We start from the raw sequence: 57,671 nt of genomic DNA, 5'->3' as shown, positions 1-57,671 counted from the left end.
TTGATTACTGGAGTGAGCAACTGGGTCTGGATATCTGTGCGATGACCACCGAGATGGGACCGCGTGCCGTACTGCGTGAAGATACCATTCCGTTTCTTGAGGCACTGAAAGCCAGCGGTAAGCAGCGAATTTTGCTCACCAATGCGCATCCGCACAACCTGGCGGTAAAACTTGAGCATACCGGTCTGGACGCACACCTTGATTTATTACTTTCCACCCACACATTTGGTTATCCGAAAGAGGATCAGCGGTTATGGCATGCGGTGGCCGAAGCTACGGGTCTGAAAGCTGAAAGAACGCTGTTTATTGATGACAGCGAAGCGATTCTCGATGCTGCCGCGCAATTTGGTATTCGTTACTGCCTCGGCGTGACTAATCCTGATTCCGGGATTGCCGAGAAACAGTATCAACGCCATCCGTCACTGAATGACTACCGCCGCCTGATCCCCTCGCTAATGTGAAGGAGACGCCATGAAAGAAAAACCTGCTGTTGAGGTTCGACTGGATAAATGGCTATGGGCTGCCCGTTTTTATAAAACCCGCGCGCTGGCCCGTGAAATGATTGAAGGCGGTAAGGTGCATTACAACGGGCAGCGCAGCAAGCCGAGCAAAATCGTCGAGCTGAATGCCACGCTCACTCTGCGCCAGGGAAATGACGAACGCACGGTGATTGTAAAGGCGATTACTGAACAGCGTCGCCCCGCCAGCGAGGCAGCCTTGCTGTATGAAGAGACTGCGGAAAGTGTAGAGAAACGCGAAAAAATGGCGCTGGCACGTAAACTTAATGCCTTAACCATGCCGCACCCGGACCGACGCCCGGACAAAAAAGAGCGCCGCGACCTGTTACGATTTAAACACGGCGACAGTGAATAACTGTCACCTGCAAGAGAGATGATTATGCCGCAACATGACCAATTACATCGCTATCTGTTTGAAAACTTTGCCGTGCGCGGCGAACTGGTAACCGTTTCGGAAACCCTGCAACAGATCCTTGAGAATCACGATTATCCGCAGCCCGTTAAAAACGTGCTGGCAGAACTGCTGGTTGCGACCAGCCTGTTAACCGCTACGCTGAAGTTTGATGGTGATATCACCGTACAGCTGCAAGGCGACGGTCCGATGAATCTGGCGGTTATTAACGGTAACAATAACCAGCAAATGCGCGGTGTGGCGCGCGTGCAGGGCGAAATTCCAGAAAATGCCGACCTGAAAACGCTGGTCGGCAATGGTTACGTGGTGATCACCATTACCCCGAGCGAAGGCGAACGCTATCAGGGCGTGGTTGGTCTGGAAGGTGATACCCTGGCGGCCTGCCTGGAAGATTACTTTATGCGTTCTGAACAGCTGCCGACGCGCCTGTTTATTCGCACCGGCGACGTAGACGGCAAACCGGCTGCAGGCGGTATGTTGTTGCAGGTAATGCCTGCGCAAAATGCCCAGCAGGACGACTTTGACCACCTGGCGACGCTAACCGAAACCATCAAAACCGAAGAACTGCTGACCTTACCGGCAAACGAAGTGTTGTGGCGTTTGTATCACGAAGAAGAGGTGACGGTTTACGATCCGCAGGATGTGGAGTTCAAATGCACCTGCTCGCGTGAACGTTGCGCCGACGCGCTGAAAACGCTGCCTGATGAAGAAGTCGATAGCATCCTGGCGGAAGATGGCGAAATTGACATGCATTGTGATTACTGCGGTAACCACTATCTGTTCAATGCGATGGATATTGCTGAAATCCGCAACAACGCGTCTCCGGCAGATCCGCAAGTTCATTAATGAGTATGTCCGGCAGAGAGGGCTCTGCCGGATTTTACGACGTAATGGCCTGATGTGCTGCGCTTACCAGGCCTATGAAATAAATCGCAAATTATTGTTGGTCAGATACAGCGTCGTATCCGATAAAAGCGTTGTCACTTACTTAAGTTTATTTCCAGCGTTTCACCATCTACCGTCAGATCGCGCCACGCTTTAGGCTTCGTCCCCAGTTTTCCATCCTTCGCAGCTGTGAGTAATTTTTCTTTCGTTATTTCGTTCGGAAGTAAACTCATATCAAGCGCGTCCCATTCTTTTCTGTCTGAGTCAAAGCCATAGACAATGACTCTGTCATCATTAAAAGCAAACAGGATCCGCTCCGCCTGACCATCACTATTCAGATCTTGCTCGACCAGGACGCAGGCGTCTTTTTCAATACAGGTCATCACGTTATAGCGATCCTGGATTAAGGCCGACCAGAATGTCGCATCCGGTTTAACAGAACCAGGGGCAATTAACACATTATCGGCTAATACTTTTTCCGATACCTGTTGCTGAAGATGTTGCTCTCCATCTAACGCCATCAGCAGATCCCGCGCGCGTTTCGGGTCTTTCATAAACCCGGCATCGCTTTTCAGCGACTCAAGCGCAGCACGTCCATAGCGACCGCTCTGCTCGAGCATGTAGATAGTTACCTGGTCTGACGTGTTTTTGCCGCTCTGATAACGCGCCATATGGCTGTTCACGCTAATGCGCATACTGTCCAGCACCGGCGAATTAAGAAGCACCAGTATCACCAACACCAATAACGAAACCGCAAGGTTCACTTTGCCCTGAAGAACAACGGGATTTTGCCCTTTACGCCAGACGATGCTGACAAAATACCCCAGCGACCACACCAGTAACACCAGCACCGCCAGCACGCCCTGCAAGCGGTCGACAGTCCAGCCGTACTGAGCGACCCGCAGCCATAACGCCCAGGCGGCGACGAACACATACAGCGGAGCAACCAGCAAAGCGGTTTTAATCAGGCAACGCAACGGCCCTGTCCAGGGAAGTGACGCTTTTTGCGGATCGCGGACAATAGCCATTAAGATCAATTGCAAAAAGGCCAGCGTTAACAGCAACCCGGCGGCGGAGATGTGGCGAGAAATCGCGCTCAGGCCCGTAAACGGCAGAGTGATGATAAACATCAGGGTTAGCAATGATACTAACGGCAGCAACCCCGTGGCGATTAACGTGAACAACTTTTGAATAGAGTCGATTAAACGTGACTGTGTTCGCGCGAGGATCACCGCCAGCGCGGTAACCAGACCTAACGTGAGATAAATAAACCAGTCGGTTGCAAAAAAGAGCGTATTGAAAAACGTGATGCCAACAAGTTTAAACAACTCACTCCACAGTAAAAGCACCAGCCACGTCAAGCCATTGGCGAGAAAAATCACCAGTAATATAAGTACGTTATGCCATACTGACTGGTAAAAATAGCGATAGCGGCTACTGTCATTGCGGATGCGAAGGCTTTGTTGTATCCACGGTAGCAACAACATTGCCATCAACAGCAGATAGCAGCCAAAATCCCAAATCGCCTTTTCAGCTCTCCAGGGGTTCATGCCATCAGTTTGCCACTTCAACCAGCCGCTCATCCCCAGCGTGGCAATAAACACCAGCGCCAGCCATCCCCAAAGGCGCTTCTGTTTAAAAGAGATCACGGAGAAGAGTAAAACGGATGAAAACGCAACGGTCGCAGGCACGCCATAAACAATCCAACTGTGATTTTTTCCGGCAAGCCAGGCGATCAACAGGTAGCAAACCAGCCCCTGAAGTAATCCGGTAGCAATCATCCCCCAGCGTGTTGCCGGTGAAAGTTCAACGTTATCCATGTTGGTTATCCAGAATCAAAAGGTGGGTTAATTATCGCATCCGGGCAGTAGTATTTTGCTTTTTTCAGAAAATAATCAAAAAAAGTTAGCGTGGTGAATCGATACTTTACCGATTGAATTTGCATCAATTTCATTAAGGAATGCGATTCCACTCACAATATTCCCGCCATATAAACCAAGATTTAACCTTTTGAGAACATTTTCCACACCTAAAATGCTATTTCTGCGATAATAGCAACCGTTTCGTGACAGGAATCACGGAGTTTTTTGTCAAATATGAATTTCTCCAGATACGTAAATCTATGAGCCTTGTCGCGGTTAACACCCCCAAAAAGACTTTACTATTCAGGCAATACATATTGGCTAAGGAGCAGTGAAATGCGCGTTAACAATGGTTTGACCCCGCAAGAACTCGAGGCTTATGGTATCAGTGACGTACATGATATCGTTTACAACCCAAGCTACGACCTGCTGTATCAGGAAGAGCTCGATCCGAGCCTGACAGGTTATGAGCGCGGGGTGTTAACTAATCTGGGTGCCGTTGCCGTCGATACCGGGATCTTCACCGGTCGTTCACCAAAAGATAAGTATATCGTCCGTGACGATACCACTCGCGATACTTTCTGGTGGGCAGACAAAGGCAAAGGTAAAAACGACAACAAACCTCTCTCTCCGGAAACCTGGCAGCATCTGAAAGGCCTGGTGACCAGGCAGCTTTCCGGCAAACGTCTGTTCGTTGTCGACGCTTTCTGTGGTGCGAACCCGGATACTCGTCTTTCCGTCCGTTTCATCACCGAAGTGGCCTGGCAGGCGCATTTTGTCAAAAACATGTTTATTCGCCCGAGCGATGAAGAGCTGGCAGGTTTCAAACCAGACTTTATCGTTATGAACGGCGCGAAGTGCACTAACCCGCAGTGGAAAGAACAGGGTCTGAACTCCGAAAACTTCGTGGCGTTTAACCTGACCGAGCGCATGCAGCTGATTGGCGGCACCTGGTACGGCGGCGAAATGAAGAAAGGGATGTTCTCGATGATGAACTACCTGCTGCCGCTGAAAGGTATCGCTTCTATGCACTGCTCCGCCAACGTTGGTGAGAAAGGCGATGTTGCGGTGTTCTTCGGCCTTTCCGGTACTGGTAAAACCACCCTTTCCACCGACCCGAAACGTCGCCTGATTGGCGATGACGAACACGGCTGGGACGATGACGGTGTGTTTAACTTCGAAGGCGGCTGCTACGCGAAAACCATCAAGCTGTCGAAAGAAGCGGAACCTGAAATCTACAACGCTATCCGTCGTGATGCGTTGCTGGAAAACGTCACCGTGCGTGAAGATGGCACTATCGACTTTGATGATGGTTCAAAAACCGAGAACACCCGCGTTTCTTATCCGATCTATCACATCGATAACATCGTTAAGCCGGTTTCAAAAGCGGGTCACGCAACGAAAGTTATCTTCCTGACCGCAGACGCCTTTGGTGTGCTGCCACCGGTTTCTCGTCTGACGGCCGATCAAACTCAGTACCACTTCCTCTCTGGCTTCACCGCCAAACTGGCCGGGACTGAGCGTGGCATCACCGAACCGACTCCAACCTTCTCCGCCTGCTTCGGCGCGGCGTTCCTGTCGCTGCACCCAACTCAGTACGCAGAAGTGCTGGTAAAACGTATGCAGGCAGCGGGCGCGCAGGCGTATCTGGTTAACACTGGCTGGAACGGCACTGGCAAACGTATCTCGATTAAAGATACCCGCGCTATTATCGACGCCATCCTCAACGGTTCACTGGATAATGCAGAAACCTTCACTTTGCCGATGTTTAACCTGGCGATCCCAACCGAACTGCCGGGCGTAGACACCAGGATCCTTGATCCGCGTAACACATATGCTTCCCCGGAACAGTGGCAGGAAAAAGCTGAAACGCTGGCGAAACTGTTTATCGACAACTTCGATAAATACACTGACACCCCTGCGGGTGCCGCGCTGGTAGCGGCTGGTCCGAAGCTGTAATCAGCTGATATCTCATTGACCCCTTATCCAAACGGATAAGGGTTTTTTTATATCTGATTAGCTACCAATATGTACACGGTACACTTATAATTATCAATAGACCGCAGGATGCATTATGTTCACCTTTATTGAACTACAAGGATTTAGCAAACGCCGCCAGTTATTGCTACCTGATGATGAGTTCCGGGCTTTTCAGGAACTACTCATTCAAGATCTCACTGCCGGTGACATTATCGCAGGCACAGGCAGTTTTAGAAAAATTCGCTGGAACCGTTCTGGAATGGGGAAACGGGGTGGCATTCGGATAATTTATTACAACGTAACACGCAATGGCCGAATTTATCTGGCGTTGATTTATCCTAAAAATGAACAGGATGATTTAACAGAAGAACAAAGAAAGGCATTGAAACTATTGTCCGAGAAGCTGCTTTAATGTTGAAGCTCCACAAATTCCACCATGGCCGAAATGCCAACGGAGGCATTGAAAACAGATGAAAGATGAATTATTTGCTGATCTTCTTGCCAGCGCAGAAGAAATGGTACGCATCGAAAAGGGTGAGGAAACGCCTGAACCAGAGCACGTCCATACTTTTAGCGAAATCGATGTAAAAGCGATCCGTGAAGCAACGGGTTTACGTCAGCAAGATTTTGCTGTCGCCGTAGGGGTAAGTTATGACCTGGTCAAAAGCTGGGAAACCAAACGCCGTCAACCTACCGGAGCACCTCGAAAATTGCTCCTGCTTTTGCAAGCGAACCCTTTCATTATCAATCAATTGAAATCAATATAAAACAGGAGGCACCTTCGCCTCCCGTTTATTTACCCTTCTTTTATCGTGCCCTGCGCCCGCGTTACCGGAACAGGCAGCCAGGCACGAATGGAAAGCCCGCCCCGCTCGCTGGTGCCAAGCTCCAGCATCCCGTTATGGTTATCCACGATGCGCTGCACAATTGCCAGCCCTAGCCCCGTGCCGCTAATGGTGCGCGCACTGTCGCCGCGGACAAATGGCTGGAAAAGGTGCTTACGCTGTTCCGGCGCAATTCCCGGACCGTCATCTTCCACCTGGAACCAAGCGCGATTCGGCTCCGTTCCGCTGCTGACTTTGATCCAGCCATTGCCGTAACGGGCGGCATTGACCACCATATTCGCCACCGCGCGTTTGATCGACAGCGGGTGCATTTTCACTTCAATGCTGCCGGGGTAAAGCGCGGTTTCAATTTCCCGCTCATAGCCACTTTCGGCAGCAATAACCTCACCGAGTACTGCGTTGAGATCCGCCATTTCCATCGGCATCTCCTGCCCGGTGCGCAGGTAATCGATAAACTGCTCAATGATGGCGTTGCACTCTTCGATATCTTTATTGATCGATTCGGCCAGGTAGCCATCCTGTTCGCTCATCATCTCGGTCGCCAGGCGAATACGCGTCAGCGGCGTGCGTAAGTCATGACTTACCCCCGCCATCAGCAGCGTGCGGTCATCCGCCAGTTGCTTAACACCAGCCGCCATATGGTTAAAGGCGCGGGTAACCGAACGCACCTCCGAAGCGCCATACTCACGCAGCGGCGGCGGAATAATCCCTTTACCGACCTGCAAAGCAGCATGTTCGAGATCGACCAACGGTCGGTTCTGGATACGAATAAACAGCCACGCCCCGCCTATCGCCAATAGCATAATCGCCAGCGTATAGCGGAACAGCGGAGAGAAATCGCCCTGATGAATTTCGGTCAGCGGCACGCGTACCCAGATATTGGGCGACAGCCAGGTTTTCAGCCAGACGACAGGCGAACTTTTGTTGACCTCAACGCGCACTTCCGTCGGGCCGCCCAGTTGCTGTGCCATCTGATGGCTTAAGAATTCATAGTGTTGCGCCCAACGCAGACCTGCCTCTTCGGCAGCCTCGTTGGAGTAGAGAGAGATCCCCAGCTCACGGTAGATCTCCCGACGGAAAGCGGGAGGCACAACCAACTGCGTGCCGTCCTCCAGTTGCAGTTTGTCGGTCATCAACATACGCACTTCGTACGCGAGGACTTTATTAAACTGCTGGAGGCTCGGCAAAATCGCGAAGTTCAGCACCACCAGATAAGTCGTCACCAGGCTGGCGAACAGCAAGGTGACGATGAGCAATAACGTACGGGCAAATGAACTTCGTGGCGAGAAGCGCAATCGCCTCATGCTTTAGAGCCGTCCGGTACAAAGACGTAGCCCAGGCCCCAAACGGTCTGAATGTAACGCGGATGCGCTGGATCTTCTTCTACCATGCGGCGCAGACGCGAAATCTGCACGTCGATGGAGCGTTCCATTGCGGAATATTCACGACCACGGGCAAGGTTCATCAGCTTATCGCGGGAGAGCGGCTCACGCGGATGGCTGACCAGTGCCTTCAGTACCGCAAACTCACCGCTGGTGAGCGGCATCGGCTCATCTTCGCGGAACATTTCGCGCGTACCGAGGTTAAGTTTGAACTTACCGAAAGCAATTACCGCCTCTTCCTGTGACGGTGCGCCTGGCAGTTCGTTCGCCTGACGACGCAGCACCGCACGAATACGGGCCAGCAGTTCACGCGGGTTAAACGGTTTTGGAATGTAGTCGTCAGCGCCAATCTCCAGGCCTACGATACGGTCCACTTCTTCCCCTTTCGCCGTCACCATAATGATCGGCATCGGGTTGCTCTGACTACGAAGACGTCGGCAAATCGACAAGCCATCTTCACCAGGTAACATTAAATCCAGTACCATAAGATGGAAAGATTCACGAGTCAGCAGGCGATCCATCTGTTCTGCATTAGCGACGCTTCGAACCTGGAAGCCTTGTTCGGTGAGATAACGTTCCAGCAGCGCACGCAGGCGCATGTCGTCATCGACCACCAGAATCTTGTAGTTCTCTTGCATTGTTTGTACTCCCAAAGGTTCGCAACAATTTGTAAGCGTGTATTCTTAAAAAAGCTCACGTTCGTCACCAGCTAAATCTGGTATGAATTTCAGCCTAAATTGTTACAAAGCATATTAAACAGCAGCTTAAGTATACAATTTATTCGGCGAAACATTATTGATTCTGTTGATATGATCACGTTATACCCAATGTGCGCATTATCAAACAGACAAAGGGAATCAACGAGATGAAAACGCCCCTGGTTACCCGGGAAGGGTATGAAAAACTCAAACAAGAGCTTAATTATCTCTGGCGTGAAGAACGCCCGGAGGTCACAAAAAAGGTGACCTGGGCCGCAAGTCTGGGCGACCGCAGCGAAAATGCTGACTATCAGTATAATAAAAAGCGTCTGCGTGAAATCGACCGTCGCGTGCGCTATCTCACTAAATGCCTGGAAAATCTCAAAATCGTCGATTACTCCCCTCAGCAGGAAGGCAAAGTCTTTTTTGGCGCGTGGGTGGAGATTGAAAACGACGATGGCGTGACTCACCGTTTCCGTATTGTCGGCTACGATGAAATTTTTGGCCGTAAAGATTACATCTCTATCGATTCCCCGATGGCCCGCGCATTGCTGAAAAAAGAAGTCGGCGATCTGGCGGTGGTGAATACCCCTGCCGGGGAAGCGAGCTGGTATGTTAATGCTATCGAGTACGTGAAACCGTAAGGAAGAGTCTTAACCTCCTGCCGATGGCTGGCATTTTTGCCAGCCAGTCCGTATAACTATCCCCTGATTTTTGATCCGAAAAGATGAACTCAAACCATGATGAATGATTCGTTCTGCCGCATTATTGCGGGTGAAATTCAGGCGCGCCCGGAACAGGTTGACGCTGCCGTTCGCCTGCTTGACGAAGGGAATACCGTGCCGTTTATCGCACGTTATCGTAAGGAAATCACCGGCGGTCTGGATGACACGCAGCTGCGTAATCTGGAAACGCGTCTGAGCTATCTGCGCGAGCTGGAAGAGAGACGTCAGGCGATCCTCAAATCCATTTCCGAGCAAGGCAAACTCACCGATGATCTGGCGAAGGCCATCAACGCCACCCTAAGCAAAACCGAACTCGAAGACCTCTACCTGCCCTACAAACCTAAACGCCGCACCCGCGGGCAAATCGCCATTGAAGCAGGGCTTGAGCCGTTGGCTGACCTGCTGTGGAGCGATCCGTCACACACGCCAGAAGTCGCCGCTGCACAATATGTTGATGCCGATAAAGGCGTGGCAGATACCAAAGCCGCGCTGGATGGCGCGCGCTATATCCTGATGGAACGGTTTGCCGAAGATGCCGCGCTGCTGGCGAAAGTGCGTGATTATCTGTGGAAGAACGCGCATCTGGTCTCAACCGTGGTGAGCGGTAAAGAAGAGGAAGGGGCGAAATTCCGCGACTATTTCGATCATCACGAACCGTTGTCCACGGTGCCTTCTCACCGCGCGCTGGCGATGTTCCGTGGGCGTAACGAAGGCGTACTCCAGCTTTCGCTGAATGCCGATCCGCAGTTCGATGAGCCGCCCAAAGAGAGCTATTGCGAGCAAATCATCATGGATCACCTTGGCCTGCGCCTGAACAATGCCCCGGCGGATAGCTGGCGCAAAGGCGTAGTGAGCTGGACCTGGCGCATCAAGGTGCTGATGCATCTGGAAACCGAACTGATGGGTACCGTGCGCGAACGCGCGGAAGATGAAGCAATCAACGTCTTTGCCCGTAACCTGCACGATCTGCTGATGGCGGCCCCTGCCGGACTGCGTGCAACGATGGGCCTCGATCCGGGTCTGCGTACCGGGGTAAAAGTGGCGGTGGTCGATGCCACTGGCAAACTGGTGGCGACCGATACCATTTACCCGCACACCGGACAAGCCGCAAAAGCAGCGATGACCGTTGCTGCCTTGTGTGAAAAACATAACGTTGAACTGGTGGCGATCGGCAACGGTACAGCTTCCCGCGAAACTGAACGTTTCTATCTCGACGTGCAGAAGCAGTTCCCGAAAGTGACCGCACAGAAAGTGATCGTCAGCGAAGCTGGCGCGTCGGTTTACTCAGCTTCCGAGCTGGCAGCGCAGGAGTTCCCGGATCTCGACGTTTCGCTGCGTGGTGCGGTATCTATCGCCCGCCGTTTGCAGGATCCGCTGGCGGAGCTGGTGAAAATCGATCCGAAATCTATCGGCGTAGGTCAGTATCAGCATGACGTCAGCCAGACGCAACTGGCCCGCAAACTGGATGCAGTAGTAGAAGACTGCGTAAACGCCGTTGGCGTCGATCTCAACACCGCTTCTGTTCCGCTATTAACCCGCGTGGCGGGCCTGACGCGCATGATGGCGCAAAACATCGTGGCCTGGCGCGATGAGAACGGCCAGTTCAAGAACCGTCAGCAACTGCTGAAAGTCAGCCGTCTGGGGCCGAAAGCCTTCGAGCAGTGCGCGGGCTTCCTGCGCATTAACCACGGTGATAACCCGCTGGACGCCTCTACCGTTCACCCGGAAGCCTATCCGGTGGTGGAACGCATTCTGGCAGCAACACAGCAGGCACTGAAAGATCTGATGGGTAACAGCAGCGAACTGCGTAACCTGAAAGCGTCTGACTTTACTGATGAAAAATTCGGTGTGCCGACAGTAACTGACATCATCAAAGAGCTGGAAAAACCGGGTCGCGATCCGCGTCCGGAATTTAAAACCGCTCAGTTTGCCGATGGCGTCGAGACAATGAACGACCTGCAACCGGGTATGATCCTCGAAGGCGCTGTCACCAACGTCACCAACTTTGGCGCGTTTGTCGATATTGGCGTGCATCAGGACGGCCTGGTTCACATCTCTTCATTGTCGAACAAGTTTGTGGAAGATCCGCATACCGTGGTGAAAGCGGGCGACATTGTGAAGGTGAAAGTGCTGGAAGTGGATCTTCAGCGTAAACGTATCGCCCTGACCATGCGTCTGGACGAGCAGCCTGGCGAAACCAACGCCCGTCGCGGCGGCGGTAATGAACGCCCGCAAAACAACCGCCCGGCAGCCAAACCGCGCGGACGTGAAGCGCAGCCTGCCGGTAACAGCGCGATGATGGACGCGCTGGCGGCAGCAATGGGCAAAAAACGTTAAACGCCCTGATTGACCCCTAAACCTGCGCGATAAGGTGTCCACGCCGCATCTGGCAACGAACGCCTTGTCTGACATAAAAGTGCCGGAGAATATCTCCGGCATTTTTATTCCACAGCCAAACTCACAATATATTCCGGCAACATTTATCACTTCATTAACAACTGAAACCTTAATTAAACATTAGCCAGTCCTGGTAATTCGCTATTCGAATTATATTTTCGCTGCGATATAACCTTGAGCCACATCAACATTGAGTCAGATTATTATTCAAACCAACATTCGCACACATTTTAAGTATTGCTGATAGAAACCATTCTCATTATCATTGTGTTGTTGATTATTTAATCTCTCCTTTGTTGGCAAATCATCTGGTCTCATGTCGCTGTCAAACGCCCCATGAGGTAGTTATCCAGTTAATGAGAAACAAGTAGGCACCTATGCAATACACTCCAGATACTGCGTGGAAAATCACTGGCTTTTCCCGTGAAATCAGCCCGGCATATCGCCAAAAACTGCTTTCTCTTGGCATGTTACCTGGCTCCTCTTTTAATGTGGTGCGCGTCGCTCCACTCGGCGACCCCATTCATATCGAAACCCGTCGTGTGAGCCTGGTATTACGCAAAAAAGATCTGGCCTTATTAGAAGTGGAAGCGGTTTCCTGTTAATACGGTGATAACAACAATGAAAAAATTAACCATAGGCTTAATTGGTAATCCAAATTCTGGCAAGACAACCTTATTTAACCAGCTCACTGGCGCACGTCAGCGTGTAGGTAACTGGGCTGGCGTTACCGTCGAACGTAAAGAAGGGCAATTCTCCACCACCGATCATCAGGTCACGCTGGTGGACCTGCCCGGCACCTATTCTCTGACCACCATCTCATCGCAGACCTCGCTCGATGAGCAAATCGCCTGTCACTACATTTTGAGTGGCGACGCCGACCTGCTGATTAACGTGGTGGATGCGTCTAACCTTGAGCGTAACCTGTACCTGACGCTACAACTGCTGGAACTCGGCATTCCCTGCATCGTGGCACTGAACATGCTCGACATTGCCGAGAAGCAAAATATTCGTATTGAAATTGATGCTCTGTCGGCGCGTCTTGGCTGCCCAGTGATCCCGCTGGTTTCAACCCGTGGTCGCGGTATTGAAGCGCTCAAGCTGGCGATTGATCGCTATAAAGCTAACGAGAATGTGGAACTGGTGCATTACGCACAGCCGCTACTCAACGAAGCAGATTCACTGGCAAAAGTGATGCCTTCCGACATCCCGCTGAAACAACGTCGCTGGCTGGGCCTGCAAATGCTGGAAGGCGATATCTACAGCCGCGCCTACGCCGGTGAAGCGTCGCAGCATCTGGATGCCGCCCTCGCCCGTCTGCGTAATGAGATGGACGATCCGGCGCTGCACATTGCCGATGCGCGTTACCAGTGCATTGCTGCCATCTGTGATGTGGTAAGCAACACCCTGACGGCAGAACCCAGCCGTTTCACCACTGCGGTAGATAAAATCGTGCTCAACCGTTTCCTCGGTCTGCCGATTTTCCTCTTTGTGATGTACCTGATGTTCCTGCTGGCTATCAACATCGGCGGGGCGTTACAGCCGCTGTTTGACGTCGGCTCCGTGGCGCTATTTGTGCATGGTATTCAATGGATTGGCTACACGCTCCACTTCCCGGACTGGCTGACTATCTTCCTCGCCCAGGGCCTGGGTGGCGGCATTAACACCGTGCTGCCACTGGTGCCGCAGATTGGCATGATGTACCTGTTCCTCTCCTTCCTTGAGGACTCCGGGTATATGGCGCGTGCGGCGTTTGTGATGGACCGTCTGATGCAGGCGCTGGGCTTGCCGGGGAAATCCTTTGTGCCGCTGATCGTCGGTTTCGGTTGTAACGTACCGTCGGTAATGGGTGCACGTACGCTTGATGCACCGCGTGAACGTCTGATGACCATCATGATGGCACCGTTTATGTCCTGCGGCGCGCGTCTGGCTATCTTCGCAGTATTCGCGGCTGCCTTCTTCGGGCAGAACGGTGCGCTGGCGGTCTTCTCGCTGTATATGCTGGGTATTGTGATGGCGGTGCTGACTGGCCTGATGCTCAAGTACACCATCATGCGCGGTGAAGCGACGCCGTTTGTCATGGAGTTGCCGGTCTATCATGTACCACACGTTAAAAGCCTGATTATCCAGACCTGGCAGCGTCTGAAAGGCTTCGTTCTGCGTGCTGGTAAAGTGATCATCATCGTCAGCATTTTCCTGAGCGCTTTCAACAGCTTCTCGCTGAGCGGGAAAATCGTCGATAACATCAACGACTCGGCGCTGGCGTCCGTCAGCCGGGTGATCACCCCGGTCTTCAAGCCAATTGGCGTGCATGAAGATAACTGGCAGGCAACGGTTGGCCTGTTTACAGGTGCCATGGCGAAAGAAGTGGTAGTGGGTACGCTCAACACCCTCTACACCGCAGAAAATATTCAGGACGAAGAGTTCAATCCGGCAGAGTTTAACCTCGGTGAAGAGCTGTTCAGTGCGATAGATGAAACCTGGCAGAGCCTGAAAGACACCTTCAGCCTTAGCGTACTGATGAACCCCATTGAAGCCAGCAAAGGCGACGGCGAAATGGGTACCGGGGCGATGGGCGTGATGGATCAGAAATTCGGTAGCGCAGCAGCAGCTTACAGCTACCTGATTTTCGTCCTGCTGTATGTACCATGTATCTCGGTGATGGGAGCCATCGCCCGTGAATCAAGCCGTGGCTGGATGGGCTTCTCCATCCTGTGGGGGCTGAATATCGCTTACTCGCTGGCAACATTGTTCTATCAGGTCGCCAGCTACAGTCAGCACCCAACTTACAGCCTGGTGTGCATTCTGGCGGTTATCCTGTTTAACATCGTGGTTATCGGTCTGCTGCGCCGCGCGCGTAGCCGGGTGGATATCGAACTGCTGGCAACCCGCAAGTCGGTAAGCAGTTGCTGCGCAGCCAGCACCACCGGTGATTGCCATTAATGGCTTCACTTATTCAGGTGCGCGATTTGCTGGCGTTACGGGGCCGTATGGAAGCGGCCCAGATAAGCCAGACATTGAACACTCCACAGCCAATGATTAACGCCATGCTGCAACAACTGGAAAGTATGGGCAAAGCCGTGCGGATTCAGGAAGAACCTGACGGCTGCCTCTCTGGCAGTTGTAAAAGCTGCCCGGAAGGAAAAGCCTGTCTGCGCGAGTGGTGGGCGCTGCGTTAACCTTACTCCATCGCCTGTTTTGGAAAGCCCGGTATGCGTCTGCATCCGGGCTTTTTTGCGTGCGGCTTTCCATAAAAATGCAACTCTTGCAGCACGGCGTAAGTTCCTTTGAAAGCATCTCGCAGGGATGAAAACTCGCTAATACACAGGTGTGGAGTGGCGCGTAGAGTCGCGGCATTCAAACAACAGGTGAAGGAACGCCATGAGCAAAAAGCAGAGTTCCACCCCACACGATGCGCTGTTCAAACTCTTTTTACGCCAACCGGACACGGCTCGTGATTTTCTTGCGTTTCATTTACCGGCACCCATTCACGCGCTTTGTGATATGAAAACCCTCAAGCTGGAGTCGAGCAGCTTTATTGATGACGATCTGCGTGAAAGCTATTCCGATGTGCTGTGGTCGGTGAAAACGGAACAAGGACCAGGATACATCTATTGTCTGATTGAACATCAAAGCACCTCAAACAAACTGATCGCATTTCGCATGATGCGTTACGCTATTGCCGCAATGCAAAATCACCTTGATGCTGGATACAAAACGTTGCCGATGGTGGTGCCATTGTTGTTTTACCACGGTATTGAAAGCCCCTATCCCTATTCGCTGTGTTGGCTGGATTGTTTCGCCGATCCCAAACTGGCAAGGCAGCTTTATGCCTCCGCATTTCCGCTGATTGATGTCACCGTCATGCCTGATGATGAAATCATGCAGCACCGACGTATGGCGCTGCTGGAGTTAATTCAAAAACATATTCGTCAACGCGATCTGATGGGGCTGGTAGAGCAAATGGCCTGCTTATTAAGTAGTGGATACGCTAATGACAGACAAATCAAAGGGCTGTTTAATTACATACTGCAAACCGGCGACGCGGTACGTTTTAACGATTTTATCGACGGCGTTGCCGAACGTTCACCGAAACACAAGGAGAGTTTAATGACAATTGCGGAAAGATTGCGGCAGGAGGGGGAACAATCCAAAGCCCTGCATATAGCCAAAATAATGCTTGAATCCGGAGTCCCTCTTACAGACATCATGCGCTTTACCGGGGTGTCAGAAGAAGAGTTGGCTGCGGCGAGCCAGTAAATTTCTGTCTCGCCATTTCAAAAGTTGCCTACACCCTCTGCTTCAACGCCACCAGCAGGTGACAAAACTCGACCGGATGCGAAATAAACGGCGCATGGGCCGCTTTGGCGAAGATATATGATTCGCTGTGAGGCCAAAGTTTATCCAGCATCGGCACCACTTTGCGCGGCACCAGACCGTCGAGATAGCCATACAATCGCAAAAACGGCATGGACACGTTTTGCAGCGGCTGACGGAGATCGACCGTTTTCAGGATTTCCAGCCCGCCATTAAGCACGTCAACCTCCGGCATCGGTAACGCCAGAACGGTTTTCTTCAACGCCCGCGCATCCTGGCGCGCCGTTTCAGTCCCCATGGTTTGTAACGCCAGGAACCGCTCCACTGTACGCTGAAAATCATCACTGAGTTGCTGCTGAAATCCCGCCAGCACGTCCGGTTTTATCCCCGGCCACTCGTCACGAGCACTAAAACAAGGTGACGATGCCACGGTGACCAGCGCCTGAACACGCTCGGGATGGGTTAAAACAATTTGGCTTGCCACCAGCCCGCCCAGACTCCAGCCTAACCAAATGGCTTTATCAGGTGCCTGTTGCAGCACGGCTTCGGCCATATCAGCAAGTGACAGCGCACCAAATCCCCGGCTACGCCCGAAGCCGGGCAGGTCAACAAGGTGCAGCGTAAAATGCGAGCTAAGTTCCTCGTCAATGCAACGCCACACTTCGGCATTCAGTCCCCATCCGTGCAGCAGCACAAGATGAACATTCCCCTGACCTTTGGTCTGCCACCAGATGTTATTCATCCGCTATTGTTCTCTTTTGACTTACAAGGATGAACATATGCTAACAGTACCGGGATTATGCTGGCTATGCCGAATGCCACTGGCGTTAGGTCATTGGGGGATTTGTTCGGTCTGTTCACGCGCCACCCGCACAGATAAAACGTTATGCCCACAATGTGGATTACCCGCCACACACTCCCATCTTCCCTGCGGTCGCTGCCTGCAAAAACCGCCGCCCTGGCAAAGACTGGTCACGGTTGCCGACTATGCGCCGCCGTTAAGTCCGCTTATCCACCAGCTTAAATTTTCCCGGCGCAGTGAAATCGCCAGCGCCCTGTCACGTCTGTTACTATTGGAAGTCTTACACGCTCGTCGCACCACCGGGTTGCAATTGCCGGATCGCATCATCAGCGTTCCGTTATGGCAGCGGCGTCACTGGCGTCGGGGATTTAATCAGAGCGATTTGCTGTGTCAGCCGTTATCACGCTGGTTGCATTGCCAATGGGATAGCGAAGCCGTCACACGTACACGGGCCACTGCGACCCAGCATTTTCTCAGTGCCCGGCTGCGCAAGCGCAACCTGAAAAATGCCTTTCGTCTTGAATTGCCCGTGCAAGGTCGCCATATGGTGATTGTGGATGATGTCGTTACCACCGGAAGTACCGTCGCAGAGATTGCGCAGTTGCTTTTACGCAATGGTGCGGCGACTGTCCAGGTCTGGTGCCTTTGTCGAACCTTGTAGAGCCTCGATGATGGGCGTATTATAACCAACTAAAATAGTCAACTATTAGGCCATTACTATGATCCGTATTTCCGATGCTGCACAAGCGCACTTTGCCAAACTGCTGGCAAATCAGGAAGAAGGGACACAAATCCGCGTATTTGTGATTAACCCTGGCACGCCTAACGCTGAATGTGGTGTTTCTTATTGTCCGCCGGATGCCGTGGAAGCCACCGACACTGCCCTGAAATTTGACCTGCTGACCGCGTATGTTGATGAGTTAAGCGCACCATACCTGGAAGATGCAGAGATCGACTTTGTTACCGACCAGTTGGGTTCTCAGTTAACGCTGAAAGCCCCGAACGCCAAAATGCGTAAAGTGGCAGACGATGCACCGCTGATGGAGCGCGTGGAGTATATGCTGCAGTCGCAGATCAACCCACAGCTTGCTGGTCACGGTGGTCGCGTTTCGCTGATGGAAATCACCGAAGACGGTTACGCCATTCTGCAATTTGGCGGCGGCTGTAACGGTTGTTCCATGGTCGATGTGACGCTGAAAGAAGGGATCGAGAAGCAGCTGCTGAACGAATTCCCGGAGCTGAAAGGTGTGCGCGATCTCACCGAACACCAGCGCGGCGAACACTCCTACTACTAAGTTATCCCCTCTTTTGTAGATTGCCCGATGCGACGCTAAAGCGTCATTTCGGGCCTACGTTGAACATGTGCCAGACGTTGGCGCAGCATTGCTTTGTCAAATCCTCGGTTCGTTTCCCCGCGATAATATGACCAACCTCTCATAATTTAAATTTACCCCGCTCTGGTGATTCTCAAACGCCAGATGTTACCCGTATCATTCACATGGGTACCAAACATACTCCTGACATCTGACTACAATAATTAGTTTTAGTGGGTATCAGTCGTGGTGCCGCAATATCTCTGTTCCCGATTGGGATAATTAGAGTTTGTCGTCAGAAAATTGACGTTACCCATAACAAATGAAAGGCCAGGTAAATCATGCCATTAGTCATTGTTGCTATCGGTGTAATCTTGTTGTTGCTCCTGATGATCCGCTTCAAAATGAACGGCTTCATCGCTCTCGTCCTCGTGGCGCTTGCTGTTGGATTAATGCAAGGAATGCCGCTGGATAAAGTTATTGGCTCCATCAAAGCCGGTGTCGGCGGGACGCTCGGTAGCCTTGCCCTGATCATGGGTTTTGGCGCAATGCTGGGCAAAATGCTGGCAGACTGCGGTGGCGCACAACGTATCGCCACCACGCTGATTGCCAAATTTGGTAAAAAACACATCCAGTGGGCGGTGGTACTGACCGGTTTTACCGTTGGTTTTGCCCTGTTCTATGAAGTGGGCTTTGTGCTGATGCTGCCGCTGGTGTTTACCATCGCGGCTTCTGCGAATATTCCACTGCTGTATGTTGGTGTACCAATGGCGGCTGCACTGTCTGTGACCCACGGCTTCCTGCCACCGCATCCGGGTCCGACTGCGATTGCCACCATTTTCAATGCCGATATGGGTAAAACCCTGCTGTACGGTACTATTCTGGCAATCCCGACCGTGATTCTCGCCGGTCCGGTTTACGCTCGCGTGTTGAAAGGTATCGATAAGCCAATTCCGGAAGGTCTCTACAGCGCGAAAACCTTCAGCGAAGAAGAGATGCCGAGCTTTGGCGTCAGCGTCTGGACCTCTCTGGTGCCGGTAGTACTGATGGCGATGCGTGCGATTGCCGAAATGATCCTGCCGAAAGGTCACGCTTTCCTGCCGGTAGCGGAGTTCCTCGGTGACCCGGTAATGGCAACGCTGATTGCCGTGCTGATTGCGATGTTCACCTTTGGTCTAAACCGTGGTCGTTCAATGGATCAGATTAACGACACGCTGGTTTCTTCCATCAAAATCATTGCGATGATGCTGTTGATCATCGGTGGTGGCGGTGCGTTCAAGCAGGTGCTGGTAGACAGCGGCGTGGACAAATACATTGCTTCCATGATGCACGAAACCAACATTTCTCCGCTGCTGATGGCCTGGTCGATTGCTGCCGTACTGCGTATCGCGCTGGGTTCCGCAACCGTTGCGGCAATCACTGCGGGTGGTATCGCGGCACCGCTGATTGCAACGACGGGTGTTAGCCCGGAGCTGATGGTTATTGCGGTGGGTTCCGGTAGTGTGATTTTCTCTCATGTGAACGATCCGGGCTTCTGGCTGTTCAAAGAGTACTTTAACCTGACTATCGGCGAGACCATCAAATCCTGGTCGATGCTGGAAACCATTATCTCGGTGTGCGGTCTGGTAGGCTGTCTGCTGCTGAATATGGTGATTTGATAACACTGACTGCCGGATGCATCGCATCCGGCATCAACCGCACTCTACTTCTTCTTCGCTGCAGCTCTGCGCCGTCTGTCCAAATCCTTCAGCAACTTGTTCACGCCATCATCGGCAAACATCGACTCAAGCGTTGCGGAAAGCTTGCGTCGCCAGTTTTTATACTGGTAACTGGTGCCAGGAATATTCACCGGTTCGGCCATATCCAGCCAGTCTTCCGGCTGTAGTCCTAACAGAGCACTGTTACTGTCGGCAATGTAGCGCTGCAAACCACGGTTCAGCGTCGGCGTCATCGACATCAACGATGCCTTATGCCCGGCACGTTTTGGCAGACAACCATATTTATGCAGTGCATCCAGCAGCCCTTGCTTCGCCAGTTCGCGATCCTGATACAGACCGCGCAGTACCACTTCATCCGGATACAGCCCCAGGGTTTTGCCCAACGTTAGATCCCCGCTCTCCCAGTAACCGCGCAGCGTAGGCAGGTCATGTGTCGCCGCAACCGCCATCGACTGCTCCGGATACGCTTTCGGTGCACGGAACGTCTTCTCGTGGTCGTTTTCGAAATAGAGCACTTTGTAGGAGTACACACCGCTGCTGCGCAGCTTACCGACAATCTCTACCGGTACGGTACCGAGATCTTCACCAATCACCATACAGCGATGACGTTTACTTTCGAGTGCCAGAATCGAGAGCAGATCATCCACCGGATAGTGAACATACGCGCCCTGATCTGCCGTCTCGCCATACGGTATCCACCACAAACGCAGCATCGACATCACATGGTCAATTCGTAATGCGCCGCAGTTTTGCATATTGGCACGCAACAGCTCGATAAACGGTTCATAGGCACGCGCGGTGATGATATGCGGGTCCATTGGCGGTAATCCCCAGTTCTGCCCCAACGGGCCGAGGATATCCGGCGGCGCGCCAACCGACGCTTTCAGGCAATATAGTTCACGGTCACACCAGGTTTCCGCCCCACCTTCCGCTACGCCAACCGCCAGATCACGATACAAGCCAATCGGCATTTCATAGCCCTGGCTTATCTCCCAGCAGGCGGCAAACTGGCTGTAAGCCAGCCACTGCAACCAGAGATAAAAATCGACGTCATTACGATGTTCTTCGCAGAACTGACGCACTTCTGGTGAATCCACGTTCTGATACATCTCTGGCCATGCAGGCCAGCCCCAGCGCATTTCGTCCTCTTTCACTTGCTGGGCATGTAGCGCATCAAAGGCTGCCTGCCAGAACAGGCTGTCGCCCTGCTCTGCAACAAACTGGCGAAACGCGGCCATCTGCTCATCATCACGTTGCGCGAAACCTTTCCACGCCATTCGTAATGCTGTCATTTTTAGGGCGGTAACCGTGGAGTAATCGACCCAGTCGGCATCGCGCGCCTGTTGCAGCGTCTGTTGCGTGGTCGGCAACTGCCACCAGGCCTGAGCCTCTTCGCTAAGATGGAAATCTTCAACGGCGTTAACGTCGATATAAATCACATTCAGCCAACGGCGAGAAGACGGGCTGTATGGGCTGGCACTCTCCGGATTTGCCGGATAGAGCGCATGAATCGGGTTCAGGCCGATGAACGACCCGCCACGTATTGCCACATCCACCAGCATCGCTTTGAGATCGCCAAAATCCCCAATACCCCAGTTTTTTTCCGATCGCAGCGTATAAAGCTGAACGCAGGCACCCCACAGCTTTTGTTTATTCAGCAACGCCTGCGGTTCGTAACAGCGTTTCGGGGCGACAATCACCCGGCAATGCGCGCGCTGGTCGTCCTGGGTGAGTGTCAGCGTGTGATAACCTTCCGGCAGCTTCGTCGGTAGATTGAACGCTTTGCCCCCCGTTACATGGCCTTTGTACTGTGTTCCTTCTTCGGTGGTCAGCAGCCAGCTATATTCGCCGCTGCCCTCCACCACCATCGGCATTTTTTTGCCGCTGGTATAAACCATGACATTCGGGACTGGCGTTACCGCCACTTTCGTGGCGGTACGTTGATGCATCGCGTCAAGCAAACGCCGTTTGGTTTCGGCGCTAATCGACTGCGGTTTACCGTGGGCATTGATGTAATTGGGGCTAATCCCCGCCGCCAGCGCGGCATTATCCAGACGTTTGCTTTCCATCGAGCTTCCTTAGCGTTTTGCCTGCCAGATACGAGCCTGATAATCGCGAATAGAGCGATCCGAGCTAAACATACCGCAGCGGGCGGTATTGAGGATCGCCGCGCGAGTCCAGGCCTCCTGGTCGCGGTACAGCACATCCACCTGCTTTTGTGCCTCAACATAGGCTGCGAAATCCGCCATCACCAGATACGGATCGCCGCCCTGTTTGCCGATACTGTGCAGCATCTGGTCGAAGGCATGCTTATCGCCGTCGCTGTATTTACCGCTTTCCAGCTCTTTCAATACTGCGTCCAGCACCTTATCTTTCTTCCGCCATTTCACCGGGTCGTAGCCTTTGGCCAGAATAGCCTTCACTTGTTCCACGGTATGACCAAAAATAAAGATATTTTCTTCACCGACTTTCTCGGCGATTTCAACGTTCGCACCATCCAGCGTACCGACAGTAAGCGCACCATTGAGCGCCAGTTTCATATTGCCGGTACCGGAAGCTTCTTTACCTGCAGTCGAAATTTGTTCGGAGATATCCGCCGCCGGGATCAGTTTTTCCGCCGCCGAAACGCAATAATCCGGCAGGAACACCACCTTCAACTTATCGCCAACCAGTGGATCGTTGTTGATCACGTCAGCCACTTTGTTGATCGCAAAGATAATATTCTTCGCCAGGTAGTAGCCCGGTGCCGCTTTCGCGCCGAAGAGGAAGACGCGCGGTACGCGATCAGCCTGCGGGTTTTCACGAATTTCTTTGTACAACGCCAGAATATGCAGCAGATTCAGGTGCTGGCGTTTGTACTCATGCAGACGTTTGATCTGAATATCGAAAATCGCCTGTGGATTGATCTCAATACCGGTACGAACTTTCACAAACTCCGCCAGACGGACTTTATTCGCCTGCTTGATCTCGCGATATTGCTGACGGAATTTCGCATCATCAGCGAATTTTTCCAGATTGATCAGCTGATCGAGATCGTTAGCCCACTCTTTTTGCAGTGATTTATCCAACAGAGCCGCCAGTGCAGGGTTGCACTGTTTGATCCAGCGACGTGGGGTAATACCGTTGGTGACGTTATGGAATTTGTTCGGCCATAGCTGGTGATATTCCGGGAACAGATCTTTCACCACCAGATCCGAGTGCAGCGCCGCAACACCGTTCACCGCGAAACCGCCAACCACACACAGGTTCGCCATATGCACTTGTTTATCGTGCACCACCGCCAGTTTGGCCCACACTTTTTCATCGCCCGGCCAGGTTTTCTCCACCAGCGTTTTAAAGCGAGTATTAATTTCGTTAATAATCTGCATATGGCGCGGCAGTAAGCCTTTCACCAGTTTCACATCCCAGCGTTCCAGCGCTTCTGGCATCAGGGTATGGTTGGTGTAAGCGAAAGTTTTGCTGGTAATGGCCCAGGCGTCATCCCAGCTCATCTGGTGCTCATCGATCAGCACGCGCAGCAGTTCTGGAATCGCGATAGTTGGGTGGGTATCGTTCAGCTGAATAACTTCGTAATCCGCCAGTTCGTGCAGTTTACGCCCCGCCAGATGATGGCGACGCAAAATATCCGCTACCGAACAGGCACACTGGAAGTACTGCTGCATCAAGCGCAGCTTTTTACCGGCAGTATGGTTGTCGTTTGGATAGAGAACTTTGGTCAGTTTTTCCGCATTGATGCCCTGCTGTTCGGCACGCAGAAAATCACCGTCGTTAAATTTAGTCAGATCAAACGGATGCGCGTGCGTCGCCTGCCACAGACGCAGCGGCTGCGCCACGCCATTACGATAGCCGACAACGGGGAGATCCCACGCTTGACCGGTAATGGTAAACTCCGGCTCCCAGCGTCCGTCTTTCGTCACTTTACCGCCAATCCCTACCTGCACATCCAGTGCTTCGTTGTGGCGGAACCACGGGTAGTTACTGCGGTGCCAGTCATCCGGCGCTTCAACCTGTTTGCCATCGACAAAAGACTGGCGGAACAAACCATATTGATAGTTCAGACCGTAACCCGTCGCAGACTGACCGACAGTTGCCATTGAGTCGAGGAAGCACGCCGCCAGACGTCCCAGACCACCGTTACCCAGCGCCGGGTCGATCTCTTCTTCCAGCAGGTCCGTCAGATTGATGTCATAAGCCTTCAACGAATCCTGTACATCCTGATACCAGCCGAGATTCAACAGGTTGTTGCCCGTCAGGCGACCAATCAAAAACTCCATTGAGATGTAGTTAACATGTCGCTGATTCGCCACCGGCTTGGCGAATGGCTGAGCACGCAGCATTTCGGCCAGTGCTTCACTCACTGCTAGCCACCACTGGCGAGGAGTCATTTCAGCCGCAGAATTTAAGCCATAACGCTGCCACTGACGTGAAAGCGCTTCCTGAAATTGCTTATCGTTAAAAATAGGTTGTGACATAGGAGTTCCACTTTTCTTAGATTTTCAACACAACGTTATCGCTAGTTTGCCAGGCTCGATGTTGACCTTCCTCATCCTGCGGGGGATTAGGCAGGGAGGAGTTGCGGGGATGAGCAAGGAAATGTGATCTCAACCACTTAAAGCTAGTGCAAACCACAGGATTAGCAGCAAATCAATGCAATACAGCGCAGAAAATCTGTATCTAAGTGCAAAAAATGGCCGTTGCGTATTTTCAAAAAGCGGAAGGTAACTCTATAAATTAAGTAAAGGAGTGAAACAGTTTCATAAGTAAAATATCCAGTGTGCTCCATCTCATTCTTAATAGATTTATTAAGATCATCTTTTTAGATGGCACTTTCATCAGGAATGAAGAAGAAACCCTTGCTTAAATGAATCTGATGAACATAAGGGAAACCAGTATTCACGCTGGATCAGCGTCGTTTTAGGTGAGTTGTTAATAAAGATTTGGAATTGTGACACAGTGCAAATTCAGACACATAAAAAAACGTCATCGCTTGCATTAGAAAGGTTTCTGGCCGACCTTATAACCATTAATTACGAAGCGCAAAAAAAATAATATTTCCTCATTTTCCACAGTGAAGTGATTAACTATGCTGATTCCGTCAAAACTAAGTCGTCCGGTTCGACTCGACCATACCGTGGTTCGTGAGCGCCTGCTGGCTAAACTTTCCGGCGCGAACAACTTCCGGCTGGCGCTGATCACGAGTCCTGCGGGCTACGGAAAGACCACCCTCATTTCCCAGTGGGCGGCAGGCAAAAACGATATCGGCTGGTACTCGCTGGATGAAGGTGATAACCAGCAAGAGCGTTTCGCCAGCTATCTCATTGCCGCCGTGCAGCAGGCAACCAACGGTCACTGTGCGATATGTGAGACGATGGCGCAAAAACGGCAATATGCCAGCCTGACGTCACTCTTCGCCCAGCTTTTCATTGAGCTGGCGGAATGGCATAGCCCACTTTATCTGGTCATCGATGACTATCATCTGATCACTAATCCAGTGATCCACGAGTCAATGCGCTTCTTTATTCGCCATCAACCAGAAAATCTCACCCTGGTGGTGTTGTCACGCAACCTTCCGCAACTGGGCATTGCCAATCTGCGTGTTCGTGATCAACTGCTGGAAATTGGCAGTCAGCAACTGGCATTTACCCATCAGGAAGCGAAGCAGTTTTTTGATTGCCGTCTGTCATCGCCGATTGAAGCCGCAGAAAGCAGTCGGATTTGCGATGACGTTTCCGGTTGGGCGACGGCACTACAGCTAATCGCCCTCTCCGCCCGGCAGAATACCCACTCAGCCCATAAGTCGGCACGCCGCCTGGCGGGAATCAATGCCAGCCATCTTTCGGATTATCTGGTCGATGAGGTTTTGGATAACGTCGATCTCGCAACGCGCCATTTTCTGTTGAAAAGCGCCATTTTGCGCTCAATGAACGATGCACTCATCACCCGTGTGACCGGCGAAGAAAACGGGCAAATGCGCCTCGAAGAGATTGAGCGTCAGGGGCTGTTTTTACAGCGGATGAATGATACCGGCGAGTGGTTCTGCTATCACCCGCTGTTTGGCAACTTCCTGCGCCAGCGCTGCCAGTGGGAACTGGCGGCGGAGCTGCCGGAAATCCACCGTGCCGCCGCAGAAAGCTGGATGGCCCAGGGATTTCCCAGCGAAGCGATTCATCATGCGCTGGCGGCAGGCGATGCGCTGATGCTGCGCGATATTCTGCTTAATCACGCCTGGAGTCTGTTCAACCATAGCGAACTGTCGCTGCTGGAAGAGTCGCTTAAGGCCCTGCCGTGGGACAGCTTGCTGGAAAATCCGCAGTTGGTGTTATTGCAGGCGTGGCTGATGCAAAGCCAACATCGCTACGGCGAAGTTAACACCCTGCTAGCCCGTGCTGAACATGAAATCAAGGACATCAGAGAAGACACCATGCACGCAGAATTTAACGCTCTGCGCGCCCAGGTGGCGATTAACGATGGTAATCCGGATGAAGCGGAACGGCTGGCAAAACTGGCACTGGAAGAGCTGCCGCCGGGCTGGTTCTATAGCCGCATTGTGGCAACCTCGGTGCTGGGTGAAGTGCTGCACTGCAAAGGCGAATTGACCCGCTCACTGGCGCTAATGCAGCAAACCGAACAGATGGCACGCCAGCACGATGTCTGGCACTACGCTTTGTGGAGTTTAATCCAGCAAAGTGAAATTCTGTTTGCCCAAGGGTTCCTGCAAACCGCGTGGGAAACGCAGGAAAAAGCATTCCAGCTGATCAACGAGCAGCATCTGGAACAGCTGCCAATGCATGAGTTTCTGGTGCGCATTCGTGCGCAGCTGTTATGGGCCTGGGCGCGGCTGGATGAAGCCGAAGCGTCGGCGCGTAGCGGGATTGAAGTCTTGTCGTCTTATCAGCCACAGCAACAGCTTCAGTGCCTGGCAATGTTGATTCAATGCTCGCTGGCCCGTGGTGATTTAGATAACGCCCGTAGCCAGCTGAACCGTCTGGAAAACCTGCTGGGGAATGGCAAATATCACAGCGACTGGATCTCTAACGCCAACAAAGTCCGGGTGATTTACTGGCAAATGACCGGCGATAAAGCCGCCGCTGCCAACTGGTTGCGTCATACGGCTAAACCAGAGTTTGCGAACAACCACTTCCTGCAAGGTCAATGGCGCAACATTGCCCGTGCACAAATCTTGCTGGGCGAGTTTGAACCGGCAGAAATTGTTCTCGAAGAACTCAATGAAAATGCCCGGAGTCTGCGGTTGATGAGCGATCTCAACCGTAACCTGTTGCTGCTTAATCAACTGTACTGGCAGGCCGGACGTAAAAGTGACGCCCAGCGCGTGTTGCTGGACGCATTAAAACTGGCGAATCGCACCGGATTTATCAGTCATTTTGTCATCGAAGGCGAAGCGATGGCGCAACAACTGCGCCAGCTGATTCAACTCAATACGCTGCCGGAACTGGAACAGCATCGCGCACAGCGTATTCTGCGAGAAATCAATCAACATCATCGGCATAAATTCGCCCATTTCGATGAGAATTTCGTTGAACGTCTGCTAAATCATCCGGAAGTGCCAGAACTGATCCGCACCAGCCCATTGACCCAACGTGAATGGCAGGTCCTGGGGCTGATTTACTCCGGTTACAGCAATGAACAAATTGCGGGCGAACTGGAAGTGGCGGCAACCACCATCAAGACGCATATCCGCAATCTGTACCAAAAACTCGGCGTCGCCCACCGTCAGGCTGCCGTGCAGCACGCGCAGAAACTGCTGAAGATGATGGGTTATGGGGTGTGAGTTTAGCCGGATAATGCATTGGATCCGGTTTACATCTTTACATCATTCAATACTCACCCGCGTTACGCCATCTGTTTCTATCAAACCAAACCGCACCGGCAAGAAACGCTCCACCACCGCGATATTGGTCAGCAGATGGCATGAAGGATGGGCGACCGTAAATTCTCCCGCGCCCGCCAGCGCCATCGGCAGTACCAGCTGGTCGGCGAGATATTCCCCCACTGCCGCCGGGCTTGCCAGGTAGCGTTTCACCTCTTTCACTAACTGCGCGGCTACCACCTCGGCACTGACGCGCTTTTCACCGACGACAAAAAAGCGTTCGGTGATATTTTCACTTTCGACTTCAAGCGAGACGGTATTACCCGGCCCCTGGTCACGCGGCAGGTTATGAATATTCTGCTCATGCAGGGAAAAACTACCCGCCAGCGTAGCGATTTCACGCTCAGCGACATGGCGCGGCACGCCAGCTAATAACACCTCTCCACGCATCTGCACAATGTTCCCGCGCTCGCCAAGTTGCAAGGTGTTAAACGATGCCACCGGCGAGACTTCCGTTGCCACCACGCCGCCTCCGGCAGGATAAAAACCGTGACGTAACAGCGTGGTTTGCTGATGAATTCCTATTTTCGCCAGCAGCGGCTCCAGCACCCGGCGGATAAAATCCGCAGGCGGGGCCGACGGGTTATCGGTGCCTCCGCTCACTTCAACACGCGAAGGTCCATCGGCAAACCACAGCGCGGGCAGCACCGTTTGCAGCACCAGCGTACAGCTTCCGGCACTACCGATAGCAAAGCGGTACTCGCCGCCGCGCACGGTGCCAGGCCGGAAGAGCAGACGCTGCGACCCCAGCTCCGCGCCTTCCACGGTTGCTCCGCAAATTTCCGTCGCCGCCTTTACCGCGGTCAGATGCTGGCGCAACAGCCCCGGTTTCGCCCGCCCGGCACGAATGCTAGTGATGGTAAATGGCTGGCCGGTTATCATCGACAGGCTCAGCGCCGAGCGCAGGATCTGCCCGCCACCTTCGCCCTGTGCGCCATCCAGCGCAATCATCCTTTTCATCATTTATCCTTTTACGCACACCACCTGACGCAGGGTATAGATAACTTCCACCAGATCGCTTTGTGCCGCCATCACCGCATCAATATCTTTATACGCCATCGGGATTTCGTCGATCACTTCGGCATCTTTACGGCATTCCACATGCGCGGTGGCACGAATTTGATCTTCCACGCTGAACAGTTTTTTCGCTTTAGTTCGGCTCATTACCCGCCCGGCACCGTGGCTGCACGAACAGAACGACTCTTCATTTCCCAGCCCACGGACGATAAAGCTTTTTGCTCCCATCGAACCGGGAATAATTCCATATTGACCAGCACGCGCAGACACCGCGCCTTTACGCGTCACGTAGATCTCTTCACCAAAGTGCTGTTCTTTTTGCACATAGTTGTGGTGACAGTTGATCTCTTCCATCGCCAGCGTTTGTGGCTGTCTGACCGTTTTCTGCGTAATGCTCTGCAATGCCGTTACCACGTTTTCCATCATCGCATCGCGGTTAAGGCTGGCAAAAAGCTGCGCCCAGGCCACGGCTTTCAGGTAATCATCAAAGTATTCCGTACCTTCCATAAAGTACGCCAGATCACGCGACGGCAACGTCTCAAGCGTTTCCTGCATCTCTTTTTGTGCCAGATCGATAAAGTAAGTCCCGATGGCGTTACCAATTCCGCGTGAACCGGAGTGCAGCATAATCCACACCTGGTCCGACTCATCAAGGCAGATTTCAATAAAGTGGTTACCGGTTCCCAGCGTTCCCAGGTGTTTATAGTTATTGGTATTCAGGAAACGGGGATATTTTTGCGTTAACCACTGATAACCGGCTTCAAGCTCAGCCCATTTAGCATCGACGTTAACAGGTGGATTTTCCCAGGCACCTTTATCACGTTTACAACGGCCAGTGGTACGCCCGTGCGGCACGGCCGTTTCAATCGCCTGACGCAGCTCTGCCAGGTTTTCAGGCAGGTCTTCCGCCGTTAACGCGGTACGCAGCGCGTTCATTCCACAGCCAATATCCACGCCCACCGCCGCCGGAATAATCGCCCCTTTGGTCGGGATCACGCTACCAATGGTGGAACCTTTACCCAGGTGTACATCAGGCATTACCGCAATATGTTTGAAAATAAACGGCATCTTCGCCGTATTAATAAGTTGCTGACGCGCATCGGCCTCTACCGGCACGCCTTTGGTCCACATTTTTACCGGGGCATTTTCAGTGGTCAGTAATTCGTAATTCATTTTGTTTTTCTCTTTTCGTTGTTTGCTGTCCTGATAATTGCAACCGTCGTGCCAGAAAATTAAATAAGCAGCTTAATTTTTTAATTCATTGTTTTAAAAAAGATTATATCTTTACGTCCGTAAACGGAGATTTTCCACAAAACCAATTCACCGATAATGAAATATCGTCTTTTATAAGGATATCTAAGATGCGTAAAACAGTGGCTTTTGGCTTTGTCGGTACCGTGCTGGATTATGCCGGACGCGGCAGTCAGCGCTGGTCGAAATGGCGTCCGACGCTTTGTTTATGCCAGCAAGAATCGTTAGTCATCGATCGGCTGGAATTGTTGCACGACACCCGCTCGCGCTCGCTATTCGAAACGCTTAAACGCGATATCGCCAGCGTTTCGCCAGAAACAGAAGTCGTGGGCGTTGAGATTGAACTGCATAACCCGTGGGATTTCGAAGAGGTTTACGCCTGCCTGCATGATTTCGCCCGTGGTTACGAGTTTCAGCCAGAAAAAGAAGACTATTTAATTCACATCACCACCGGCACCCACGTCGCGCAGATTTGCTGGTTTCTGCTGGCGGAAGCGCGTTACCTGCCCGCCCGGCTGATACAATCTTCACCTCCGCGCAAAAAAGAACAGCCGCGCGGCGCAGGTGAAGTGACGATTATCGATCTCGATTTAAGCCGTTATAACGCCATCGCCAGCCGCTTTGCCGAGGAACGCCAGCAAACGCTTGATTTTCTTAAGTCCGGCATTGCCACGCGTAACCCCCACTTCAACCGCATGATTGAGCAGATCGAAAAAGTGGCGATCAAATCCCGCGCGCCGATTCTGCTTAACGGTCCAACCGGCGCGGGCAAGTCATTTCTGGCGCGACGCATCTTCGAGTTAAAACAGGCGCGGCATCAGTTTAGCGGCGCGTTTGTGGAAGTGAACTGCGCCACCCTGCGCGGCGATACCGCCATGTCGACGCTGTTTGGTCATGTAAAAGGCGCGTTTACCGGGGCGCGGGAATCTCGTGAAGGTTTATTACGCAGCGCCAACGGCGGAATGTTGTTTCTTGATGAGATTGGCGAACTGGGCGCAGACGAACAGGCAATGCTGCTAAAAGCCATTGAAGAGAAAACCTTTTACCCGTTTGGCAGCGATCGCCAGGTGAGCAGTGATTTTCAGCTTATCGCCGGAACGGTGCGCGATTTGCGCCAGCTGGTTGCCGAAGGCAAATTTCGCGAAGATCTGTACGCGCGGATCAATCTCTGGACCTTCACCCTGCCGGGTCTACGCCAGCGCCAGGAAGATATTGAACCGAACCTTGATTATGAAGTGGAGCGCCACGCCACACTCACTGGCGACAGCGTGCGTTTTAACACCGAAGCGCGGCGCGCCTGGTTGGCTTTTGCGACCTCTCCCCAGGCAACATGGCGCGGTAACTTTCGCGAACTTTCTGCCAGCGTCACGCGGATGGCCACCTTTGCCACTAGCGGACGCATCACTCTGGACGTGGTTGAAGATGAGATAAACCGTCTGCGCTATAACTGGCAGGAGAGCCGCCCCTCCGCGCTTACGGCGTTGCTGGGCGCAGAGGCAGAAAACATCGACCTTTTTGACAGGCTGCAACTGGAACACGTGATAGCTCTCTGTCGCCAGGCAAAGTCGCTTTCCGCTGCCGGACGCCTGCTTTTTGATGTTTCGCGCCAGGGCAAAGCCAGCGTCAATGACGCGGATCGGCTACGCAAATACCTGGCGCGTTTTGGTCTGACGTGGGAAGCCGTGCAGGATCAGCACAGCTCCAGTTGAATATGATGGTCCGTCAGCACCTGCATTACGCTTACTGGCGGCGGGGCGTCGGTGTAGACGGCATCTACCATGCTGATGCTGCCCATATTGACCATCGCGTTACGGCCAAATTTCGAGTGATCGACAACCAGCATAACGTGGCGCGAGTTCTCAATAATGGCGCGCTTGGTGCGAACTTCGTGGTAATCGAACTCCAGCAGCGAGCCGTCGCTATCGATGCCGCTTATCCCCAGAATGCCGAAATCAAGGCGGAACTGGGAGATAAAATCGAGCGTCGCTTCGCCAATGATCCCGCCATCGCGGCTGCGTAATTCGCCACCGGCGAGAATAATGCGGAAATCTTCTTTTACCATCAACGTGTTAGCAACATTGAGATTGTTGGTGACAATACGCAAATTGCTGTGATTAAGCAGCGCGTGCGCCACCGCTTCCGGCGTGGTGCCGATATCGATAAACAGTGTCGAGCCGTTGGGGATTTGCTCCGCCACTTTGCGGGCAATCCTCTCTTTTTCTTCGGTCTGGGTGGCTTTGCGATCGTGCCACGGCGTGTTAACCGAACTGGAAGGCAGCGCCGCACCGCCATGGTGACGCAGGATCAGGTTTTGCTCCGCCAGCTCATTGAGGTCGCGGCGAATAGTCTGCGGGCTGACGGAGAAATGCTCTACCAGCTCTTCAGTACTGACATAACCCTGCTGTTTAACCAGTTCGATAATACCGTTGTGACGTTGTGTTTGTTTCATTTATAAATCCCTGGAATTATTTTCGTTTTCGCGCATTGAGCGAATCAACAAAAGCCATCGCTAAACCCACGGCTAACCCGGCGATGTGTGCTCCGTTCGCCATCGACATCCCAAACAAATCAAACCATCCGGCGACAATCCAGATCAGCGCAAAGATAATTAACCCACGTTGCAGGTAAATGCCACTTTGCGGATCGCGTTCACCACGTAGCCAGACGTAGCCCATCAGCGCATACACCACGCCAGAAAGCCCGCCAAACCACGGCCCGCTGAATTTTTGCTGCACATAGCCGCTTAACAGGGCGCTAATGAGAGTAATAACAATTAGCTTACCGCTACCGAGGCGTTTTTCCACCGCACCGCCGAGATACCACCACCAGAGCAGGTTAAAGAGGATATGCATCAGCGAGAAGTGCATTAACGCGTGGGTGAAGTAACGCCAGAACTCAAATTTCAGTGTTGGATCGAATGGCCAGGCCAGCCATAACATCACTTCCTGATCGCCGAGAATTTGCATGGCGATAAACACCACCACGCAGGCGATCATCACCACCCAGGTTACCGGACCTGCGCGTTCACGCAAGGCGGCAAAGAAAGGATAACGGCGATAATGCAGGCCACTGCCGGTATGGCCTGCCTGCCAGCTGGCCGCCAGATAACGCGGATCTGCCGGGTTTTCGAGAAAACGCGCCAGCTCCGCCCGTACGCGCTCGGCCTGGGACTCATCCGCCAGCCAGACATCGCTTTGGTTATGTTGTTGAATCGTGAGGATAACACCCTGCGTCGCCATGTAATCAACAAACGCCTGCGCCACGCGGGGGTTAGCAAAAGAGGTAATCATCAACATTGTTGCTGTCGCTTATTCCACACAAAAGGGGACAGTATAAAGCGTTACGCGCCGTACGCCACCTCTGCGGGAAACTGACGTTGCCAGGCTTCAAAGCCGCCGTCAATGCTATAGACCACATCGTAGCCCTGTTGCAGCAGATACTGCGCCGCGCCTTTGCTGCTATTGCCGTGATAACACATCACCATCACCGGAGTGTCAAAGTCGTTATCACGCATAAACGCGCCCAGCGTGTCGTTGGTTAAATGGAAAGCCTGCACCGCATGCCCCATAGCGAAACTCTGTGGATCGCGAATATCGACCAGCACCGCCTCTTTTTCCTGCAACTTCTGGTGCGCGTCGGCAACGTTAATACATTCGAACTGATCCATGCGTCTCTCTTTCTTTACAAACAAGTGGGCAAATTTACCGCACAGTTTACGTCGAAGCGGCAGATAAACGCCATAATGTTATACATATCACTCTAAAATGTTTTTTCAATGTTACCTAAAGCGCGATTCTTTGCTAATATGTTCGATAACGAACATTTATGAGCTTTAACGAAAGTGAATGAGGGCAGCATGGAAACCAAAGATCTGATTGTGATAGGTGGCGGCATCAATGGTGCTGGTATCGCGGCAGACGCCGCTGGACGCGGTTTATCCGTGCTGATGCTGGAGGCGCAGGATCTCGCTTGCGCGACCTCTTCCGCCAGTTCAAAACTCATTCACGGTGGCCTGCGCTACCTTGAGCACTATGAATTCCGCCTGGTCAGCGAGGCGCTGGCTGAACGTGAAGTGCTGCTGAAAATGGCTCCGCATATCGCCTTCCCGATGCGTTTTCGCCTGCCACATCGTCCGCATCTGCGCCCGGCGTGGATGATTCGGATTGGTCTGTTTATGTACGATCATCTGGGTAAACGCACCAGCCTGCCGGGATCAACCGGTTTGCGTTTTGGCGCAAACTCAGTGTTAAAACCGGAAATTAAGCGCGGATTCGAATATTCTGACTGTTGGGTAGACGACGCCCGTCTGGTACTCGCCAACGCCCAGATGGTGGTGCGTAAAGGCGGCGAAGTGCTTACTCGGACTCGCGCCACCTCTGCTCGCCGCGAAAACGGCCTGTGGATTGTGGAAGCGGAAGATATCGATACCGGCAAAAAATATAGCTGGCAAGCGCGCGGCCTGGTTAACGCCACCGGCCCGTGGGTGAAACAGTTCTTCGACGAGGGGATGCATCTGCCTTCGCCTTATGGCATTCGCCTGATCAAAGGCAGCCATATTGTGGTGCCGCGTGTGCATACCCAGAAGCAGGCCTACATTCTGCAAAACGAAGATAAACGTATTGTGTTCGTGATCCCGTGGATGGACGAATTTTCCATCATCGGCACCACCGACGTAGAGTATAAAGGCGATCCGAAAGCGGTGAAGATTGAAGAGAGTGAAATCAACTATCTGCTGAAAGTGTATAACGCGCACTTTAAAAAACAGCTTAGCCGTGACGATATCGTCTGGACCTACTCCGGTGTGCGTCCGCTGTGTGATGATGAGTCCGACTCGCCGCAGGCTATTACCCGTGATTACACCCTTGATATCCATGATGAAAACGGCAAAGCACCGCTGCTGTCGGTATTCGGCGGTAAGCTGACCACCTACCGAAAACTGGCAGAACATGCGCTGGAAAAACTGACGCCGTATTATCAGGGTATTGGCCCGGCGTGGACGAAAGAGAGCGTGCTGCCGGGTGGTGCCATTGAAGGCGACCGCGACGATTACGCAGCTCGTCTGCGCCGTCGCTATCCATTCCTGACTGAATCGCTGGCGCGTCATTACGCACGCACTTACGGCAGCAACAGCGAGCTGCTGCTCGGCAATGCGGGGGCGATAAGCGACCTCGGGGAGGATTTCGGTCATGAGTTCTACGAAGCGGAACTGAAATACCTGGTGGATCACGAATGGGTCCGCCGCACCGACGATGCCCTTTGGCGTCGCACAAAACAAGGCATGTGGCTGAATGCGGATCAACAATCTCGTGTGAGTCAGTGGCTGGTGGAATATACGCAGCAGAAGTTGTCGCTGGCGTCGTAAGGATGATGCCCGGTTGAAGTGCAACCGGGCTATTTGGATTCCTTAGACTATTCATTGTAAATAATTGAATAACGGCCCCTGAGCTAAAATCGCCAAACTTAAGCACGTTACCCAATCGCCCCACTTCTTCCTCTGGTTTCTATTTTTTCTGCACCAATGGCAATAATATCCCAATGCAAAACCAAGCTGTGCACTAATCGGGCCGACAAAATCAGTCCAAGGCTGCGGCCAAAAAGGGGAAAAATTCAGGGGAGGCCAGACAAACGTCAGAAAGAAATTTCGGATATTTTCCAGCAACGCTGATTTCTCTGGAGAAATATAAAGAATGAAATTCGAGAGAATTAACCAGAAATAGACCGGCGAAAAGACCAGCCAGCAATGCAGTCTGTTTTTTAATTCAGGAGGCGTTCTGCGGGAGAATTGCCAACCGATGCCAGCCATTACACTAAAAAAAAGTGCATATTCAACCATTAACTCAAGTTGTAGTTCCTGAAGAGAAATACGCACAACCAGGAGCGGAAAGGAGAATATTATTTCTGCCAGAAAAGTTAACGTGAATATAAGTACGGCTAAGACAATAACCGTCGGCCATACCAATAATGGCACGATAACAAAACCGAGAATTACAGGGGGAATATAAAGCCGGAATTTAATCATTTTTATTTTCCTGGTGATTCGGATGATGCGTCATACATCGCGCATAAACACTCATCAATTATCCAGTCATCTTCCCAGACCTGATATTCTGTCATTGGTTCGGGCTGTTTTAGCGGGTTCTCAATCGCTTGCCGCGCTCTTTCTTTCAGTAAAGGATGATTATTTCTAGCCCAGGCATTGATTTGGGTGGTAATGACGTTATCGATATCGTCCTGGTTATCTCTGATATAATCCTCACAATATCTGTTCAATAAACAGGCAAGAGAAACGGTCGACCAAAAGCCGGGAACTGAATTAATGGCATCCAGCAATGGCGCAAGAGCGATATCGGCACGGAAAAACATTTCCAGCATATACTGTAATTCGACAGCTTCATCGCCGGATACCCAATCAGTCATATACTGGCAGGCAAATCGCTGTAAAATTGCCCGTTCATCCGCACGCCAGTTTTCTTTGTTGGCAAGGTTGATACGGCGCTGAGAAAAAACTACGTGAATATTGTCAAAATGCCCCTGTGCAACAAATTCCAGTAAACGCGGCAGAAAATAGCGGACCTCATCGCTATTTTGCGGATCAGGCCCTGGGCTACTATTCCAGGCATTGATTAAGGAATACGGGATCGCTCGTAACGATGTACTCCGTAATGCCTTTTGTTCCTGCTGACTCAGGCAATATTCACAACAAACCACAAATTTCTGCGGCACCCGATAACTACGAAAGGTGTGATAAATCTGCTCAATTAATGCCTGCATGGCAGGGCTGGGTTGCATAGTTACCCCCTCGCCCGCTGATCGCGTGTAAACGGTTGATAGACAAAACGAGCATTCGCCGCGTTCAGGCGAATAAGGGCGCTACGCGAAAGGGAAAAGCTGGGGCGAATGCAACTATTGCAGTCTCGACAGCTTTCCTCTGCGCAATTTTCCACTGAGTAATGAAGCGTGTAGAATTTCAGTTCGGCCTGCTTATCGCGAAATCCGCGTAAACTGTTATTGTTATGAAATTTCCAGGCATCTTTTAAGACCTGAAAGATATAGACATCCTCAATCCAGGAGTCACATTTTTTAAGCGGGCGCTTTGCTATTATCACCCGCTCATCCGGATTTAGCATCGCCGTAAATTGTACGGTGACGTCATTTGTCGTGTTCAGGTCACATTGAACATCTGGTACATCACTGATATAGGGGTCAAATCCAAAATCAGCACCACAGGCACAAAGACGGCTAATGGTGGCGGTATCGAGGGAAAATCCCGGCCATACCTTGCTGGAGGTTAAGCCAATATTTAATGTGACATTATATCGAAGCAATCCCTCAAGACCGTCAGCACCGACGAACTTTTCCCCTTCATCCAGGGCCTGGTTAATGAGTTGCTGAACAATGCCTTCATCCCAGTATGCCGATTTGCAGTTGGCAATCGTAATATCCACGCCTGTGAAGGGATCAGTACCGGCAAGGCTTGCAAATAATGTATTAACTAATTCCATTTTTATTATCCAGCTTTAAGGTAGCGTCTTATACATCGGGACATAACCTACATCTTCCACCAAACTCTGTCCCTGCGGCGTTAAAAACCACTCCAACAATTTTTGTGTCTCTGACGTCGTATTTTCCCGCGTTACCATAAAGGCATCGACGATATAGGGATATTTGCCGTTGCGAATGTTTTCGGCAGTCGGTGCAATACCGTTAATCGCTAGCAGTTTTATATTTTTATCGTCGTTCATTTGTGTTGCGTAATAACGGAAGGTGTAACCTATTGCGTTGTTTGTATTACGGTATTCGGCAACGACTTTAATCATTCCCTCCATCATACTTGCCACTTCTGTTTCCTGCGGCGAGATCATGCGGACATTTTTCATGACCTGGGATTGCATCACCGTCTGGCTACCAGAGTCTTCCGGGCGTTGCCAGGTCTGGATCTCCTGATCGTTACCGCCAACCGTGCGCCAGTTGGTAATTGCACCACTGAAGATGTCACGCACTTGTTGTTCGGTCAGGGAATTAACCGGGTTATCTGCATTGACGATGAAAACAAACGCTTCACGGGCAAAAGGCGTGTAAATCAAAGTGACGCCCGATTCCTCCGCGCGTTTTTTCTGCCCACCGGAAGGTTGAGCCACAAAGATAATATCGGCATTACCTTTAACAATCTTGTTATATGCTTCGGGAGTACGAGAGTTCGCCAGATATTCCCATTCGTGAAAATCTTCCGGCAAAACGCTTAGTGCATAAAAGGCAGAGGCATAAATGGGGTACGCCGCCGTTGCGCCATCAAGTCGCGGCCAGTTTTGCGTGAACTGAATTTGCGGTTTACCACGCAGTGGTGTCAGTTGATTATTGAGTTTATCGGGTCGCCAGGCCCAGGTATCAATATTTTCACGCACACCGACGCCGGGATTAAGCTGTTTATATAAATAAGCCTGGTAACCGGCGACAAAACCAAGCATGAGAAGGATAAACAAGAGAGAATTACGGCAACGTAACCCGGACGTGCCCGTTAAAGGATATCTGGTCGGCCAGCCGTACCCCAGCGAAAAACTGATATGCGCGCCAACAGGTATAATGACTAACCACCAGTACTCACCACCGACTAATGAGGCTAACAAAACGCCCAGCCAGGGGAGTATAAGATCAGCCAACCAACCCGCTCCCATCTGGTGAAATTGATAATCTGCCAGATGCAGCGCGATTATCCAGACCCCCAGGGTTAATAATGCGGGTACTAAAAAAAGACATTGTCGCCAGACGGCTATTTCTCTTTTTTCTGGTGCACTATCGTCCGCCCACACTCGCCCCGAGAAAAATAGCATTAATGCGCCCAGCGCCAGCATAAAAATGTTGAGCAGAAGGTAAATTGTTGGCGTGATAAAGATATTACAAACTTCAATAATACCGGCAAGTCCAACACCCAGCATGGCAATAACCGCCGCCAAAAACTGCGCCAGAATGGGGATGCCGAAAAAAGTCATTACCAGCGAGGTCAAAATCCATTTTCTGTTTTGCATTATTCTTTCCATTCTTTCTGAATGGCGAAATTATACTCCCCGAGTCCCCTTGCCCCTTCTGGACACTTTTCCGAAATGATGGCGAAAAAAACGGGACCCTTTGGCCCCGTTCTATTTATTAGTGAAATTACAATCTCACCGGATCAATATGCCAGATATGATCGGCGTACTCTTTGATAGTACGGTCAGAAGAGAAGTAGCCCATATTGGCAATGTTCAGCATCGCTTTTGCGGTCCACTCTTCCTGAAGCTCGTAGAGTTCGTCGACTTTATCCTGACAATCGACATAGCTGCGATAATCCGCCAGAACCTGATAGTGATCGCCGAAGTTGATCAGCGAATCAACCAGATCGCGATAGCGACCCGGATCTTCCGGACTGAATACACCGCTGCCGATTTGCGTCAGCACCTGATGCAGCTCCTCATCTTTCTCGTAGTATTCACGCGGTTTGTAGCCCTGACGACGCAGTTCTTCCACTTCTTCCGCAGTGTTACCAAAGATAAAGATATTGTCAGCACCGACATGATCCAGCATCTCGACGTTCGCACCGTCCAGCGTACCGATAGTCAGCGCGCCGTTAAGCGCAAACTTCATGTTACTGGTGCCGGAAGCTTCCGTCCCTGCCAGCGAAATCTGTTCAGACAGATCTGCCGCCGGAATGATCAACTGCGCCAGGCTAACGCTGTAGTTCGGGATGAACACGACTTTCAGCTTATCGCCAATCTGCGGATCGTTGTTGATCACTTTCGCTACGTCATTGATCAAATGAATAATGTGCTTCGCCATGTAATAGGCCGAAGCCGCCTTACCGCCAAAAATATTCACGCGCGGTACCCACTTCGCATCCGGGTCGGCCTTGATGCGGTTATAGCGGGTAATCACATGCAACACATTCATCAATTGACGTTTGTATTCGTGAATACGTTTGATTTGTACATCGAACAACGCCTTTGGATTCACCACCACATTCAGCTGCTGGGCGATATACTCTGCCAGACGCTTTTTGTTCTCCAGCTTCGCCTGATGCACAGCGTGATTAACCATTGGGAAATCACAGTGTTGTTGCAGCTCATTAAGCAGGCTAAGGTCGGTGCGCCAGTTACGGCCCAGGTGTTCGTCCAGCACGGCTGAAAGCGATGGGTTCGCTACCGCTAGCCAGCGACGCGGCGTCACACCGTTGGTGACGTTGGTGAAACGACCCGGGAAGATTTTCGCAAAGTCGGCAAACAACGATTGCACCATCAGATTAGAGTGCAGTTCCGATACACCGTTAACTTTGTGGCTCACAACAACCGCCAGCCAGGCCATACGCACGCGACGACCGTTGGATTCATCAATGATCGACGCCCGTCCCAGCAGATCGGTATCGTTCGGATACTGTTCCTGCAAGGTTTTCAGGAAATAGTCGTTGATTTCAAAGATGATCTGCAGGTGACGCGGCAGAATTTTACCCAGCATATCAACCGGCCAGGTTTCCAGCGCCTCGCTCATCAGCGTGTGGTTAGTGTAGGAGAAGACCTGACAACACACCTCAAACGCGTCGTCCCAGCTAAATTGGTGCTCATCGATCAGCAGACGCATCATCTCAGGAATCGACAGTACCGGATGGGTATCATTGAGATGAATCGCGATTTTATCCGCCAGGTTATCGTAGGTTTTATGCAACTGATAATGGCGGCTTAAAATGTCCTGAATGGTCGAGGAAACCAGGAAGTATTCCTGACGCAGGCGCAGCTCACGCCCGGAGTAGGTGGAGTCATCCGGATACAGTACGCGAGATACGTTCTCGGAGTGGTTTTTATCTTCCACTGCCGCGAAGTAGTCACCCTGGTTGAATTTACCGAGGTTAATTTCGCTACTGGCTTGCGCACTCCACAAACGCAACGTGTTGGTCGCGTCGGTGTCGTAACCAGGGATTATCTGATCGTAAGCGACTCCCAGAATCTCTTCGGTTTCAATCCAGCGCGTTTTTTTACCTTCCTGCTGAATGCGACCACCAAAACGGACTTTATAGCGCGTGTTGTGGCGTTTGAATTCCCACGGGTTACCGTATTCCAGCCAGTAGTCTGGCGACTCTTTCTGGCTACCGTTAACGATGTTCTGCTTGAACATACCGTAGTCATAGCGGATGCCGTAACCGCGCCCCGGCAACCCTAACGTCGCCAGAGAATCAAGGAAGCAAGCCGCCAGACGTCCCAGGCCACCGTTACCGAGGCCTGGGTCATTTTCTTCATCAATCAGCTCTTCGAGATTTAACCCCATCGCTTCCAGTGCGCCCTGTACATCTTCGTAAATTCCTAGCGACAACATGGCGTTGGAGAGCGTACGGCCAATCAAAAACTCCATCGACAGGTAGTAAACCTGACGAGTTTCTTGCGACAACTGGGCACGGTTTGAACGTAACCAGCGCTCCACGAGACGATCGCGCACAGCAAATAACGTTGCGTTCAGCCATTCATGTTTATTGGCGACGACCGGGTCCTTTCCAATCGTAAACATCAGCTTGTAAGCGATAGAGTGCTTAAGAGCTTCTACGCTAAGCGTGGGCGATGAATATGTAAACGGAGCATTCATATAGGCGTTTCCTGAAAACTATTTCAAGCGATAGTAAAGCTCACGGTACGACTTCGCCGCGACCTGCCAGCTAAAATCCATTGCCATAGCCTGACGTTGCACAAACCGCCACAGTGAAGGACGGGACCACAGTACAAAAGCACGTCGAATAGCCCGTAACAGCGACCAGGCATTACTATCTTCAAAGACAAACCCACTGGCGACGCCATCTGCAAGGTTCTCAAGAGAACAGTCAGAAACCGTATCAGCAAGCCCACCGGTGCGCCGCACTAACGGCAGCGTACCGTACTTCAATCCATAAAGTTGCGTTAAGCCGCACGGTTCAAAACGGCTGGGCACCAGAATGACGTCCGCGCCGCCCATAATGCGATGCGAAAATGCTTCGTGATAGCCAATCTGAACGCCCACCTGGCCGGGGTATTCCGCTGCCGCCGCAAGGAAACCTTCCTGCAGCACCGGATCGCCCGCGCCGAGTAGCGCCAGCTGCCCGCCCTGCTCCAGAAGACCCGGTAAGGCTTCCAGCACCAGGTCGAGACCTTTCTGGCTGGTCAGACGGCTCACCACTGCAAAAAGCGGCACTTTATCGTCAACCTTAAGCCCCATTGCGATTTGTAACTGGCGCTTATTTTCCGCTTTATCTTCCAACGTATCGCGGGTGTAACGCGAGGCCAACAGTAAGTCCGTCTCTGGACTCCAGATTTTCTCGTCCACGCCGTTCAGTACGCCGGAAAGACGCCCTTCACGGTGACGCTGTTGCAACAGACCTTCCATACCGTAGGCAAACTGCGGTTCGGTGATCTCGCGAGCGTAGGTTGGACTGACCGCCGTAATGTGATCGGCATAGTACAGACCGGCCTTCAGGAAAGAGATTTGTCCGTTGAATTCCAGCCCATGAATATTAAAGAATGACCATGGCAATTGGATGTCATTCATATGATGTGCATAAAACATGCCTTGATAGGCCAGGTTGTGCACAGTAAACACCGACTTCGCCGGACGCCCGCGCGCCGCCAGATACGCAGGCGCAAGGCCTGCATGCCAGTCGTGCGCATGCACCACATCAGGACGCCAGAATGGGTCAAGCCCGCTGGCCATTTCTGCCCCAACCCACCCCAGCAGCGCAAAACGCAATACGTTGTCGGTATAGGCAAATAAGTTGGTATCGTGATACGGGCTTCCCGGACGATCATAGAGATGCGGCGCGTCAATCAGGTATATGCCAACCCCGTTGTAATGACCGAACAACAGCGTGATATGTCCGGCGAAGGTATCACGACGGGATACTACCTGCGCATCGGTAACGCCACGGCGAATATCGGGAAATGCAGGCAACAGTACGCGAGCGTCAACGCCGTCTGCGATTTGTGCTGCGGGTAATGCCCCAATAACATCAGCCAGACCGCCGGTTTTAAGCAGCGGGAACATCTCTGAACATACATGTAAAACCTGCATTATCGCTCCTGTTTATGCCCTAACTTCCGTAGCATTTCGCGCGTTACCAGCACGATGCCTTCTTCTGAACGATAGAAACGACGTGCATCTTCCTCTGCGTTTTCACCAATCACCATGCCTTCCGGAATAACACAAGCACGATCGATGACGCAGCGGCGCAGACGGCACGAGCGACCTACCCATACTTCCGGTAACAATACGGCGGAATCAATGTTGCAGAATGAATTCACGCGAACGCGCGAGAACAGAACGGACTGCACCACCACCGAACCGGAGATCACACAACCGCCGGATACCAGTGAGTTAAGGGTCATCCCGTGGCTACCGGAGCGATCCTGCACGAATTTCGCTGGCGGTAATGATTCATTGTAGGTGCGAATTGGCCAATTGCGATCGTACATATCCAGTTCCGGCACCACAGAGGCCAGATCGAGGTTCGCTTTCCAGTAAGCTTCCAGCGTACCCACATCGCGCCAGTACGGCTCGGCATCCGGGTCGGATTGTACGCAAGAGAGCGGGAACGGGTGCACATAGGCCAGACCGGCTTCGGTGATCTTGGGAATCAAATCTTTGCCAAAGTCGTGGCTGGAGTTCTCATCACGATCGTCTTCTTCCAGCAGTTCATACAGATAGTCGGCGTCAAAGACGTAGATACCCATACTCGCCAGAGATTTGCTCGGATCGTTCGGCATTGACGGTGGGTTAGCAGGTTTTTCAACGAATTCGATAATTTTATCGTTCTCATCAACCGCCATAACGCCAAATGCGGAGGCTTCTTCAATCGGTACTGGCATACAAGCAACGGTGCAACGTGCGCCTTTTTCGACGTGATCGATAAGCATACGCGAGTAGTCTTGCTTGTAGATATGGTCGCCCGCCAGGATCACCACGTATTCCGCTTTATAACGGCGGATAATATCGAGGTTTTGGGTGACCGCATCTGCGGTGCCGCGATACCAGTTTTCCCCTTTCATTCTCTGCTGTGCTGGCAGCAGATCGACAAACTCGTTCATTTCTTCATTGAAGAATGACCAGCCGCGCTGAATGTGCTGCACCAGAGTGTGGGACTGGTACTGGGTGATCACGCCCATACGACGGATCCCGGAGTTGATGCAGTTAGACAGCGCAAAGTCGATAATGCGGAACTTACCGCCGAAGTGTACGGCCGGTTTTGCTCGCTTATTGGTTAAATCCTTCAGGCGGGTACCACGTCCTCCCGCCAGTATCAGGGCAACAGATTTCAATGGCAGCTGGCGCGCCAACATTAAGTGATCGTTCTTCTCTAAACTAACCATGACTAACTCCTTTTTTATCATCTCTGGAACACACACAATCCGTGTGCAGGTCCCTGCCAGACAGCCGTAATCACTGGGTTATCCTCTCCAGCGAATGGGGGAATGGCGTGCCACTCCCCAGCAGGTAAAACAATCTCTGTTACCTCAAGCGTGGCGTTAATTGCGATCAAAAAGCGATCCGAGAGCAGAATTTGCAGCTGTTTCGGCCCGTTTTGCCACTCATCCGTGCTTAAAGGTTGAGCATATCGATTTAGCCAACGGACATTGCCGTCGCCTTCTTCCCACCAGCGATTCTCCACCAAAGCGGGAATGCGCTTGCGCAGATGGATTAACGCGGCGGTAAATGCGGTTAAACCACTGCTTGCCTGCGACCAGTCCAACCAGGTTAATTGGTTATCCTGACAGTAGGCATTGTTATTGCCATGCTGGCTGTGACCATGTTCGTCACCGGCCAGTAACATCGGCGTACCCTGGGAGAGCAACAACGTTGTTAACAGGGCGTGAATGCTGTCGCGCCGCCGTTCAACCAGGTCAAGAGAACCGCCTAACCCTTCTTTACCATGATTGTTACTGTAATTGTTGTTGGTCCCGTCGCGATTTTCTTCTCCGTTTGCTTCATTGTGTTTATGGTTGAAGCAAACGCAGTCGCGAAGCGTAAAACCGTCATGCGCGGTGACGAGATTAATCGCGGCACTCGGCAGACGACCATTACGTTTAAAAACATCGCTGGAGGCAGCAAAACGCCCGGCAAACGCCCCCAGAGGCAAATCATAATGTAGCCAGAAACGACGGGCAGCATCGCGGAAATGATCGTTCCACTCGGCAAACAGCGGCGGGAAATTTCCCACCTGATAACCACCAGGAGCGATATCCCACGGTTCAGCAATTAACTTCACCTGCGAGAGCACCGGGCAGTTCTGGATAGCGGTAAACAACGGCGCATCCTGACGGAACTCTGGCGTACGGCCCATGACTGCCGCCAGATCAAAGCGGAAACCATCGACGTGGCAGGTTTCTACCCAATAACGCAGGCAGGCGCTGGCATAATCCACCACCGCCGGATGACTCAAATTGAGCGTGTTGCCGCAACCGGTCCAGTTGTGATAATCGCCGTCTTCTCTTATCCAATAATAGCTACGGTTATCGATCCCACGCAGCGAGAATAACGGGCCGTCGAGGTCCAGTTCCGCACTATGGTTGAGCACGATATCAAGAATGACTTCGATACCCGCTTTATGCAGTGCTTTGATTGCATCGCGAAACTCATCCAGCGCCGTTTCTGGCGAGCAGGCATACGCCGGATGCAGCGCAAACATCGCCACCGGGTTGTAACCCCAGTAGTTACTTAGCCCCATGCGTTGCAGACGTGGTTCACTGGCAAACTGCGCCACTGGCAGCAGTTCCAGCGCGGTAATGCCCAATTGTTTCAAATAGTTGATCATCACCGGATGCCCGAGGGCTTTATAAGTGCCACGGATCTCGACCGGGATCTCCGGGTGCAAGTACGTTAATCCTTTGACATGGGCTTCATAAATGATGGTGCTGCCCCACGGCGTGCGCGGCGGGGCATCATCTTCCCAGTCATAGTGATCAACCACCACTACGCATTTCGGCGCAATGGCGGCGTTGTCGCGATAGTCAGGTTCATTATGACCGGCGTGCAGCAGCGGGTTATCTTTAAACTCCCCCTCAATTTGCCGCGCGCAAGGATCAATCAACAACTTCGCCGGGTTAAAGCGATGCCCCTCGGCGGGTTGCCAGGGGCCATGAACGCGATAACCATAACGCAAACCCGGGCGCGCATCCGGCAGATAACCGTGCCAAATGTCGCCACTGTGCCCTGGCAAGTCATAGCGATGTTCCTGGCCATTGGCGTCAAAGACACACAGTTCTACCCGCTCGGCATGAGCGGAGAAAAGTGTGAAGTTGACGCCCTGACCGTCGTAATGCGCGCCGAGGGGAGCGGGTTTGCCAATGGCGAGTTGTGTCATTCTGCCTCCCGAACCAGCCAGATAGTGGCCAGCGGTGGTAGCGTCAGGCTTAGTGAATGCTGACGACCGTGGCTGGCAATCTCATCGCTGTGTACCGTGCCGCCATTGCCTGCATTACTGCCGTGATAGTGCATGGAATCGGTATTGAGGATTTCACGCCATTTGCCCGGCTGGTTTATGCCGAAGCGATAATCATGACGCGGCACCGGCGTAAAGTTACTGGCAACGATGATTTCGTTACCCTCTTTATCGCGACGCACAAAGATCAGCACCGAGCGTTCTTTGTCATCCACCACCAGCCATTCAAAGCCGTACGGGTCAAAATCCAGTTCATGCATTGCTTTATGGTGGCGGTAGGTGAGGTTCAGATCGCGCACCAGACGCTGGACACCGTGGTGCCAGTTATCGCCGCCTTCCAACAGATGCCAGTCGAGGCTGGCGTCATGGTTCCACTCGCGGCCCTGGGCAAATTCGTTACCCATGAACAGTAGTTTCTTGCCCGGGAATGCCCACATCCAGCCATAGTAGGCGCGCAGGTTCGCGAATTTCTGCCATGCGTCGCCCGGCATGCGGTCGAGAATCGATTTTTTACCGTGGACCACTTCATCATGCGACAACGGCAGGACGAAGTTTTCAGTGTAGTTGTAGAGAATCCCGAAGGTCAGTTTATCGTGATGATACTGACGATAAACCGGGTCGAGCTTCATGTAGTCCAGGGTGTCATGCATCCAGCCGAGGTTCCACTTGTACCAGAAGCCCAGACCGCCCATATCCTGCGGACGAGAAACGCCAGGGAAATCGGTAGACTCCTCAGCCATTGTCACCGCACCGGAAACCTGCTCACCAAGAATACGGTTGGTATTACGCAAGAATTCAATCGCTTCAAGATTCTCGCGCCCGCCAAATTCGTTCGGGATCCACTCCCCCTCTTTACGGCTGTAGTCGCGATAAATCATTGACGCCACCGCATCGACGCGCAGCGCATCAATACCAAAACGTTCAATCCAGTAAAGCGCGTTACCGACGAGGAAGTTACTGACTTCACGGCGACCATAGTTGTAGATCAGCGTGTTCCAGTCCTGATGATAGCCTTCACGCGGATCGCTGTGTTCATACAAGTTCGTGCCATCAAATTCGGCAAGCGCAAAGTCATCAGTCGGGAAGTGGCCTGGCACCCAGTCGAGAATCACGTTCAGACCAGCTGCGTGTGCGGCATCAATGAAATAACGGAAGTCGTCGCGAGTACCAAAACGGCGGGTTGGTGCATACAGGCCGGTTGGCTGATAACCCCAACTGCCATCGAAGGGATGCTCGTTAATGGGCAGTAGTTCGAGGTGGGTAAAGCCCATCCATTTAGCATAAGGCACCAGTTGATCGGCCAGCTCGCGGTAGCTCAACCAGAAATTGTTGTCGGTGTGGCGACGCCAGGAACCCAGGTGAACTTCATAAATAGAGATTGGCGCATCAAACTGATTCGCTTTTTTGCGCTCTTCAGTCTGTACAACCTTTTCCGGCAGCCCGCAAATAAGAGACGCGGTTTCCGGGCGCATTTGCGCTTCGAAGGCATAAGGGTCGGACTTCAGACGCAAGTTGCCATTGGCATCAATCATCTCGTATTTATAGAGCTGACCGTTATGCGCCCCAGGGATAAACAGTTCCCAGATGCCGCTCTCTTTACGCAGGCGCATCGGGTGACGGCGACCGTCCCAGTAGTTGAATTGCCCAACCACCGAGACCCGACGGGCGTTTGGAGCCCAGACAGAGAAACGCGTACCTGTGACGCCATCCATAGTATCTGCATGCGCGCCTAAGGTTTCATACGGGCGCAGGTGAGTACCTTCAGATAATAGCCAGGCATCCATTTCCTGGATTAGCGGACCAAAACGGTAAGGATCATCAATCAGGTTTTGCTGACCATGCCAGACAACAGCCAACTGATAGCGGAAAAAATTCTTACGTCGCGGAATGACACCGCTAAAGAATCCCCGTGAGTCGAGACACTCCAGTTTTGCGAGTTTGCGCCCGGTTTTCGGTTCAATCACCCACACATCGGTAGCGTCGGGTAAAAGGGCACGGACTTCCAGTCCCGCGGTGGTTTTATGCATTCCCAGTACGGAAAAAGGATCCGCAAAATGGCCTGCAATTAGCGCGTTAATCACGTCTCTATCGATACGATCGGACATGCTTGTCTTCCTGTTTTATTGTGTCACCCCATCCAATTGGATTTTTGACTTCTGGTTGTGACATTTTTTTGACCTGAACGGCGCAGCACTCTGTGCATCCTCTCTGCGTCGTCCTCACTTCAGGTAAGGCTGTGAATACTCATGTATTCAGCCACCCTTAAAGAATAGCCAATGCTCTATTTAACTCCCGGTAAATCATGAAACATCTGCGCTTACTCCTGTATTACGCACTAACAGGGGCGGCATCGCGCCCCAGATTTAATGAATAAAGATTACGCCAGTTGACGAAGCATCCGACGCAGCGGCTCCGCGGCCCCCCACAGCAGCTGGTCGCCCACTGTAAAGGCTGACAGGAACTCTGGTCCCATATTCAGCTTACGCAGGCGGCCTACCGGCGTGGTCAGCGTGCCGGTAACGGCAGCTGGGGTTAGCTCACGCATAGTGATTTCCCGATCGTTCGGAACGACTTTCGCCCACGGATTGTGCGCAGCCAGCAGTTCTTCCACGGTCGGAATAGACACATCTTTTTTCAATTTAATAGTGAATGCCTGGCTGTGGCAGCGCAATGCCCCGACACGCACACATAAACCATCTACCGGAATTACGGAAGATGTGTTGAGGATCTTGTTGGTTTCCGCCTGCCCTTTCCACTCTTCGCGGCTCTGACCGTTATCGAGCTGTTTGTCGATCCACGGAATCAGGCTACCCGCCAACGGCACGCCAAAGTTATCCACCGGCAGCTCACCGCTACGGGTTAAGGTTGTGACTTTGCGTTCGATATCGAGAATAGCAGAGGACGGGGTCGCGAGTTCATCTGCCACATGGCCATACAGATGGCCCATCTGGGTTAATAACTCACGCATATGTCGCGCACCACCGCCGGAAGCGGCTTGGTAGGTTGCAACGGACACCCAATCAACAAGATCATTGGCGAATAAACCACCCAACGACATCAACATCAGGCTTACGGTACAGTTACCGCCAACAAAAGTCCTGATGCCATTATTTAATCCGTCGGTAATGACGTCCTGATTGACGGGGTCAAGAATGATGATGGCGTCATCTTTCATGCGCAGAGACGATGCTGCGTCAATCCAGTAACCTTGCCATCCGCTTTCACGAAGCTTTGGATAGATTTCGTTGGTATAATCGCCGCCCTGACAGGTCACAATGATATCGAGGGCCTTTAGCGCCTCCAGATCAAAGGCATCCTGAAGTGTGCCAGTGGTTCCGCCAAAAGACGGCGCAGCCTGGCCAAGCTGAGAAGTAGAAAAGAAGACAGGGCGAACGGCGTCGAAGTCGCGCTCTTCAACCATGCGTTGCATGAGAACGGAGCCGACCATACCGCGCCAGCCGATAAAACCAACATTTTTCATAAGCGTTTTTTTCCTGCAAAGATGTGTGCTGTATAAATGTGCCGGTCTCCTCTTGGCACATCTTTCACCATACAAAAAGCAGCCAAAGTCGCAAGTGAAATTAATCAATGATAGCGAAGCCATCAGTAATGCGACTTATCCTGCTTTGTTAGCACGCAGAAAGTCCGCGGCAATTATCAGGGAATTTGAGTTATGAATGAAATCATTTCTGCAGCAGTTTTATTGATCCTGATTATGGATCCGCTCGGAAACCTACCTATTTTCATGTCCGTACTGAAACATACTGAACCGAAAAGACGGCGGGCAATCATGGTGCGAGAGTTGCTTATTGCTCTCCTGGTGATGCTGGTGTTCCTGTTTGCGGGTGAGAAAATTCTGGCATTTCTCAGCCTGCGAGCAGAAACCGTCTCCATTTCTGGCGGCATCATTCTGTTTCTAATTGCCATTAAGATGATTTTCCCCAGCGCTTCAGGAAATAGCAGCGGGCTTCCGGCAGGTGAAGAGCCATTTATCGTGCCGTTGGCAATTCCGTTAGTCGCCGGGCCGACTATTCTCGCCACGCTGATGTTGTTGTCTCATCAGTACCCGAATCAGATGGGGCATCTGGTGATTGCTCTGCTGCTGGCCTGGGGCGGCACCTTTGTCATCCTGCTACAGTCTTCGCTATTTTTACGTCTGCTGGGCGAGAAAGGGGTGAACGCACTTGAACGCCTGATGGGATTGATTCTGGTGATGATGGCAACCCAGATGTTCCTCGACGGCATTCGAATGTGGATGAAGGGGTAACGAGGAGAGTTTTTCGAAAAGAACCCGGTAGTGTCACAACTACCGGGCGAACAAACTTAACTCAACAGCTGGAACGCAATCATCCCAACGATGGCACCGACAGTGCCGAGGATGGTTTCCATCATGGTCCAGGTTTTCAGCGTTTCGGCTTCGGTCGCGCCGGTAAATTTACCGAACAACCAGAAACCGGCGTCGTTAACGTGGCTGACAACAATCGAACCACCAGCGATACAAATCGACAGCGCCGCCATTTGCGCACCGGAGTAGTTCAGTTGTTCAATAACCGGCATCACCAGTCCTACCGCCGTTAAACAGGCTACGGTGGCAGAACCCTGAATGATGCGCACTGCAGCGGCCAGCACGAAGCAGGTGATGGCTATCGGCAGGCCCATGCCAGTTAACGCTTCGCCCAGTGCCGGACCTACGCCAGAGTCAACCAGCACCTGTTTGAACACGCCACCTGCACCAATCACCAGCAGAATGATCCCCGCCGGTTGCAGCGCGTGACCGCAAATCTCCATCACTTTGTCTTTTGGCATGCCCTGACGCATTGCCAGGCCATAAATCGCTACCAGACAAGCAACCAGAATCGCGGTAAACGGATGACCAATAAACTCGAACCATTCGTAAGCGGTAGAGCCTTCTGGCACAAAACGCGCGGCAATGGTTTTCAGCCCCACCAGCACCAGCGGCAACAGGATCAGCGACAGGCTGAATCCGAAAGATGGCATTTTGCCTTCGCCGAGATGCGGTTCGCTGATGTCGTCAGGAATATGCAACTCCACGTAGCGGCTGATGAAATTACCCCACAGCGGCCCGGCAATAATCATTCCCGGAATTGCCGCACACAGGCCAATCAGGATCATCCAGCCAAAATCGGCGTTCATCTGCGATGCCAGCAGCATTGGCGCTGGCCCTGGCACCAGGAACGCCGCCGCTGCCGCCACGCCTGCGAATAATGGGATTACCAGCTTCACCAGGTTCGTACCGGTGTGGCGCGCCATTGAGAAAGCAACGCTAATCAGCAGAACAATCGCCACTTCAAAGAACAGCGGTAGCGCACAGACCAGCCCCGCAAGGCCGATGGCATAATGCGCGCGGCTGTGACCGAAGGATTTAAGCATTTTGACGGCAATCTGATCGACTGCGCCGGTTTCATGTAAGATCTTGCCAAACATAGCTCCCAGGGCGACAACCACCGCCAGGAAGCCGAGGGTGCCTCCCATCCCTTTTTCCATCGTCGCTGCGATTTTATCGAGCGGCATACCGGAAAAAAGGCCAGCCCCCATGGACACCACCATCAAAGCCAGGAAAGCGTGCATACGCGCCTTCATGACTAAAAACAGCAGCAGTAAAACAGACCCTACTGCTGTTAAAACAAGCGTTAATGTAGTCACTACTTATTTGCCTTTTTTAATAACCTCAATGGTGCTTGCCACAACACCTTCCAGCGGTTGATCGATATCCACCACCAGTACATCAGTTTCGTCCGCACCCGGCTCCTGCAGCGTTTCAAACTGCGTCACCAACATTTGGGTTTTAAAGAAATGGCCTTTGCGCGCTTTCAGGCGGCTTTCAATCACGTCAAAATCGCCTTTCAGGTAGATGAAAGAGAGATTCGGATTACCTTCACGCAGCAAGTCGCGATAGTGTTTTTTCAATGCAGAACAGACGATCAGTGACACTTTATTAGTGCGCTGCATAGCAAACGCGGCGTCGTTCAGCGCCTGCAACCACGGTTTGCGATCGTCGTCATTCAGCGGTTCGCCAGACGCCATTTTTTCGATATTGCGCCGTGGATGGAGGAAATCGCCATCAAGAAACGCGGCATGAAGTTGATGCGCCACTTCACTGGCGACCGCAGATTTGCCGCTGCCCGATACGCCCATCAAGACGTAAATGTGGTGATCATGGTTAGTCGTGCTCAAAGTGGTGCCCCCACAATACAAGAATTAAAAATGTTACGGGTAACTGTTATCGGTAACATTGTCCAGCCGGACAATATCAGAAGCAATATCCATCCGTGCCTTAAGTGTATAAGTGTGAGCTACTTCAAATTTGTAGGCTTAAATAGATCCGCCCGGTGACAAGGTGAAACCTAAATCTAACATTTTCGGTGTCACAGATTCGCCACGAATACGCGCCAGCAGGCGTTCAGCGCCAATACTGCCCATCCGCTCACGCGGCGTCAGCACGCTCGCTAACCGCGGCTCCATCACCTGGCCAATGTCATGACCGTGGAAACCGGCAATCGCCATATCGTCAGGAACCTTCAATCCCAGACGCTGACATTCAAACGCCGCGCCGACCGCCAGGTCATCGTTGGTACAGAACACGCCATCCAGCTGCGGATATTCCCGCCGCGCCTGGCGAATCAGTTCAATACCGGAAGAGTAAGAAGAAGATTGCTCAACCATCACGCTATACGGCACCAGACCTGCATCCAGCATCGCCTGTTCGTATCCCTTCTGTTTGATGATAGTACGTTCGTCGAGACGCGCGCCGAGATAGGCAATGTGGCAATGCCCGCGAGCAATAATGGCGGTGGTCATCTGGCGTGCCGCTTCAAAGTTATCAAAACCGACGGCGATATCGAGGCACGGCGACTGGCTGTCCATGAGTTCCACCACCGGGATCCCTGCCACTTCAATCATCTTTAAGGTGCGCGGCGTGTGGGTACGTTCGGTGAGGATCAGTCCGTCGATATTCCATGAGAGCATGGATTCGAGACGTTCTTGCTCCATTTCCGGTTTATAACCGTAGTGCGCCAGCATGGTCTGATAACCGTGCGCGTCGGTGACGCTTTCGATTCCGCGTAATACTTCCGCGAAAACCTGGTTGGTGAGAGAAGGTAACAGGACGCCAATCGCCCGGCTGGTGGCGTTAGAGAGGATATCGGGCGCACGATTGGGAATATAGCCCAGTTCATCAAGAGCGGCGGCAATCTTGCCGCGTAGAGCGACGGAAACCTGCTCCGGGTTGCGTAAAAAACGGCTGACCGTCATTTTGGTCACGCCTACACGGTCAGCCACATCCTGAAGTACGGGTCTTTTCTTTTTCATCGTCCTGAAGGTACAAAAGAGATAGATTCTCTTAGTTTAACACGGACGCATCAGAACCTTCCCGGGGAAAACAGTGCTTGTTTACAATTATTAGATATACACTAAATCAATTGCATCGCATTGTGCTAACGACGCGGCAAAACCCCGGAAGCGTGCATCAGCACGCGACCGGAGCGAGCGAGGAAGCCTGCAAAAAGGCAGGCTTCAAAGATGCCGTTGAGTTTTAAACCGGCGGCAGATCGAACAGTAACACTTCGCTGTCGCTATCCGCATGGATGGAGATTGCCTGCTCATCCCAGATTGCCAGACCATCGCTGGTCGAGGCTTTCACGCCGTTAATGGTGACATTGCCTTTCACCACCTGGATCCAGACGCGGCGTTCAGCGGCAATCTGATGCACCGACTGCTCATCTTTCAGCAACGCCCAACGATACAGTTCCATATCCTGATGCACTTTCAGCGAACCATCTCGCGCATCCGGCGAGAGCACCAGCTGTTTGCCCTGCACGGCATCGAAGCGACGCTGTTCATAACGCGGCGTAATGCCATTTTCTTCAGGCATGATCCAGATCTGATACAGATGCAGACGCTCGGTGCTGTTTGGGTTGTACTCTGAGTGACGAATACCCGTACCCGCACTCATAATCTGGAACTCACCCGCCGGAACCTGCTCTTTATTGCCCATGCTGTCCTGATGCTCAACAGTACCTTCCAGCACGTAGGTCAAAATTTCCATATCTTTATGCGGGTGAGTGCCGAAGCCCTGCCCTGCTTCAATCACGTCGTCGTTAATCACGCGCAGCGCGGAGAAGCCCATAAAGTTCGGATCGTAATAGTTGGCAAAAGAGAAAGTATGCCAGGAGTCCAGCCAGCCATGATTTGCATGACCACGTTCATTTGCTTTGCGGAAGTAGATCATTTGTATTCGCCCCCTGAATGATTTCGATGGGCTTAGTGTGGACCCGATCTGCCTGGGATGATAGAGGGTGAAAATTGACCCCTCTGTTCAAAAAAATTGAACTATTCGAGGGGCCATCAAACTTACTTAGCGAGAGTTACTGTGGAGGGAGAGGCTTGCTCAAATCCGCGTTCAAGGATTTCCAGATTGGTAAGAACTTCAGATTCCTTGACGTAATTTGGCGCACCGTGGGTGATGGTTTGATACAACGCATCATAAACGCGCCCGTAATCGCCCATCTCCGGCTTCATCTCTTCTCTGACCGTCACGCCCTCGTCATTGACATACTCCAGCACACCGACCGAATCATCCGCTGCGAATCCCGGTTCGCCCGGCATAATATTAGCCTTCAGGCTGGTTTCCTGCTGGTCGATACCGTATTTAATAAACGAACCTTTCTTACCGTGAACGATAAATTTCGGATAATCGATTTTCACCAGATGGCTGGTTTTGACGATGGCTTTCAGGTCGCCATAAAACAGTTGCGCTTCAAAGGTGTCGTCAGGATTGGCTTTATTACGCAGGCTGCGGATGTCATAAGCGACGTGATCCGGGCGACCGAACAGAGAAATAATCTGGTCCATCGTATGCACACCAAGGCCATAAAACGCGCCATCCTGCGGCAGCCCAGGTTTGGTCTCTGCCACCGGGCGGTAATAGTCAAAATGGCTTTCCACTTCAACAATCTCTCCCAACTTGCCACTTTCAATCGCTTTTTTCGCTGTCAGGAAGCAGGAGTCAAAGCGACGATTCTGATACGGCGTGACGGTCAGCCCTTTGCTTTTCGCCAACGCAAACAGCTCCTTCGCCTGGGCAAGCGTCGGGGTGAACGGTTTTTCGACCAGCACATTTTTCCCGGCTTCCAGCGCGCGTTTCGCGTACTCGAAATGGCTGTCCGCGTGGGTGCAGACAACAACCAGCTTAACATCGGGATCGTTTAGTACTTCGTCGAGATCGCTGGTGAAATGGATATGGGAATAAATGGGAGCCTGTTCTTCCGGCTTCGCATGGCGACGAAAAATATGCGCGACATGCCAGCTATCCTTGCGGTTAAGTACATACGGCAGATGGTAACGGGTGGTGCTTTTGCCGAAGCCAATAAAGGCGCAGTTGATGACCATGATTTCGTCCTTTTTAAGGTGGTTATTTACACCTTAGCGCAAAGCGGACGTGGTTCCTACTGGAGTGCGCATAACGAACACAAGCACTCCCGTGGATAAATTGAGAACGAAAGATCAAAAAAAAGCCAGCACCCGGCTGGCTAAGTAATACTGGAAGCAATGTGAGCAATGTCGTGCTTTCAGGTTCTCCGCGAGGGTCTTCCTGATCGCGAGACAATAATAATCATTCTCATTCGCACTTGTCCAACACTTTTTGCAAAAAAATGCATTTGACTCGCATTTGAAAGTCAATGATGTTGAAAGGGACATTTACCCCAAAGAGGACAAAGGAATGAGTGAGATAGTAATACGCCACGCAGAAACACGGGATTACGAGGCCATCAGGCAGATTCACGCCCAGCCGGAGGTGTATTGCAACACACTACAGGTGCCTCATCCTTCCGATCATATGTGGCAGGAGCGACTCGCCGATCGTCCCGGCATCAAGCAACTCGTCGCCTGTATTGATGGAGACGTCGTGGGCCATCTCACCATTGACGTGCAACAGCGCCCACGCCGCAGTCATGTTGCCGATTTTGGTATCTGTGTCGACTCTCGTTGGAAGAACCGCGGCGTCGCCAGCGCCCTGATGCGAGAGATGATTGAAATGTGCGACAACTGGTTGCGGGTAGATCGCATTGAACTAACCGTGTTTGTCGATAACGCCCCGGCAATTAAGGTCTATAAAAAATACGGCTTTGAAATTGAAGGGACTGGTAAGAAGTACGCATTGCGTAATGGTGAATATGTCGATGCATATTATATGGCGCGGGTGAAGTAAGATAGTGCCCTTTTTCTGAGATGGAAAAAGGGTGTCATTCAAAATCGACATACCTTCCTTTAAGGTATTTATTTGCCCAATACATATATTGAGATTTAACTCATAATTACTTCCTAAAGTGTAATATTTTATTTTTTAATATATACGCCTACAATTTCCTGGAGTAAATAAATAACAATTAACAAGCATAATATTGCCATTGATAAAATAGCATGCCATAAAAGGACTTTTCAGGGATGAGTAATATTGTTTACCTGACAGTAACGGGAGAACAACAAGGAAGCATCTCCGCAGGTTGTGGGACTTCTGAGTCTACAGGTAATCGTTGGCAGAGCGGGCATGAGGATGAAATATTTACATTCTCACTCTTAAATAATATTAATAATACGGGGCTTGGTTCACAGTTCCATGGTATAACATTTTGTAAATTAATTGATAAAAGCACTCCATTATTTATTAATTCCATTAACAATAATGAACAATTATTTATGGGATTTGACTTCTATCGAATAAATAGATTTGGTAGATTGGAAAAGTATTATTATATACAACTAAGAGGCGCTTTTTTATCGGCTATTCATCACCAGATCATTGAAAACCAACTGGATACAGAAACAATAACTATTAGTTATGAATTTATCCTCTGTCAACATCTTATCGCAAATACCGAGTTCAGCTATTTGGCACTCCCTGAAAATTATAACCGTTTGTTTTTACCAAATTCAAAAAACCAAACAAATAATCGTTTCAAAACGTTAAACAGCAAAGCTATTGGCAGGCTACTTGCTGCTGGTGGCGTATACAATGGGAACATTGAAGGATTCAGAGATACTGCGGAAAAACTGGGTGGAGATGCAATAAAAGGCTATGATCAAATACTAAATGAAAAAACAGCGGGCATAGCGATAGCAACAGCATCTATTCTTTTAACAAAGCGTTCTAATGTTGATACATATACAGAAATAAATAGTTACTTAGGCAAACTTAGAGGTCAACAAAAACTTCTTGATGGTATAGAC

At 51.7% G+C, this 57,671-nt stretch carries 47 protein-coding genes (1 of these 47 running past the window's edge); 21 read left to right on the top strand and 26 right to left on the bottom strand.

What is annotated here, in order from left to right; translation table 11 throughout:
• The 3 genes in view from yrfG to hslO are tightly spaced (at most 24 nt apart) and all read left to right on the top strand, a layout consistent with a single transcriptional unit that may run on beyond the window.
• Positions 1 to 461, top strand: the 3' portion of a protein-coding gene (gene yrfG, locus QZF50_RS01305) for a GMP/IMP nucleotidase (protein WP_001295168.1). It extends 208 nt beyond the left edge of the window; the window shows 461 of its 669 coding nt (coding positions 209-669); the start codon falls outside the window, past its left edge; the stop codon is at positions 459 to 461.
• Between the two features lie 10 nt (positions 462 to 471).
• Positions 472 to 873 (top strand): ribosome-associated heat shock protein Hsp15, encoded by a 402-nt coding sequence (gene hslR, locus QZF50_RS01300; RefSeq protein ID WP_000660483.1) that lies wholly within the window; start codon positions 472 to 474, stop codon positions 871 to 873.
• A gap of 24 nt (positions 874 to 897) precedes the next feature.
• Entirely contained in the window at positions 898 to 1,776 is an 879-nt protein-coding gene (hslO, locus tag QZF50_RS01295) for an Hsp33 family molecular chaperone HslO (RefSeq protein WP_001135574.1), read from the top strand.
• A 134-nt stretch (positions 1,777 to 1,910) separates the two neighbouring features.
• Here the strand turns inward: hslO and QZF50_RS01290 are convergent, their stop codons facing one another.
• Positions 1,911 to 3,635: a DUF4153 domain-containing protein gene (locus tag QZF50_RS01290; protein ID WP_001472424.1), complete on the bottom strand. Its 1,725-nt coding sequence runs from the start codon at positions 3,633 to 3,635 to the stop codon at positions 1,911 to 1,913.
• A 378-nt stretch (positions 3,636 to 4,013) separates the two neighbouring features.
• Between QZF50_RS01290 and pckA the strand changes: the two genes are divergently transcribed.
• The 3 genes from pckA to nadS all read left to right on the top strand — a co-directional run bounded on the left by pckA (position 4,014) and on the right by nadS (position 6,424).
• Positions 4,014 to 5,636 carry a phosphoenolpyruvate carboxykinase (ATP) gene (pckA, locus tag QZF50_RS01285; RefSeq protein WP_001440824.1) on the top strand — a complete coding sequence of 541 codons (1,623 nt, stop codon included), beginning with the start codon at positions 4,014 to 4,016 and terminating at the stop codon, positions 5,634 to 5,636.
• Between the two features lie 115 nt (positions 5,637 to 5,751).
• Entirely contained in the window at positions 5,752 to 6,069 is a 318-nt protein-coding gene (locus tag QZF50_RS01280) for a type II toxin-antitoxin system RelE/ParE family toxin (protein ID WP_061892549.1), read from the top strand.
• A gap of 58 nt (positions 6,070 to 6,127) precedes the next feature.
• On the top strand, positions 6,128 to 6,424 hold the full coding sequence (nadS, locus tag QZF50_RS01275) for a NadS family protein (RefSeq protein WP_000650975.1): 297 nt from the start codon (positions 6,128 to 6,130) through the stop codon (positions 6,422 to 6,424).
• Between the two features lie 29 nt (positions 6,425 to 6,453).
• On the opposite strand, the gene envZ is transcribed toward nadS, so the two are convergent.
• Together envZ and ompR are read right to left on the bottom strand one after the other, a co-directional pair.
• Positions 6,454 to 7,806 carry a two-component system sensor histidine kinase EnvZ gene (gene envZ / locus QZF50_RS01270; protein ID WP_001253694.1) on the bottom strand — a complete coding sequence of 451 codons (1,353 nt, stop codon included), beginning with the start codon at positions 7,804 to 7,806 and terminating at the stop codon, positions 6,454 to 6,456.
• Entirely contained in the window at positions 7,803 to 8,522 is a 720-nt protein-coding gene (gene ompR, locus QZF50_RS01265; protein WP_001157751.1) for a two-component system response regulator OmpR, read from the bottom strand. The genes envZ and ompR overlap by 4 nt, the downstream gene beginning before the upstream one ends.
• Positions 8,523 to 8,749: 227 nt before the next feature.
• On the opposite strand from ompR, the gene greB reads away from it, so the two are divergent.
• The 6 genes from greB (at position 8,750) to rpnA (ending at position 15,964) form a co-directional block, all read left to right on the top strand.
• Positions 8,750 to 9,226, top strand: coding sequence for a transcription elongation factor GreB (greB, locus tag QZF50_RS01260; RefSeq protein WP_000856737.1), 477 nt, complete (start codon positions 8,750 to 8,752; stop codon positions 9,224 to 9,226).
• Between the two features lie 96 nt (positions 9,227 to 9,322).
• A complete protein-coding gene (locus QZF50_RS01255; protein WP_000980701.1) occupies positions 9,323 to 11,644 on the top strand; it encodes a Tex family protein in 2,322 nt (773 codons plus the stop codon).
• A gap of 437 nt (positions 11,645 to 12,081) precedes the next feature.
• The gene (gene feoA / locus QZF50_RS01250) at positions 12,082 to 12,309 is read left to right on the top strand and encodes a ferrous iron transporter A (RefSeq protein ID WP_001200455.1); all 228 of its coding nucleotides are present in this window, start codon (positions 12,082 to 12,084) and stop codon (positions 12,307 to 12,309) included.
• Positions 12,310 to 12,325: 16 nt separating this feature from the next.
• Positions 12,326 to 14,647, top strand: a complete 2,322-nt coding sequence (gene feoB / locus QZF50_RS01245) for a Fe(2+) transporter permease subunit FeoB (protein ID WP_000737007.1) — start codon at positions 12,326 to 12,328, stop codon at positions 14,645 to 14,647.
• Positions 14,647 to 14,883, top strand: a complete 237-nt coding sequence (gene feoC, locus QZF50_RS01240) for a [Fe-S]-dependent transcriptional repressor FeoC (protein ID WP_000157586.1) — start codon at positions 14,647 to 14,649, stop codon at positions 14,881 to 14,883. Before feoB ends, feoC begins: the two co-directional genes overlap by 1 nt.
• Before the next feature lie 202 nt (positions 14,884 to 15,085).
• Positions 15,086 to 15,964, top strand: coding sequence for a recombination-promoting nuclease RpnA (rpnA, locus tag QZF50_RS01235; protein WP_000039063.1), 879 nt, complete (start codon positions 15,086 to 15,088; stop codon positions 15,962 to 15,964).
• 28 nt (positions 15,965 to 15,992) lie between these two features.
• Here rpnA and bioH read toward each other — a convergent pair whose 3' ends face one another.
• Positions 15,993 to 16,763, bottom strand: coding sequence for a pimeloyl-ACP methyl ester esterase BioH (bioH, locus tag QZF50_RS01230; RefSeq protein ID WP_001060076.1), 771 nt, complete (start codon positions 16,761 to 16,763; stop codon positions 15,993 to 15,995).
• A 37-nt stretch (positions 16,764 to 16,800) separates the two neighbouring features.
• Here bioH and gntX point away from each other — a divergent pair, with 37 nt between their 5' ends.
• The 3 genes from gntX (at position 16,801) to gntT (ending at position 19,794) form a co-directional block, all read left to right on the top strand.
• Complete coding sequence (gene gntX, locus QZF50_RS01225; protein WP_000958727.1) at positions 16,801 to 17,484, top strand: DNA utilization protein GntX; 684 nt, start codon at positions 16,801 to 16,803, stop codon at positions 17,482 to 17,484.
• Between the two features lie 58 nt (positions 17,485 to 17,542).
• Positions 17,543 to 18,118, top strand: a complete 576-nt coding sequence (gene nfuA / locus QZF50_RS01220; protein ID WP_000619389.1) for a Fe-S biogenesis protein NfuA — start codon at positions 17,543 to 17,545, stop codon at positions 18,116 to 18,118.
• Between the two features lie 359 nt (positions 18,119 to 18,477).
• Complete coding sequence (gene gntT, locus QZF50_RS01215; protein WP_001131758.1) at positions 18,478 to 19,794, top strand: gluconate transporter; 1,317 nt, start codon at positions 18,478 to 18,480, stop codon at positions 19,792 to 19,794.
• Positions 19,795 to 19,838: 44 nt separating this feature from the next.
• Here gntT and malQ read toward each other — a convergent pair whose 3' ends face one another.
• Entirely contained in the window at positions 19,839 to 21,923 is a 2,085-nt protein-coding gene (malQ, locus tag QZF50_RS01210; protein ID WP_000444333.1) for a 4-alpha-glucanotransferase, read from the bottom strand.
• A gap of 9 nt (positions 21,924 to 21,932) precedes the next feature.
• Positions 21,933 to 24,326 (bottom strand): maltodextrin phosphorylase, encoded by a 2,394-nt coding sequence (gene malP, locus QZF50_RS01205; protein WP_000081909.1) that lies wholly within the window; start codon positions 24,324 to 24,326, stop codon positions 21,933 to 21,935.
• Positions 24,327 to 24,937: 611 nt separating this feature from the next.
• Here malP and malT point away from each other — a divergent pair.
• Positions 24,938 to 27,643, top strand: coding sequence for an HTH-type transcriptional regulator MalT (gene malT / locus QZF50_RS01200; protein WP_061892550.1), 2,706 nt, complete (start codon positions 24,938 to 24,940; stop codon positions 27,641 to 27,643).
• A 42-nt stretch (positions 27,644 to 27,685) separates the two neighbouring features.
• On the opposite strand, the gene rtcA is transcribed toward malT, so the two are convergent.
• Both rtcA and rtcB read right to left on the bottom strand, forming a co-directional pair.
• A complete protein-coding gene (gene rtcA / locus QZF50_RS01195) occupies positions 27,686 to 28,702 on the bottom strand; it encodes an RNA 3'-terminal phosphate cyclase (RefSeq protein WP_001297267.1) in 1,017 nt (338 codons plus the stop codon).
• A gap of 3 nt (positions 28,703 to 28,705) precedes the next feature.
• Positions 28,706 to 29,932: an RNA-splicing ligase RtcB gene (gene rtcB / locus QZF50_RS01190; RefSeq protein ID WP_001105504.1), complete on the bottom strand. Its 1,227-nt coding sequence runs from the start codon at positions 29,930 to 29,932 to the stop codon at positions 28,706 to 28,708.
• 188 nt (positions 29,933 to 30,120) lie between these two features.
• Between rtcB and rtcR the strand changes: the two genes are divergently transcribed.
• Complete coding sequence (gene rtcR, locus QZF50_RS01185) at positions 30,121 to 31,719, top strand: DNA-binding transcriptional regulator RtcR (protein WP_001232966.1); 1,599 nt, start codon at positions 30,121 to 30,123, stop codon at positions 31,717 to 31,719.
• On the opposite strand, the gene QZF50_RS01180 is transcribed toward rtcR, so the two are convergent.
• The 3 genes from QZF50_RS01180 to glpE are packed head-to-tail and all read right to left on the bottom strand — an operon-like array spanning position 31,701 to position 33,677.
• Positions 31,701 to 32,459, bottom strand: coding sequence for a DeoR/GlpR family transcriptional regulator (locus tag QZF50_RS01180; protein ID WP_000815099.1), 759 nt, complete (start codon positions 32,457 to 32,459; stop codon positions 31,701 to 31,703). The genes rtcR and QZF50_RS01180 overlap by 19 nt on opposite strands.
• 16 nt (positions 32,460 to 32,475) lie before the next feature.
• Positions 32,476 to 33,306: a rhomboid family intramembrane serine protease GlpG gene (gene glpG, locus QZF50_RS01175; RefSeq protein WP_000928731.1), complete on the bottom strand. Its 831-nt coding sequence runs from the start codon at positions 33,304 to 33,306 to the stop codon at positions 32,476 to 32,478.
• Positions 33,307 to 33,350: 44 nt separating this feature from the next.
• Positions 33,351 to 33,677 carry a thiosulfate sulfurtransferase GlpE gene (gene glpE / locus QZF50_RS01170; RefSeq protein WP_000371928.1) on the bottom strand — a complete coding sequence of 109 codons (327 nt, stop codon included), beginning with the start codon at positions 33,675 to 33,677 and terminating at the stop codon, positions 33,351 to 33,353.
• Positions 33,678 to 33,866: 189 nt separating this feature from the next.
• Here glpE and glpD point away from each other — a divergent pair, with 189 nt between their 5' ends.
• Positions 33,867 to 35,372 carry a glycerol-3-phosphate dehydrogenase gene (gene glpD / locus QZF50_RS01165; RefSeq protein WP_000448139.1) on the top strand — a complete coding sequence of 502 codons (1,506 nt, stop codon included), beginning with the start codon at positions 33,867 to 33,869 and terminating at the stop codon, positions 35,370 to 35,372.
• Positions 35,373 to 35,423: 51 nt separating this feature from the next.
• Here glpD and QZF50_RS01160 read toward each other — a convergent pair whose 3' ends face one another.
• The 10 genes from QZF50_RS01160 to asd form a co-directional block, all read right to left on the bottom strand.
• Positions 35,424 to 36,029, bottom strand: coding sequence for a hypothetical protein (locus QZF50_RS01160; RefSeq protein WP_000589359.1), 606 nt, complete (start codon positions 36,027 to 36,029; stop codon positions 35,424 to 35,426).
• Positions 36,030 to 36,031: 2 nt separating this feature from the next.
• On the bottom strand, positions 36,032 to 36,799 hold the full coding sequence (locus QZF50_RS01155) for a hypothetical protein (protein ID WP_290376517.1): 768 nt from the start codon (positions 36,797 to 36,799) through the stop codon (positions 36,032 to 36,034).
• Positions 36,800 to 36,801: 2 nt separating this feature from the next.
• Complete coding sequence (locus QZF50_RS01150; protein ID WP_000424547.1) at positions 36,802 to 37,512, bottom strand: hypothetical protein; 711 nt, start codon at positions 37,510 to 37,512, stop codon at positions 36,802 to 36,804.
• 15 nt (positions 37,513 to 37,527) lie between these two features.
• A complete protein-coding gene (locus QZF50_RS01145) occupies positions 37,528 to 39,036 on the bottom strand; it encodes a PstS family phosphate ABC transporter substrate-binding protein (protein WP_122986235.1) in 1,509 nt (502 codons plus the stop codon).
• 124 nt (positions 39,037 to 39,160) lie between these two features.
• Positions 39,161 to 41,608, bottom strand: coding sequence for a glycogen phosphorylase (gene glgP / locus QZF50_RS01140; RefSeq protein ID WP_000993449.1), 2,448 nt, complete (start codon positions 41,606 to 41,608; stop codon positions 39,161 to 39,163).
• Positions 41,609 to 41,626: 18 nt separating this feature from the next.
• A complete protein-coding gene (gene glgA, locus QZF50_RS01135) occupies positions 41,627 to 43,060 on the bottom strand; it encodes a glycogen synthase GlgA (RefSeq protein ID WP_001197646.1) in 1,434 nt (477 codons plus the stop codon).
• Positions 43,060 to 44,355: a glucose-1-phosphate adenylyltransferase gene (glgC, locus tag QZF50_RS01130; RefSeq protein WP_290376511.1), complete on the bottom strand. Its 1,296-nt coding sequence runs from the start codon at positions 44,353 to 44,355 to the stop codon at positions 43,060 to 43,062. Before glgC ends, glgA begins: the two co-directional genes overlap by 1 nt.
• Positions 44,356 to 44,372: 17 nt before the next feature.
• Entirely contained in the window at positions 44,373 to 46,346 is a 1,974-nt protein-coding gene (gene glgX, locus QZF50_RS01125) for a glycogen debranching protein GlgX (RefSeq protein ID WP_000192552.1), read from the bottom strand.
• Positions 46,343 to 48,529 (bottom strand): 1,4-alpha-glucan branching enzyme, encoded by a 2,187-nt coding sequence (gene glgB, locus QZF50_RS01120; protein ID WP_001283723.1) that lies wholly within the window; start codon positions 48,527 to 48,529, stop codon positions 46,343 to 46,345. Before glgB ends, glgX begins: the two co-directional genes overlap by 4 nt.
• A 272-nt stretch (positions 48,530 to 48,801) precedes the next feature.
• Positions 48,802 to 49,905 carry an aspartate-semialdehyde dehydrogenase gene (asd, locus tag QZF50_RS01110; protein WP_061892552.1) on the bottom strand — a complete coding sequence of 368 codons (1,104 nt, stop codon included), beginning with the start codon at positions 49,903 to 49,905 and terminating at the stop codon, positions 48,802 to 48,804.
• 192 nt (positions 49,906 to 50,097) lie between these two features.
• On the opposite strand from asd, the gene yhgN reads away from it, so the two are divergent.
• The gene (yhgN, locus tag QZF50_RS01105; RefSeq protein WP_001002544.1) at positions 50,098 to 50,691 is read left to right on the top strand and encodes an NAAT family transporter YhgN; all 594 of its coding nucleotides are present in this window, start codon (positions 50,098 to 50,100) and stop codon (positions 50,689 to 50,691) included.
• A 56-nt stretch (positions 50,692 to 50,747) separates the two neighbouring features.
• Here the strand turns inward: yhgN and gntU are convergent, their stop codons facing one another.
• The 5 genes from gntU to QZF50_RS01080 all read right to left on the bottom strand — a co-directional run bounded on the left by gntU (position 50,748) and on the right by QZF50_RS01080 (position 55,832).
• Positions 50,748 to 52,088 carry a gluconate transporter gene (gene gntU / locus QZF50_RS01100; protein WP_000210111.1) on the bottom strand — a complete coding sequence of 447 codons (1,341 nt, stop codon included), beginning with the start codon at positions 52,086 to 52,088 and terminating at the stop codon, positions 50,748 to 50,750.
• A gap of 3 nt (positions 52,089 to 52,091) precedes the next feature.
• Positions 52,092 to 52,619 (bottom strand): gluconokinase, encoded by a 528-nt coding sequence (gene gntK, locus QZF50_RS01095; protein WP_000108330.1) that lies wholly within the window; start codon positions 52,617 to 52,619, stop codon positions 52,092 to 52,094.
• A 138-nt stretch (positions 52,620 to 52,757) separates the two neighbouring features.
• Positions 52,758 to 53,753: a gluconate operon transcriptional repressor GntR gene (gene gntR, locus QZF50_RS01090; RefSeq protein ID WP_000730258.1), complete on the bottom strand. Its 996-nt coding sequence runs from the start codon at positions 53,751 to 53,753 to the stop codon at positions 52,758 to 52,760.
• Between the two features lie 223 nt (positions 53,754 to 53,976).
• On the bottom strand, positions 53,977 to 54,672 hold the full coding sequence (gene yhhW, locus QZF50_RS01085; RefSeq protein WP_000639066.1) for a quercetin 2,3-dioxygenase: 696 nt from the start codon (positions 54,670 to 54,672) through the stop codon (positions 53,977 to 53,979).
• 122 nt (positions 54,673 to 54,794) lie between these two features.
• A complete protein-coding gene (locus QZF50_RS01080; RefSeq protein ID WP_000236293.1) occupies positions 54,795 to 55,832 on the bottom strand; it encodes an oxidoreductase in 1,038 nt (345 codons plus the stop codon).
• Positions 55,833 to 56,163: 331 nt separating this feature from the next.
• Here QZF50_RS01080 and yhhY point away from each other — a divergent pair, with 331 nt between their 5' ends.
• Both yhhY and QZF50_RS01070 read left to right on the top strand, forming a co-directional pair.
• The gene (gene yhhY / locus QZF50_RS01075; protein WP_001295206.1) at positions 56,164 to 56,652 is read left to right on the top strand and encodes an N-acetyltransferase; all 489 of its coding nucleotides are present in this window, start codon (positions 56,164 to 56,166) and stop codon (positions 56,650 to 56,652) included.
• 236 nt (positions 56,653 to 56,888) lie between these two features.
• The coding region (locus tag QZF50_RS01070; protein WP_135134252.1) for an Hcp family type VI secretion system effector at positions 56,889 to 57,671 on the top strand (783 nt) is incomplete at its 3' end.

The organism is uncultured Escherichia sp. (assembly GCF_948475835.1).
GTDB lineage: Bacteria > Pseudomonadota > Gammaproteobacteria > Enterobacterales > Enterobacteriaceae > ECMA0423.
This window is presented reverse-complemented; position numbering and strand designations above follow the sequence as displayed.

Bases quoted from the DNA above. Each gene is read 5' to 3' on its own strand.
- QZF50_RS01280 (WP_061892549.1), top strand. From the start codon at position 5,752: ATGTTCACCTTTATTGAACTACAAGGATTTAGCAAACGCCGCCAGTTA.
- greB (WP_000856737.1), top strand. From the start codon at position 8,750: ATGAAAACGCCCCTGGTTACCCGGGAAGGGTATGAAAAACTCAAACAA.
- rtcB (WP_001105504.1), bottom strand. From the start codon at position 29,932: ATGAATTACGAATTACTGACCACTGAAAATGCCCCGGTAAAAATGTGG.
- malQ (WP_000444333.1), bottom strand. From the start codon at position 21,923: ATGGAAAGCAAACGTCTGGATAATGCCGCGCTGGCGGCGGGGATTAGC.
- gntT (WP_001131758.1), top strand. From the start codon at position 18,478: ATGCCATTAGTCATTGTTGCTATCGGTGTAATCTTGTTGTTGCTCCTG.
- hslO (WP_001135574.1), top strand. From the start codon at position 898: ATGCCGCAACATGACCAATTACATCGCTATCTGTTTGAAAACTTTGCC.
- QZF50_RS01160 (WP_000589359.1), bottom strand. From the start codon at position 36,029: ATGATTAAATTCCGGCTTTATATTCCCCCTGTAATTCTCGGTTTTGTT.
- malT (WP_061892550.1), top strand. From the start codon at position 24,938: ATGCTGATTCCGTCAAAACTAAGTCGTCCGGTTCGACTCGACCATACC.
- asd (WP_061892552.1), bottom strand. From the start codon at position 49,905: ATGAAAAATGTTGGTTTTATCGGCTGGCGCGGTATGGTCGGCTCCGTT.
- gntX (WP_000958727.1), top strand. From the start codon at position 16,801: ATGCTAACAGTACCGGGATTATGCTGGCTATGCCGAATGCCACTGGCG.
- rtcR (WP_001232966.1), top strand. From the start codon at position 30,121: ATGCGTAAAACAGTGGCTTTTGGCTTTGTCGGTACCGTGCTGGATTAT.
- glpE (WP_000371928.1), bottom strand. From the start codon at position 33,677: ATGGATCAGTTCGAATGTATTAACGTTGCCGACGCGCACCAGAAGTTG.
- glgC (WP_290376511.1), bottom strand. From the start codon at position 44,355: ATGGTTAGTTTAGAGAAGAACGATCACTTAATGTTGGCGCGCCAGCTG.
- feoB (WP_000737007.1), top strand. From the start codon at position 12,326: ATGAAAAAATTAACCATAGGCTTAATTGGTAATCCAAATTCTGGCAAG.
- glgX (WP_000192552.1), bottom strand. From the start codon at position 46,346: ATGACACAACTCGCCATTGGCAAACCCGCTCCCCTCGGCGCGCATTAC.
- QZF50_RS01255 (WP_000980701.1), top strand. From the start codon at position 9,323: ATGATGAATGATTCGTTCTGCCGCATTATTGCGGGTGAAATTCAGGCG.
- glpG (WP_000928731.1), bottom strand. From the start codon at position 33,306: ATGTTGATGATTACCTCTTTTGCTAACCCCCGCGTGGCGCAGGCGTTT.
- QZF50_RS01290 (WP_001472424.1), bottom strand. From the start codon at position 3,635: ATGGATAACGTTGAACTTTCACCGGCAACACGCTGGGGGATGATTGCT.
- hslR (WP_000660483.1), top strand. From the start codon at position 472: ATGAAAGAAAAACCTGCTGTTGAGGTTCGACTGGATAAATGGCTATGG.
- envZ (WP_001253694.1), bottom strand. From the start codon at position 7,806: ATGAGGCGATTGCGCTTCTCGCCACGAAGTTCATTTGCCCGTACGTTA.
- nadS (WP_000650975.1), top strand. From the start codon at position 6,128: ATGAAAGATGAATTATTTGCTGATCTTCTTGCCAGCGCAGAAGAAATG.
- QZF50_RS01155 (WP_290376517.1), bottom strand. From the start codon at position 36,799: ATGCAACCCAGCCCTGCCATGCAGGCATTAATTGAGCAGATTTATCAC.
- rtcA (WP_001297267.1), bottom strand. From the start codon at position 28,702: ATGAAAAGGATGATTGCGCTGGATGGCGCACAGGGCGAAGGTGGCGGG.
- rpnA (WP_000039063.1), top strand. From the start codon at position 15,086: ATGAGCAAAAAGCAGAGTTCCACCCCACACGATGCGCTGTTCAAACTC.
- feoC (WP_000157586.1), top strand. From the start codon at position 14,647: ATGGCTTCACTTATTCAGGTGCGCGATTTGCTGGCGTTACGGGGCCGT.
- pckA (WP_001440824.1), top strand. From the start codon at position 4,014: ATGCGCGTTAACAATGGTTTGACCCCGCAAGAACTCGAGGCTTATGGT.
- QZF50_RS01150 (WP_000424547.1), bottom strand. From the start codon at position 37,512: ATGGAATTAGTTAATACATTATTTGCAAGCCTTGCCGGTACTGATCCC.
- QZF50_RS01080 (WP_000236293.1), bottom strand. From the start codon at position 55,832: ATGGTCATCAACTGCGCCTTTATTGGCTTCGGCAAAAGCACCACCCGT.
- glgA (WP_001197646.1), bottom strand. From the start codon at position 43,060: ATGCAGGTTTTACATGTATGTTCAGAGATGTTCCCGCTGCTTAAAACC.
- malP (WP_000081909.1), bottom strand. From the start codon at position 24,326: ATGTCACAACCTATTTTTAACGATAAGCAATTTCAGGAAGCGCTTTCA.
- yhhY (WP_001295206.1), top strand. From the start codon at position 56,164: ATGAGTGAGATAGTAATACGCCACGCAGAAACACGGGATTACGAGGCC.
- bioH (WP_001060076.1), bottom strand. From the start codon at position 16,763: ATGAATAACATCTGGTGGCAGACCAAAGGTCAGGGGAATGTTCATCTT.
- glpD (WP_000448139.1), top strand. From the start codon at position 33,867: ATGGAAACCAAAGATCTGATTGTGATAGGTGGCGGCATCAATGGTGCT.
- gntR (WP_000730258.1), bottom strand. From the start codon at position 53,753: ATGAAAAAGAAAAGACCCGTACTTCAGGATGTGGCTGACCGTGTAGGC.
- ompR (WP_001157751.1), bottom strand. From the start codon at position 8,522: ATGCAAGAGAACTACAAGATTCTGGTGGTCGATGACGACATGCGCCTG.
- yhgN (WP_001002544.1), top strand. From the start codon at position 50,098: ATGAATGAAATCATTTCTGCAGCAGTTTTATTGATCCTGATTATGGAT.
- feoA (WP_001200455.1), top strand. From the start codon at position 12,082: ATGCAATACACTCCAGATACTGCGTGGAAAATCACTGGCTTTTCCCGT.
- glgP (WP_000993449.1), bottom strand. From the start codon at position 41,608: ATGAATGCTCCGTTTACATATTCATCGCCCACGCTTAGCGTAGAAGCT.
- yhhW (WP_000639066.1), bottom strand. From the start codon at position 54,672: ATGATCTACTTCCGCAAAGCAAATGAACGTGGTCATGCAAATCATGGC.
- nfuA (WP_000619389.1), top strand. From the start codon at position 17,543: ATGATCCGTATTTCCGATGCTGCACAAGCGCACTTTGCCAAACTGCTG.
- glgB (WP_001283723.1), bottom strand. From the start codon at position 48,529: ATGTCCGATCGTATCGATAGAGACGTGATTAACGCGCTAATTGCAGGC.
- QZF50_RS01180 (WP_000815099.1), bottom strand. From the start codon at position 32,459: ATGAAACAAACACAACGTCACAACGGTATTATCGAACTGGTTAAACAG.